This is a genomic window from Acinetobacter sp. YH01025, assembly GCF_013420185.1.
GTDB lineage: Bacteria > Pseudomonadota > Gammaproteobacteria > Pseudomonadales > Moraxellaceae > Acinetobacter > Acinetobacter indicus.
Map to the genome: position 1 here is coordinate 1 of NZ_VOYR01000011.1, position 57,671 is coordinate 57,671.

51 protein-coding genes, 2 tRNA genes and 1 pseudogene (1 of these 54 running past the window's edge) are annotated in these 57,671 nt (G+C 46.4%); 29 read left to right on the forward strand and 25 right to left on the reverse strand.

What is annotated here, in order from left to right; genetic code table 11:
• The 6 genes and pseudogenes from FTT89_RS14470 to FTT89_RS11330 all read left to right on the forward strand — a co-directional run.
• Positions 1–447, forward strand: a pseudogene (locus tag FTT89_RS14470) (transposase family protein); the annotation flags it as partial.
• A 182-nt stretch (positions 448–629) separates the two neighbouring features.
• A tRNA-Met gene (locus FTT89_RS11310) sits at positions 630–706 on the forward strand.
• 175 nt (positions 707–881) lie between these two features.
• Positions 882–1,103 (forward strand): hypothetical protein, encoded by a 222-nt coding sequence (locus tag FTT89_RS11315; RefSeq protein WP_005178882.1) that lies wholly within the window; start codon positions 882–884, stop codon positions 1,101–1,103.
• Between the two features lie 200 nt (positions 1,104–1,303).
• Positions 1,304–1,513 carry a cold-shock protein gene (locus tag FTT89_RS11320; protein ID WP_005178879.1) on the forward strand — a complete coding sequence of 70 codons (210 nt, stop codon included), beginning with the start codon at positions 1,304–1,306 and terminating at the stop codon, positions 1,511–1,513.
• A gap of 229 nt (positions 1,514–1,742) precedes the next feature.
• Complete coding sequence (gene dusB, locus FTT89_RS11325) at positions 1,743–2,762, forward strand: tRNA dihydrouridine synthase DusB (protein ID WP_257219151.1); 1,020 nt, start codon at positions 1,743–1,745, stop codon at positions 2,760–2,762.
• 222 nt (positions 2,763–2,984) lie between these two features.
• Positions 2,985–3,575 carry a hypothetical protein gene (locus tag FTT89_RS11330; protein WP_005178874.1) on the forward strand — a complete coding sequence of 197 codons (591 nt, stop codon included), beginning with the start codon at positions 2,985–2,987 and terminating at the stop codon, positions 3,573–3,575.
• Between the two features lie 71 nt (positions 3,576–3,646).
• Here the strand turns inward: FTT89_RS11330 and FTT89_RS11335 are convergent, their stop codons facing one another.
• On the reverse strand, positions 3,647–4,690 hold the full coding sequence (locus FTT89_RS11335; protein WP_180172859.1) for a nitronate monooxygenase family protein: 1,044 nt from the start codon (positions 4,688–4,690) through the stop codon (positions 3,647–3,649).
• A 209-nt stretch (positions 4,691–4,899) separates the two neighbouring features.
• Here FTT89_RS11335 and FTT89_RS11340 point away from each other — a divergent pair, with 209 nt between their 5' ends.
• From FTT89_RS11340 to FTT89_RS11350, 3 genes are all read left to right on the forward strand, one after another.
• Positions 4,900–6,159, forward strand: a complete 1,260-nt coding sequence (locus FTT89_RS11340; protein ID WP_180006376.1) for a putative DNA modification/repair radical SAM protein — start codon at positions 4,900–4,902, stop codon at positions 6,157–6,159.
• Positions 6,159–6,938: a TIGR03915 family putative DNA repair protein gene (locus FTT89_RS11345; RefSeq protein ID WP_180006375.1), complete on the forward strand. Its 780-nt coding sequence runs from the start codon at positions 6,159–6,161 to the stop codon at positions 6,936–6,938. The genes FTT89_RS11340 and FTT89_RS11345 overlap by 1 nt, the downstream gene beginning before the upstream one ends.
• Before the next feature lie 62 nt (positions 6,939–7,000).
• A complete protein-coding gene (locus FTT89_RS11350) occupies positions 7,001–7,519 on the forward strand; it encodes a hypothetical protein (RefSeq protein WP_005178855.1) in 519 nt (172 codons plus the stop codon).
• Positions 7,520–7,566: 47 nt separating this feature from the next.
• On the opposite strand, the gene FTT89_RS11355 is transcribed toward FTT89_RS11350, so the two are convergent.
• From FTT89_RS11355 to ahpF, 4 genes are all read right to left on the reverse strand, one after another.
• On the reverse strand, positions 7,567–8,268 hold the full coding sequence (locus tag FTT89_RS11355; RefSeq protein WP_180006374.1) for a VIT family protein: 702 nt from the start codon (positions 8,266–8,268) through the stop codon (positions 7,567–7,569).
• Positions 8,269–8,360: 92 nt separating this feature from the next.
• Positions 8,361–9,572, reverse strand: coding sequence for a YeeE/YedE family protein (locus tag FTT89_RS11360; RefSeq protein ID WP_180006373.1), 1,212 nt, complete (start codon positions 9,570–9,572; stop codon positions 8,361–8,363).
• Positions 9,573–9,749: 177 nt separating this feature from the next.
• Positions 9,750–10,094, reverse strand: a complete 345-nt coding sequence (locus FTT89_RS11365; RefSeq protein WP_005178845.1) for a hypothetical protein — start codon at positions 10,092–10,094, stop codon at positions 9,750–9,752.
• A gap of 193 nt (positions 10,095–10,287) precedes the next feature.
• Positions 10,288–11,853, reverse strand: coding sequence for an alkyl hydroperoxide reductase subunit F (ahpF, locus tag FTT89_RS11370; protein WP_075166909.1), 1,566 nt, complete (start codon positions 11,851–11,853; stop codon positions 10,288–10,290).
• Between the two features lie 296 nt (positions 11,854–12,149).
• Between ahpF and FTT89_RS11375 the strand changes: the two genes are divergently transcribed.
• A complete protein-coding gene (locus tag FTT89_RS11375) occupies positions 12,150–12,371 on the forward strand; it encodes a DUF1653 domain-containing protein (RefSeq protein WP_005178842.1) in 222 nt (73 codons plus the stop codon).
• A gap of 24 nt (positions 12,372–12,395) precedes the next feature.
• Here FTT89_RS11375 and FTT89_RS11380 read toward each other — a convergent pair whose 3' ends face one another.
• On the reverse strand, positions 12,396–12,605 hold the full coding sequence (locus FTT89_RS11380; RefSeq protein ID WP_005178841.1) for a KTSC domain-containing protein: 210 nt from the start codon (positions 12,603–12,605) through the stop codon (positions 12,396–12,398).
• A 280-nt stretch (positions 12,606–12,885) separates the two neighbouring features.
• On the opposite strand from FTT89_RS11380, the gene FTT89_RS11385 reads away from it, so the two are divergent.
• Positions 12,886–13,986, forward strand: a complete 1,101-nt coding sequence (locus tag FTT89_RS11385) for a putative zinc-binding metallopeptidase (protein WP_180006372.1) — start codon at positions 12,886–12,888, stop codon at positions 13,984–13,986.
• Between the two features lie 47 nt (positions 13,987–14,033).
• Here FTT89_RS11385 and FTT89_RS11390 read toward each other — a convergent pair whose 3' ends face one another.
• Positions 14,034–14,510, reverse strand: coding sequence for a hypothetical protein (locus FTT89_RS11390; RefSeq protein WP_016659126.1), 477 nt, complete (start codon positions 14,508–14,510; stop codon positions 14,034–14,036).
• A 278-nt stretch (positions 14,511–14,788) separates the two neighbouring features.
• Positions 14,789–15,352 carry an alkyl hydroperoxide reductase subunit C gene (ahpC, locus tag FTT89_RS11395; protein ID WP_005178834.1) on the reverse strand — a complete coding sequence of 188 codons (564 nt, stop codon included), beginning with the start codon at positions 15,350–15,352 and terminating at the stop codon, positions 14,789–14,791.
• Positions 15,353–15,819: 467 nt separating this feature from the next.
• On the opposite strand from ahpC, the gene hrpA reads away from it, so the two are divergent.
• From hrpA to FTT89_RS11475, 16 genes are all read left to right on the forward strand, one after another.
• Positions 15,820–19,737, forward strand: coding sequence for an ATP-dependent RNA helicase HrpA (hrpA, locus tag FTT89_RS11400; protein WP_180006371.1), 3,918 nt, complete (start codon positions 15,820–15,822; stop codon positions 19,735–19,737).
• Between the two features lie 30 nt (positions 19,738–19,767).
• Positions 19,768–20,883 (forward strand): beta-ketoacyl-ACP synthase III, encoded by a 1,116-nt coding sequence (locus FTT89_RS11405; RefSeq protein ID WP_016659123.1) that lies wholly within the window; start codon positions 19,768–19,770, stop codon positions 20,881–20,883.
• 10 nt (positions 20,884–20,893) lie between these two features.
• Entirely contained in the window at positions 20,894–21,655 is a 762-nt protein-coding gene (locus tag FTT89_RS11410) for a lysophospholipid acyltransferase family protein (RefSeq protein ID WP_180006370.1), read from the forward strand.
• 127 nt (positions 21,656–21,782) lie between these two features.
• Positions 21,783–23,204, forward strand: coding sequence for a cysteine--tRNA ligase (gene cysS, locus FTT89_RS11415; RefSeq protein ID WP_127798772.1), 1,422 nt, complete (start codon positions 21,783–21,785; stop codon positions 23,202–23,204).
• Positions 23,205–23,269: 65 nt separating this feature from the next.
• A tRNA-Gly gene (locus FTT89_RS11420) sits at positions 23,270–23,345 on the forward strand.
• A 310-nt stretch (positions 23,346–23,655) separates the two neighbouring features.
• Complete coding sequence (locus tag FTT89_RS11425; protein ID WP_005178820.1) at positions 23,656–24,633, forward strand: SIS domain-containing protein; 978 nt, start codon at positions 23,656–23,658, stop codon at positions 24,631–24,633.
• A 3-nt stretch (positions 24,634–24,636) separates the two neighbouring features.
• Positions 24,637–25,176, forward strand: coding sequence for an HAD family hydrolase (locus FTT89_RS11430; protein WP_005178818.1), 540 nt, complete (start codon positions 24,637–24,639; stop codon positions 25,174–25,176).
• Positions 25,177–25,216: 40 nt separating this feature from the next.
• The gene (gene lptC, locus FTT89_RS11435; RefSeq protein ID WP_016659120.1) at positions 25,217–25,759 is read left to right on the forward strand and encodes an LPS export ABC transporter periplasmic protein LptC; all 543 of its coding nucleotides are present in this window, start codon (positions 25,217–25,219) and stop codon (positions 25,757–25,759) included.
• Positions 25,749–26,315 (forward strand): lipopolysaccharide transport periplasmic protein LptA, encoded by a 567-nt coding sequence (gene lptA, locus FTT89_RS11440; RefSeq protein ID WP_005178815.1) that lies wholly within the window; start codon positions 25,749–25,751, stop codon positions 26,313–26,315. Before lptC ends, lptA begins: the two co-directional genes overlap by 11 nt.
• Entirely contained in the window at positions 26,315–27,058 is a 744-nt protein-coding gene (gene lptB, locus FTT89_RS11445) for an LPS export ABC transporter ATP-binding protein (protein ID WP_005178814.1), read from the forward strand. The genes lptA and lptB overlap by 1 nt, the downstream gene beginning before the upstream one ends.
• A 142-nt stretch (positions 27,059–27,200) precedes the next feature.
• Complete coding sequence (locus FTT89_RS11450) at positions 27,201–28,742, forward strand: TolC family outer membrane protein (RefSeq protein WP_180006369.1); 1,542 nt, start codon at positions 27,201–27,203, stop codon at positions 28,740–28,742.
• Positions 28,739–30,877 (forward strand): type I secretion system permease/ATPase, encoded by a 2,139-nt coding sequence (locus tag FTT89_RS11455; protein WP_180006368.1) that lies wholly within the window; start codon positions 28,739–28,741, stop codon positions 30,875–30,877. Before FTT89_RS11450 ends, FTT89_RS11455 begins: the two co-directional genes overlap by 4 nt.
• Positions 30,874–32,058, forward strand: a complete 1,185-nt coding sequence (locus FTT89_RS11460; RefSeq protein ID WP_005178811.1) for an HlyD family efflux transporter periplasmic adaptor subunit — start codon at positions 30,874–30,876, stop codon at positions 32,056–32,058. The genes FTT89_RS11455 and FTT89_RS11460 overlap by 4 nt, the downstream gene beginning before the upstream one ends.
• A gap of 103 nt (positions 32,059–32,161) precedes the next feature.
• Positions 32,162–32,761 (forward strand): YigZ family protein, encoded by a 600-nt coding sequence (locus tag FTT89_RS11465; RefSeq protein WP_160243023.1) that lies wholly within the window; start codon positions 32,162–32,164, stop codon positions 32,759–32,761.
• Complete coding sequence (locus FTT89_RS11470; protein ID WP_104473705.1) at positions 32,754–33,371, forward strand: DapH/DapD/GlmU-related protein; 618 nt, start codon at positions 32,754–32,756, stop codon at positions 33,369–33,371. The genes FTT89_RS11465 and FTT89_RS11470 overlap by 8 nt, the downstream gene beginning before the upstream one ends.
• A 136-nt stretch (positions 33,372–33,507) precedes the next feature.
• On the forward strand, positions 33,508–34,350 hold the full coding sequence (locus FTT89_RS11475; protein WP_005178808.1) for a universal stress protein: 843 nt from the start codon (positions 33,508–33,510) through the stop codon (positions 34,348–34,350).
• A gap of 142 nt (positions 34,351–34,492) precedes the next feature.
• Here FTT89_RS11475 and FTT89_RS11480 read toward each other — a convergent pair whose 3' ends face one another.
• From FTT89_RS11480 to mutS, 4 genes are all read right to left on the reverse strand, one after another.
• Positions 34,493–35,158: an O-methyltransferase gene (locus tag FTT89_RS11480; protein ID WP_005178807.1), complete on the reverse strand. Its 666-nt coding sequence runs from the start codon at positions 35,156–35,158 to the stop codon at positions 34,493–34,495.
• Positions 35,159–35,290: 132 nt separating this feature from the next.
• Positions 35,291–36,013: a D-Ala-D-Ala carboxypeptidase family metallohydrolase gene (locus FTT89_RS11485; protein ID WP_104988470.1), complete on the reverse strand. Its 723-nt coding sequence runs from the start codon at positions 36,011–36,013 to the stop codon at positions 35,291–35,293.
• A 130-nt stretch (positions 36,014–36,143) separates the two neighbouring features.
• Entirely contained in the window at positions 36,144–36,467 is a 324-nt protein-coding gene (fdxA, locus tag FTT89_RS11490) for a ferredoxin FdxA (RefSeq protein WP_005178805.1), read from the reverse strand.
• 205 nt (positions 36,468–36,672) lie between these two features.
• A complete protein-coding gene (mutS, locus tag FTT89_RS11495; RefSeq protein WP_180006367.1) occupies positions 36,673–39,306 on the reverse strand; it encodes a DNA mismatch repair protein MutS in 2,634 nt (877 codons plus the stop codon).
• Between the two features lie 207 nt (positions 39,307–39,513).
• Between mutS and FTT89_RS11500 the strand changes: the two genes are divergently transcribed.
• Positions 39,514–39,666 (forward strand): hypothetical protein, encoded by a 153-nt coding sequence (locus FTT89_RS11500; protein ID WP_155756624.1) that lies wholly within the window; start codon positions 39,514–39,516, stop codon positions 39,664–39,666.
• Positions 39,666–40,739: a maleylacetate reductase gene (locus tag FTT89_RS11505; RefSeq protein WP_005178803.1), complete on the forward strand. Its 1,074-nt coding sequence runs from the start codon at positions 39,666–39,668 to the stop codon at positions 40,737–40,739. The genes FTT89_RS11500 and FTT89_RS11505 overlap by 1 nt, the downstream gene beginning before the upstream one ends.
• A gap of 76 nt (positions 40,740–40,815) precedes the next feature.
• Here the strand turns inward: FTT89_RS11505 and FTT89_RS11510 are convergent, their stop codons facing one another.
• From FTT89_RS11510 to FTT89_RS11570, 13 genes are all read right to left on the reverse strand, one after another.
• Positions 40,816–42,819, reverse strand: a complete 2,004-nt coding sequence (locus tag FTT89_RS11510; RefSeq protein WP_180006366.1) for a triacylglycerol lipase — start codon at positions 42,817–42,819, stop codon at positions 40,816–40,818.
• 113 nt (positions 42,820–42,932) lie between these two features.
• A complete protein-coding gene (locus FTT89_RS11515; protein WP_005178801.1) occupies positions 42,933–43,841 on the reverse strand; it encodes an ABUW_2363 family tetratricopeptide repeat lipoprotein in 909 nt (302 codons plus the stop codon).
• 107 nt (positions 43,842–43,948) lie between these two features.
• Complete coding sequence (gene cysE, locus FTT89_RS11520) at positions 43,949–44,758, reverse strand: serine O-acetyltransferase (RefSeq protein ID WP_005178800.1); 810 nt, start codon at positions 44,756–44,758, stop codon at positions 43,949–43,951.
• Complete coding sequence (locus tag FTT89_RS11525; protein ID WP_005178798.1) at positions 44,751–45,605, reverse strand: RNA methyltransferase; 855 nt, start codon at positions 45,603–45,605, stop codon at positions 44,751–44,753. Before FTT89_RS11525 ends, cysE begins: the two co-directional genes overlap by 8 nt.
• Positions 45,606–45,634: 29 nt before the next feature.
• Positions 45,635–49,201, reverse strand: coding sequence for a DNA polymerase III subunit alpha (gene dnaE / locus FTT89_RS11530; RefSeq protein WP_180006365.1), 3,567 nt, complete (start codon positions 49,199–49,201; stop codon positions 45,635–45,637).
• A 273-nt stretch (positions 49,202–49,474) separates the two neighbouring features.
• Positions 49,475–50,170: a methionine ABC transporter permease gene (locus FTT89_RS11535; protein WP_005178793.1), complete on the reverse strand. Its 696-nt coding sequence runs from the start codon at positions 50,168–50,170 to the stop codon at positions 49,475–49,477.
• On the reverse strand, positions 50,167–51,192 hold the full coding sequence (locus FTT89_RS11540) for a methionine ABC transporter ATP-binding protein (protein WP_075174374.1): 1,026 nt from the start codon (positions 51,190–51,192) through the stop codon (positions 50,167–50,169). The genes FTT89_RS11535 and FTT89_RS11540 overlap by 4 nt, the downstream gene beginning before the upstream one ends.
• Before the next feature lie 75 nt (positions 51,193–51,267).
• Positions 51,268–52,137, reverse strand: a complete 870-nt coding sequence (locus FTT89_RS11545; RefSeq protein ID WP_005178787.1) for a MetQ/NlpA family ABC transporter substrate-binding protein — start codon at positions 52,135–52,137, stop codon at positions 51,268–51,270.
• 506 nt (positions 52,138–52,643) lie between these two features.
• Positions 52,644–53,195: a GNAT family N-acetyltransferase gene (locus FTT89_RS11550; protein WP_075174398.1), complete on the reverse strand. Its 552-nt coding sequence runs from the start codon at positions 53,193–53,195 to the stop codon at positions 52,644–52,646.
• 217 nt (positions 53,196–53,412) lie between these two features.
• The gene (purD, locus tag FTT89_RS11555) at positions 53,413–54,696 is read right to left on the reverse strand and encodes a phosphoribosylamine--glycine ligase (protein WP_180006364.1); all 1,284 of its coding nucleotides are present in this window, start codon (positions 54,694–54,696) and stop codon (positions 53,413–53,415) included.
• 155 nt (positions 54,697–54,851) lie between these two features.
• Entirely contained in the window at positions 54,852–56,426 is a 1,575-nt protein-coding gene (gene purH / locus FTT89_RS11560) for a bifunctional phosphoribosylaminoimidazolecarboxamide formyltransferase/IMP cyclohydrolase (protein ID WP_180172860.1), read from the reverse strand.
• A 91-nt stretch (positions 56,427–56,517) separates the two neighbouring features.
• Positions 56,518–56,787 (reverse strand): DNA-binding transcriptional regulator Fis, encoded by a 270-nt coding sequence (gene fis, locus FTT89_RS11565; RefSeq protein ID WP_001086304.1) that lies wholly within the window; start codon positions 56,785–56,787, stop codon positions 56,518–56,520.
• A gap of 368 nt (positions 56,788–57,155) precedes the next feature.
• Positions 57,156–57,671: the 3' portion of a DUF3426 domain-containing protein gene (locus FTT89_RS11570; RefSeq protein WP_104491618.1), read on the reverse strand. It continues 354 nt past the right edge of the window; 516 of the gene's 870 nt are visible here — the last part of the coding sequence; its start codon lies off the right edge, out of view — the gene reads right to left on this strand; the stop codon is at positions 57,156–57,158.

Consider the following 57,671-nt stretch of genomic DNA (forward strand, 5'->3'; position numbering starts at 1 on the left):
CCACAGAAATTCCAATCCAAAGGCCTAAAAAAACAGAAGAAAAGCTATAGCGGCAAGAAAAAGACCCACACCTTCAAAGTACAGGCCATCATTCATTATCAAACTCAAAAAATCCTGAGTTTATGTAGCAGTCACGGTGCCGTACATGATTTTGAACTCTTCAAACGTAACTTGAATCAGATTCCTGCAGGTGCCTTTATTCATGCAGATAAGGGTTATCAGGGAATTTATACAGTGTATCCAAATAGCTTGTTGCCATTAAAAGCAAAGAGGCGCTGCAAACTGGATCCTGAACTCAAAATCTATAATCAGGAAATCAATAAAAGAAGAATAGGGATTGAGCATGTATTCGGCAGTTTGAAAACCTTCGAAATTCTTGCTGAGCGATATCGTAACCGTGGAAAAAGACTAGGCTTAAGATTCAATTTAATTGCTGGAATCTATAATTTGGAACTGAGTAAAAAATGTCTTATGAAAGAAATCTATTATCTGTTGTTTTTTAATAATTCCAAAATTTTCTACTCAAAATAAAGGGAATTATTTTAGCGTAGAACCGTGGTTATTTTAGTGTATATTTTAAATAAACCTTGTGTTTAGCAAATATAGGGCGTATAAAGCTAACTCTCCTTTGCGGGGTGGAGCAGTCTGGTAGCTCGTCGGGCTCATAACCCGAAGGTCGTTGGTTCAAATCCGGCTCCCGCATCCAACTTTTAATGCTTATAGTGATTGAATATTTGTCCATAATTGTGAGAATTGGGACAGTGAAAAGTTTAAAATAATCAAATTTGATTGTGTTTTTATCCGATTTTTGAAAGATGAAATTTTAATAAAATGGAACAGCTTTCTTAAATGATCACCTAAGCTCATATAATGAGTCAGTTATGTTGAATAATGTAGAAAATTGGCAGTTGGCCACTGCAGTCAATGGTCAGGAAATTTTTGTAAAAGTAATGCCGCTGAAAAAGAAGCAGCGCTCGAGCCAGGGTTTTATCTGGGTGGAAGTCGGTAAAATGATTGAGCTTCAGTCCGGACAGCAGGTAGAATTTAACCTGGATGGTAAAAGTTTTTATATTGCTTTAAATCAGTTATATAAATTGAATTAATTTATTTTTATTGCATTCAGAACAGAAGTCTGTATAGTGGTCGTTAACTAGAAGAATTACTATTGTTTCAGCAAATCTTTTCCCTCCGTCGTTTTTTAATATCCTTCGTAGTATCAGATTTTTAGTTTCAAAGTCATTTTCCAGTTAATTATTGGTTTATCTATGACCAATTTAAAAGTTTTTTAATACAGGATTATCTTATGTCAAATACAGTTACTGGTACTGTGAAATGGTTTAATGAAACTAAAGGTTTTGGTTTTATTCAGGCAGATTCAGGTCAGGACGTTTTTGCTCATTACAGCGAAATTACCAACCAGGGCTTCAAAACTTTACATGAAGGCCAGCGCGTTGAATTTACCATCGTAGCGGGTAAAAAAGGCGACCAGGCCAGCGGTATTACTGCAATCTAATTGCCGGTTTCGCTGCAAAAAGCTCATCTTCTGATGGGCTTTTGTTTTTTAGCATCTGCTAAAAACAGATGTGCTGCGGCCGGTACAGATGCATAGAAATTTTAGTCAGAAGGCTTTAAACTAGCCCGGTTTTCAGCGCCGTATCCAGTTTTCTCCCAGGTCAGGATAAGCTGCGCATTTTCTGTTTCCCGAGGTTCCTACATTGAGTTCACATCCTGTCATTCAAGAACTGTTTGATCGTCCTATTGAGCGAAAGCTGTGGGTGGCACCAATGGCAGGCGTCACGGATCGGCCGTTTAGAACGCTGTGCAAATATTTTGGCGCAGGCCATGCAGTCAGTGAAATGATGACCTCGGACAAGACTTTGCGCATGAGCAAAAAAAGTCTGTATCGGGCCAATTTTGATGGCGAAATCGCCCCGATTTCTGCACAAATTGCCGGCTCCGATCCGGCTGACCTAGCCGAAGCCGCGCGCTATCAGGTGGCGAATGGCGCACAGATTGTTGATATCAATATGGGCTGTCCTGCCAAAAAAGTATGTAACAAGCTGGCTGGTTCGGCGTTGTTGCAAGATGAAGATCTGGTCGCCCGGATTTTAGATGCAGTCGTAGAAGCAGTCGATGTGCCGGTGACCTTAAAAACCCGACTCGGTTTTTTAAACGGTCAGGAAAATATTCTGCGTGTGGCCAAGCGTGCGGAGCAGGCCGGTATTGCAGCGCTGGCCCTGCATGGTCGTACCCGCGAAGATATGTACCTGAACACGGCGCGTTATGAGTTAATCAAGCAGGTTAAGGCCGAGCTGAATATTCCCCTCATTGCCAATGGCGACATCGACAGTCCGGAAAAAGCTAAAATGGTGCTGGATTATACCGGTGCAGATGCGATTATGATTGGCCGTGCGGCACAAGGCCGTCCCTGGATTTTCCGTGAAATTGCCCATTATCTGACGACCGGTGAACATTTGGCTGCACCGAGTATTGAAGAAGTCAAACAGGTATTGCTTGGGCATTTATCTGAACTTTATAGCTTTTATGGAGAATATTCAGGCTGCCGTATTTCACGTAAACATATTGCCTGGTACACCAAAGGACTGCGTTCTAGCAATGAATTCCGCCAGAATATGTACCGTGTGGAAAGCACGGCCGAGCAGTATCAGGTGGTGGAAAACTATTTTAATCAACTGTTAGAACATGGCAACATCATGAGTGATGTGCAGGTTGAGCAGGTGAATCTGTTAGAAACCAAATGATTAAATATCTATCATAATTATGGCGCTTCAGAGCGCCATTTTTTATCCCCGATTTTATCCGTTTACAATCTCTACAGACCTGAACACAGGGCAACATACGCTCACTGAACACGGACAGGACTTGGACATTGCAGGGCTTGGCTTGCTCTATGCTAGGTAAGTCTTCACTTGGCAAGATGATATTCCAGTCTTGTTAATAACAATGATCCAGGGAGTTTCAACATGACCAATACTAATCGTCCTGTGACTGAATTTAGCCATAAGACCTCAACAGAATTACCACAAGAACGAAGCCAGGGTTTAAATGTCGACCCGACCGACGTCAATGCACGTCCAGATTTGGACACCAATCGTGTCCCGGATATGAATGAAGCAGGCGATCATCCTGTGGGTACTAGTGTCGGTGTATTAGGGGGTGCGGCAACCGGTGCGGCCGTCGGTGCTGCAGCTGGACCGGTCGGTGCCGTAGTAGGCGGTATTGCCGGTGGTGTAGTGGGTGGATTGGCCGGTAATGAAATTGCCGATGCGATTGATCCGACTGCAGAAGATGTATACTGGCGTGATCAGTACCAGAACCGTCCATATTATAATGAAACCCGCAGTGTCTATGCCGATGTCGACTATGATCGTGATTATCGCGGCGCCTATCGACTGGGCTATGAAAACCGTCCTTTATATGAACAAAATGTCGATTTTGACCGGGCCGAGCCAGAACTGCGTACCAAATGGGAACAGATGAAAGGCGATTCCCGTCTAAACTGGGAAGAAGCTAAATTTGCAGCTAAAGATGCCTGGCAACGTGTGACCCGTTAAAGTATTCAAGACACTATCAGGCCAATAAAAAAAACATCTCCGCGGAGATGTTTTTTGTTTATTGTTCGCGCTTAGTGACTGGTCATTTCCAGCACCAGTTGATTAATTAAATCACCGGCTTCCATGTCACGAATCAGACCGACATTGGCACCGGCCCAGAATGCACCAAATCCCTGTTCGCCTTGCTGGCTAGCTGCGGCATGTAACTGCTTGCCAATATCATAGGTATAGGGATAGGTCGGTACCGGCGGACGGTTTGGCGTATCCACCAGACGGTGCCACTGATTGACCAGACCACGTGCCGGACGGCCGGAAATTGAATCGGTAATTTGGGTACAGCTCTGGCTAAATAAAGCCTTGCGATACGCCTCATTGGCATTGGAAGATTTACATTGCACAAAGGCGGTCCCGAGCTGTACCGCGACTGCGCCAAGGTTCATGACACGTTGTGCATGTTGACCATTCATAATTCCACCAGCCGCAACCACCGGAATCTGACAGTGCTGGGTCAGTAAAGTCACTAAATCTACCGTGCGGATACCGCCATCAATAGCGGCATTAAACAGGCCACGATGACCGCCAGCCTCTACGCCTTGGGCAATAATAATATCAATACCCGCCGCTTCAATGGCTTGTGCTTCGGCCAGATTGGTGGCAGAGACCATGGTGATAATCCCGGCCTGTTTTAGCGCCTGAATCTGATGCGCGTGCGGAATACCAAAATGAAAACTCACCGCCTGAGGACGGGTTTCCAGCACCAGATTCAGATAATCATCATTGCTTAAAAAACTAGGATACAGATTTTTGAGCTGGGTCGGCAGCGCTACGCCATAATGGACAAAATGCGGACTTAAATAATCCAGCCAGACCTGAGCAGCAGCTTCATCCAGCGGCTCGGGTTGATGACAGAAGAAATTGACCTGAAAAGGGCAGTCGGTCAGGTCCTGGTTTTTTAAAATCTGTTCTCGGGCAGACGCCACTGAACTGGCCCCTAAACCCAGTGAACCCAAGCCGCCCTGGTTGGAAACTTCGGCAGCCAGTTCAGGTGTCGAAACACCGGCCATCGGCGCTAAAAAAATAGGATGTTTAATGCCGAGCTGTTCCAATATAGACATGCGATTTCTCCTTATTCTTCCTACACTTTGCCCAAGCTGAACAAAATTAGCAAATCATAATCATTATTTATTTTTTAAATAATCTGCCGGTTTTTACACAGCAGTTACATTCGTTGCGACAAGCTGGGTCGTGCTAACGCATCGGCTTGCTAGGCGCAACATTTTCGCTTTTTTATAATCAGCTTATTTCCTGATTTCTGCTGAAACGCATGTCTGAACGTATCCGTGAAAAACTGCAAATTTTAGCCGATGCTGCCAAATATGATGTGTCCTGCTCATCGAGTGGCAGTCGGCGCCAAAATAAAGACCAAGGGCTGGGCAATACCGGTAATGGCATCTGTCACAGCTATACCGAAGATGGGCGCTGTGTTTCGCTGCTTAAAATCCTGTTCTCCAATGTTTGCATTTATGACTGTGCCTATTGCGTGTCGCGGCGTTCCAATGATGTGAAACGCGCAGCCTTTACCGTACAGGAAGTGGTCGATCTGACCATAAATTTTTACCGGCGCAATTATATTGAAGGGCTGTTTTTAAGTTCCGGTATTTTTAAATCGGCCGATTACACCATGGAACGAATGCTACAGGTGGTGAAAAAGCTGCGGCTGGAAGAAAACTTTAATGGATATATTCATTTAAAAACCATCCCGGGCGCATCTCAGGAAATTATTACCGAAGCCGGTTTATATGTTGACCGGATGAGTATTAATCTAGAAATGCCGACCGAAGCCGGACTACAGCAGTTTGCCCCGGAAAAAAGTCATGCCGAAGTGCAGAAGGATTTGGGTATTGTCCGCGATCGCCTGATTCAACTGAAAGATGAATCGAAAATCATCAAATCGGTACCGAAGTTTGTTCCGGCCGGACAAACCACGCAGATGGTAGTGGGTGCACATAATGAAACCGACCAAGACATTATTATGATGGCCGATCGGCACTACAAAGAATTCAAGCTAAAACGGGTTTATTTTTCTGGTTATATTCCAATTAATACACAGGAAAAGGCCTTGCCCGCTGTCGGTTCAGCGCCGCCGTTGCTGCGTGAAAACCGGCTCTATCAAAGTGACTGGTTAATGCGTTTTTATGGTTTTGCTGCGCATGAACTGGTGGATGATCAACATCCCAATTTAGACCTGGATGTCGACCCGAAATTGGGCTGGGCACTGCGTCATCCAGAGGCTTTTCCGGTAGATATCAACCGTGCCGACTACCAGTTGATTTTACGGGTGCCGGGTATAGGCGTGCGTTCGGCGCAGAAAATTGTGCAGGCGCGCCGGTTTGGGCACATTCATATAGATCAGCTAAAACGCATGGGCGTGGCCTATAACCGTGCCCAGCATTTTATTCGCTGTGCCGACAGCCCGAAATTTAAAAAAGAGCCGCCAGCGCAGCAGATTCGCCAGCAGATTTTACAGTCGGGGCAATCCAAATATCAGCAGCAGCTCTCGCCACAACTGGGCTTTGCTTTTTAATGGCCACCTACTGCTTTGATGGCACGTTCACCGGCTTGCTTTGCTGTGTGTTTCGGGCATTTCGCTTTCAAGAGTTTGATGTACACATTACCGCCAATCCGCAGTCCCAGCATGGCCTGTTTGATGAGTTTATTGTCGTGTCTTCACAGGATGTGCAGGGGCAGCGGGTCTGGCAGGGCTTGAAACAGAAAATCCAGCCCGGCAGCTTGCGTCAGTTTTATCTGTGCTTTTTGTCGGAGCAGGAACAGGCCTTTCAGCATCTGTTTGATTTTTGCATTTATGTTTTTCAACACGGCCATGCGGTGGATGGTAATTATGGCCATCCGGCGGTGTTGGGCATGGCACAGTGGGCCAAACAGGTGGGCCGGGAAAAACATCGCATGGAAGCTTTTGTACGCTTTAAAAAATGTCAGGATGGTCTGTTCTTAAGTCTGGTGCGGCCAGATTTTAATGTATTACCGCTGATCGAGCGGCATTTTAAGGCGCGTTACCAAGATCAGCGCTGGCTGATTTATGACGAACAGCGTGATTACGGCATTTATTATGATCTGGATGATGTGCATCAGGTTCAGATGAATGCCCGGCAGCTGGATCTCCAGCTGGACAGTGGCCACAGTCAGGCCTTTAGTATCGAGCTGGATGCTGAAGAATTTTTATATGACCAGCTGTGGAAAGATTATTTTCACAGCGTCAATATTCAGGCACGGCAGAACATGAAGCTGCATATTCAGTATGTACCGAAACGTTACTGGCGCTATATGAATGAAAAGTCGCTCTAACTTTCATCCCGGCCGGTTTCATCAGTATAATGCCCGGGTTGTATCGTGGAAAAGGTAAAAGCATGAAGGGGTATGTAGGGGCTGTTTTGCTCACAATAACAGGTTTGACAGCATGTGGACCACATGAGGCAGAGCAGGTACAGGTCCAGCCTGAACAGTACCAGGTGGCCAGTGCAGAGCAGCTACAGCAGCGCTTTAGTGCCTTAAACCGTCAACTGGAAGCCGATTTTCAGCAGTTTAAGCAGCTGGAAAGTATTGCCTTTGCCCAGCAGTTTCCTTTAGATGCCGATAATCTGATGACCTTGAACCAGCATCTGGTCAGCAGTACCGCCTTAAAGCCGACCAAAGCCGGCTATTGCGATATGATGAATGGCTATTTTGCCGAGATGTATCGTCTCGGACATTATAATCTGGAACTGCTTGATCAGATCCAGCTGCCCCAGGCTCAACAGGAAAATTTAAAGCAGAATTTTGCCAATGCCGACAATTTTTATGATTTTATTTTAAACCGCTATACCAGTTATCGTCAGGTGCAGCAAACCATGAATTATGGCTGTAACCTGAAAGCGGCTTTACAGTAAACACAGCCCTAAGGTAAAAAAACCGCCCGATTTGCTGGGCGGTTTTTTTATAAAGGTGTGACATGGAACAACGAGCCAATCCAGTGTGCGAATAGCATGGCCACCACGCCCCAGACCGTGACCCGCAAGCTGCCTCTGAGCATGGAGGTGCCGGAAAAATAGCTGGACAGGGCACCGAGTAAGGCCAGCGATAAGACACCTACAATCACAATGCTTCGGTCCAGATATTCCACCGGACTAAAGACAATGGTCAGTAAAGGCAACAGCGCCCCTAAAGAAAATGCAATCGCCGAGGATGCCGCCGCCTGTACCGCATTGGCGGCAGTATTTTCATGAATGCCGATTTCATCGCGGGCGTGGGCGGCTAGGGCATCTTTGGCGGTCAGCTGTACCGCCACTTCATGCGCTAGCTCAGGCGTCAGGCCGCGCAAGGTATAAATATGGGTCAGTTCTTTTAGTTCCAGATCGGGGTTTTTACGCAGTTCTCTGGATTCCATGTGCAGATCAGCCTGCTCGATATCTTCCTGGGATTTGACCGAAATATATTCGCCGGCAGCCATGGAACTAGCGCCTGAAATCAGGCCGGCAATACAGGTAATCAGCAGGGTCTGGCTGGAAGCACCACTGGCCGCCATCCCGATCACCAGACTGGTCACTGAGATAATCCCATCATTGGCCCCCAACACCGCAGCACGTAACCAGCCCGTTCTTAAAATATAATGTTTTTCATGATGATGTGAATAACTCATAGCCCGCCTGATTTCTTATTGTATGCGGCTATCTTAACCCAGAGATGCAAAAAGCCCCAACTTTTGGGGCCTTTTTAACAGCAATTCAGGAATTAACAGCCGGTCAGCTTTTCCGGTTGTGGGCGTTCTTCCAGGAAGAAGAATGGACGCAATTTAACCCCAATGCCATTGCCAATAAAGGCAAATACCAGCCACAGCCAGCCATGTAAACTGCCAGAGGCAATACCACTGAAATAGGCGCCAATATTACAGCCATAAGCCAGGCGTGCGCCATAACCTAACAGCAAACCGCCAACAATCGCTGCCATCAGCGAGCGTTTTGGAATATTAAAGTTCGGTGCGAATTTACCGGCCAGACTGGCTGCCAGCAGGGCGCCGAGCATAATCCCGAAGTTCATCATCGAGGTAATATCAAACCATAACGACTCTGTCAGTGCTTTGGCATTGGCTGGTTGCTGCCAGTAGCTCCAGGAGGCTACATCAACACCCACAAAACTGGCCGATTTGGCGGCCCAGACGGCCAGCGCAGAGGTTACGCCCCAAGGACGTCCAGCCAACGCAAGAGTAGCGAAGTTCAGCAGGGTCAGGATGATACCGCCCCACACCAACGGCCACGGGCCACGTAAGAAGCGTTTCCAGCCCTGATACTGTGCAGCCGGTTCAACCTCCAGACTGCCATGACGTTTCTTTTCATACCATACGGTAACCAAGGCAATCAGGGCAAACAGCACAAAGTTCAGCAATAACGCCGGCATCACACCTAAGCTGGTGACCAGTGAAATAGGTGCCAGATGCGGCAGGTTAAACCACCAGTCTAAATGCGTGGTGGCAATCAGTGAGCCTAAGCAGAAGAATACCAGTGTTACCAGCATGCGTGCGCTACCACCACCCACGGTATACAGCGTACCAGAAGCACAGCCGCCGCCGAGCTGCATGCCAATACCAAAAATAAAGGCACCAATCATCACCGACATTGACACTGGGCTAACAAAACCATTGACCGGATTGCCAAACAGTTCACCTGCACCTAAGGCTGGGAAAAACAGCAGTACTGCCAGACCAAGCATGATCATTTGTGCACGCAGACCGCGACCACGACCTTGCTTGATAAACACCCGCCAGCTTGAGGTAAAACCAAAAGAAGCATGGTACAGGGTCATCCCCAGTGCACCACCAATCAGGAATAATAGTGCCTGGTTAATGCCCACCACCTGATAGGCGCCAATACAGCCAATAAACAATAACACCAGCGCGACCCAGATCGAGCGATTCGACCGGTCGGCTTTTGCAGCAATAATAGACATAGACAATAACAGGGAGAGAAATCAGAATCCTGAGTATTTTAGTGGAAATTTAAACTTTTAACCTGATAGAAACAGTCATTTAAGCTATTTTTAATTTGAAATTTCTAATTTAAAATATTAGTAAAATGAATAATAAAAAAAGCTCCCGGAAGGGAGCTTTTAGCGAGGAAGTGAATTTTATTGCTGGGCTTCTTCACGCACGTTCGCAGCACCTTGTTCAACAGCACCGGCTGCGGTTGCAGTTGCATCTTTGGTGGCTTCCTTGGTTTCATCCCAAGCCTGACTGGTTGCCGCAGCGGCATTATCCGCGGCCTGATCTAACTCTGCAGCAGCTTCATCCGTTGCAGCATCCATTTCAGCTGAAGCTTCTTCAGCAGCACCGGAAATATCATGACCTGCCTGTTCAGCAGCATTTTCCAGATGCTCGCCAGTGGTTGCACCTGTTTCAGGCGCCTGATCACGGTTACAGCCCACTAAAGCAACGGTAGCAGCAAGACCTAAAGCAACAAGTAATTTATTCATTGTCATATTCCTTTTAATTCTATTCTCAAGGCAAATATCCACAACAGCAGTGAATATTCAAAAATATAAACCAGTTCTGATCTGGCAATAGATAACAAATTGTTGATTAAATGTAAGAAAATGAAATACAAAAAAAGCCTATAGGGTAGTGCACGCTATAGGCTTGTGGCGTTCTAGAGTTAATTCAGCAGAATTATTGCCCTGAACGGATGATGTAGTCAAAGGCAGATAAGGATGCTTTTGCGCCTTCACCTGTGGCAATAATAATCTGCTTATATGGGACTGTAGTACAGTCACCGGCAGCAAATACACCTTTGACATTGGTTTCATTACGGTCGTTAATCACAATCTCGCCACGGTTGCTCAGTTCAACTTGGGTGTCTTTCAAGAAATCGGTATTTGGTAATAAACCGATCTGTACAAAGATCCCTGCCAGTTCAACCGTATGCTCTTCATCCGTTGCACGGTCTTTGTATTTCAGCGCTGTCACTTGTGAACCATCACCGACCACTTCTGTTGAAAGCGCATTTTTAATCACTGTGGTATTTGGCAAGCTGTTTAGCTTGTCTTGCAATACCTGGTCGGCACGTAATTTGGTATCAAATTCTACTAAGGTCACATGCTCAACAATACCCGCCAAGTCAATCGCCGCTTCTACACCCGAGTTACCCCCACCAATGACTGCAACACGTTTGCCTTTGAATAAAGGACCATCACAGTGTGGGCAATACGCCACACCACGGGTACGGTATTCTGCTTCACCCGGAACGTTCATCTCTCTCCAGCGTGCACCGGTTGAAAGCACCACAGTTTTCGATTCCAGTTTAGCACCGTTTTCTAAGGTCACTTCAACTAAACCGTTGGCTGTTTCATCTGCACCTTTAATGTCAGATACACGTTGTAGGTTCATGATGTCGACACCGTATTCACGTACGTGTGCTTCCATTTCAGCGGCAAATTTTGGACCTTGGGTTTTCTTGATTGAAGTGAAGTTTTCAATGTCCATGGTGTCCATCACCTGACCACCAAAACGTTCTGCCACGATACCGGTGTTAATGCCTTTACGTGCTGCATAAATCGCTGCAGTATTCCCGGCAGGACCACCACCAATCACCAAGACATCAAAGGCAGCTTTGGCATTCAGCTTTTCCGCTTCTTTGGCTGCAGAGTTGGTGTCTAATTTGGCAATGATTTCTTCCAGTGTCATACGACCCTGACCGATGTGGTTACCGTCCTGGAATACCATCGGTACCGCCATGATCTTACGTTCTTCCACTTCATCCTGGAAGAATGCACCATCAATCATGGTGGCAGTAGTACCCGGGTTATAGATGGCTATCAGGTTCAATGCCTGCACCACATCTGGACAGTTGTGACAGCTTAACGATACGAATACATCGAAATCCGATTGGATACCCAAGTCTTTAATAGAAGCCAGCACTTCATCAGACACTTTTGGTGCATAACCTGAAGTTTGTAACAATGCCAGAATCAAAGAGGTGAACTCATGGCCCATTGGCAAACCTGCGAAGAATACACGCGGTTGCTCACCGGCTTTGGCGACACCAAAGCTTGGTGCACGTTTGTTGTTGCCATCGAAGCGTGCAGTCACCTGATCAGACAGGGCGGCAATTTCAGTTACCAGTTCTTTGATTTTGTCTGATTTGTCAGAGCTATCTAAAGTGGCCACTAATTCGATTGGACCTTCAAGGCGTTCTAACAAGGCTTTTAATTGGGCTGTGGTATTTTGATCTAACATTGCTAACGTCTCCAGAGGAGTAAAATGTATTTGATAAAGACATGATAGGAGAAAATATTTAATTGGTGAAACGGTTTGTTTTTATCAAAACAATCGGTTTTTTAAATCAAATAATAAAAATCATGTATTTATGCAGAAGTTGCACATAAAAATGTATGGCTTTATCTTCTAAGATGTGGCTTGTCACTGGAATTTTCAAGAATTGACAATAAGAAAATCAAAGATTTGCTATTTGTGACTAAAACTAGGCATTATCCTGAACATTCGCATGTTAAATCATAATAGTGAGTATTAAGATGAGTTTAAGCCGAGGCATTTATCAGCATTATAAAGGCCAGTTGTATCAGGTATTGCATGTGGCCACGCACAGTGAAACCGAGGAAAAGCTGGTGGTCTACCAGTGTTTATATGGTGATTATTCCATTTGGGTTCGACCACTGAGCATGTTTACCGAATCGATCAGTCTGGAAGATGATCGTGAATTACCGCGTTTTAAACTGGTTCAGGAAATGATGTGAGAGGTGAAATTGCTGCACCTTAATTCAAGGTCGCAACGAGACCTTGTTAAAGTGTAAATCGTACTCCAGATATTTTTGCACAAAAGCAGCTTTATCATGACTGCGTAGCAGATTGTTATAGATAAATTCTGGCACAGGATGATAAAGCTCTGCCAACCCATTGTTATAAAATATTTTTAAGTAGCGCGTTGAGGTATTGTATTTGCAGAAGGTTACAGTCAGGACAGTTTCCATTAGCCATTCCTCCTTTATTGTGTTTGGAATCGTTATAGTTTGACCATATGCCAAATGCAGAGCCGGATGTATTACTGATTTGTAAGAATTTTCAACTTTATCCGCGAAAGTCGAGTGTTGTGTGCCAACACTCCCGGTCAAAGCGCAGCGTATGGGGACAATCTGCACCACGGTTGCAGCAACACTAAACATTCACTGCAAAAAACTACACTCAGAAAAATCAGAATCTTCTAAGCTTAGCGGCATCTCTGTAATAAAAACAATCGACTGAGCCATTCTCATGCAACTTTTTCAGTGCAGTTATTGTCAGCATCCGATTTATTTCGACAATACCCAGTGTACCGTGTGCCAGCATCATTTAGGTTTTGATGCGCAATATATGCATATGCTGGCGTTGCAACCGGGTCAGCGGGCAGGGGAATTTGTTGAAGCGGTCACGCAAAAGGCTTACCGTTTTTGCCAGAATCATCAGCATCAGGTCTGTAACTGGATTATTCCGTTTGACAGTCCAGAGCCGTTTTGTCCGGCCTGCCGTTTAAACCGGATTATCCCGGATTTAAACCAGCCGCAATATTACTACCGCTGGCAAAAAATCGAGTTGGCCAAGCATCGTCTGGTTTATGCCTTGCTGCGCTGGAATTTACCTTTACTGAGCAAGCTGGAAAGTCCTGAACGTGGGCTGGTATTTGATTTTAAGGCCAATCCGAATGATGATTGTGCTCCCAAAGTCATGACCGGTCATGCCAGCGGGGTGATTACTTTAAATATTGCCGAAGCCGATGATGTCGAGCGGATGATGGCCAAGCAGAATATGGCCGAAGTGTACCGGACTTTGCTGGGGCATTTCCGGCATGAAATTGGCCATTATTATTGGGATGTTCTGGTGGCGAACAGTGATTATCTGGCACGCTTTCGGCAACTTTTTGGGGATGAGCGCGCCTGTTATCAGCAGGCGGTGAAGGACTATTATCAGCACGGCGCACCAAGCAACTGGATGGATGCCTATATTAGTGCCTATGCCACCATGCATCCGTGGGAAGACTGGGCGGAAAGCTGGGCGCATTATTTACATATTGTTGATGTGCTGGAAACGGCAACTTCTTTTGGCATGAGTATTCATCCGCAAATTGTGCATGAAGAGCAGCATTTTATGTACTTCAAGCAACGTGAAAATCCGTATTTTTTGACCGACTTTAACGAGATTTTTCAGGCCTGGTTGCCAGTGGCTTTTGCCATGAATAGTGTGAATCGGAGTATGGGGCAGGAAGATTTTTATCCCTTTGTGATTAGTCCGAAGGTGATGGAAAAATTACAACTGATTCATCAGGTGATCCATGGTTTGCCGCCAGTTTCGGACAATCCAATTCCTGTAGATGGTTAATGCTTGATCCATCATCAAACCCTCATCTATCATAAAATCATCTCACCTTATAAACGGCGGCATTGTCCTGTTTTATCGCCCTGTACCGTGTTACGTCCACCCACCGGTGGTGTCGCGTTATTTTCACATTCCAGATTGCCATCGACCTGATTACGGCTAATATTCAGCGTACCCCGATTGTTTTTGAGCTGGATATTGCCATTTACACGGTTATTGTGCAGCTGGGTCAGCTTGCCGCGTTCCAGTTGAATATTGCCTTCAATGCGGTTATTGGTCGCCACCAGCTGTGCAAAACGGCCTTTGGATTCCAGATTGCCATCAATATGGCTGTTTCGGAGAATGGCTTTGGCACCATCGGCCAGCATGACATTGCCATCGACCTGCACATTAGTTAAGGTGCATTGCTTGCCAACGAAAATATTGTCGGAAATCGAACGATCTTTTAAGCTGCCGCTACACTGCACATCAGCCCAGGCCGGCAGGGACAGGGTGGTGAATAAGGCTGCAATTAATAGGGTTTTCATCGGTCTATCCATAGCGCATTTTTCAGTAGCTTAATCAACGCAGATGAAAATAAAAAGAATCTACAGCAGCTAAAATTGAGTAAAAATGTAAGCGCATCAATGGCTTTGTTGCACAAAGATTTCATAACTATATGATTTTAAAGGTTTTGATTATTTTTTGATCCAAAATTAAATTTATTTAAATCAGATGCTTACATATTTATGCAACAAAGCCCGCATCAATAAAAAAACCACGCGATCAAGCGTGGTTTTTTTCAATCAGTTTAATCTAATACAGATTAGATTTTACCAACTAGGTCGATTGAAGGAGCAAGTGTTGCGTCGCCTTCTTTCCATTTTGCTGGGCAAACTTCACCTGGGTGAGCATGAACGTATTGAGCAGCTTTTACTTTGCGAAGAAGTTCTTGCGCGTCACGGCCGATACCACCCGCGTTGATTTCGATGATCTGGATTTTGCCTTCTGGATCGATGACGAAAGTACCACGATCAGCAAGACCGTCAGCTTCAATTAATACTTCGAAGTTTTTAGACAGTGTCCAAGTTGGGTCGCCAACCATTACGTATTGGATTTTTTTGATTTCTTCTGAAGAATCGTGCCAAGCTTTGTGCGTGAAGTGAGTGTCAGTAGAAACTGCATAGATTTCAACGCCTAATTTTTGGAATTCAGCGTAGTTGTCAGCAAGGTCACCAAGCTCAGTTGGGCAAACGAAAGTGAAGTCAGCTGGGTAGAAGAATACAACTGACCATTTGCCTTTAAGATCAGCTTCAGTTACTTCAACGAATTGACCGTTGTGGTAGGCATTTGCTTTAAATGGTTTAACTTCAGTATTAATTAAGCTCATCATTGTCTCCATGATTGAGGTTTGTTTTGAATTTCAATTAGATTATAGAAATTTGCTTTATTGCTGAAATGGTATTTTTACATTACCACCATCGGAAAAACCGAATTGATGATTGTTTAAGCCATATTCAGGCGGTGTGTATTATTATGTAGCCGAAAAATATGATGACCACATGACAATTAAAAAGTACACCTTTTTCATTCCTCATCAAACATGATGTCAAGCTCGGTAAAATTCAAGGGTAAAGCAAAAATATTTTTTATTTTTAGGCAGACTGCTTGGAAATGTTCGTCATCGTCACAATCTAGAAGCCACCGTACTCAGTTTGCGGACAGCGGATTCGCTGTAAAAGCAGACAGGCTGGAGGGTCTGTTCGTTCATTTCATGGGCGGATTCTTCCGCTGGCTGTCATTACAGCGTAAAATAGCCGATTGATATTTTTTTATTTAAATTAGGAATCTTGTTCTGTGCAGAGTCATTTAAATGTAGATCAACTCGTTATGGCGCGTGACCGTCATCGTTTAAATCGACTGCGTAAAGGAAAAGATGCAAATGAAAAACAATATTCTGAGCTATTTGAAAAATCCAATCTGAAAGTTCGGGAACGCCTGAGCCTTATTCCAAACATCAAGCTGAATCAGGATTTGCCGGTGACCCAGTACGCCGATAAGCTGGTTGAGGCAATTCAAAAACATCAGGTGATTATTGTGGCGGGGGAAACCGGTTCGGGGAAAACCACCCAGCTGCCGCAAATTGCCATGCTGGCCGGACGCGGTTTAACCGGTCTGATTGGCCATACCCAGCCGCGTCGTCTGGCCGCACGCAGTGTCTCGCAGCGGATTGCTGAAGAAGTCGGTGAAAAACTTGGTGAATCCATTTCCTTTAAAGTCCGTTTTAATGAGCAGGGTTCACAGGATTCTCTGGTTCGTTTGATGACGGACGGTATCTTGCTGGCTGAACTGGCCAATGACCGTTACTTAAGCAAATACGACACCATTATTATTGATGAAGCGCATGAACGTTCACTGAACATTGACTTCATCATGGGTTATTTAAAGCAGTTGTTGCCACGGCGTAAAGATCTCAAAGTCATCATTACCTCAGCGACTTTGGACGTAAACCGTTTCAGCAATTACTTTAATGGCGCGCCGATTTTTGAAGTCGAAGGGCGCAGCTATCCGGTTGAGGTACGTTACCGTCCCATTTCCGAACTGAGCATTGGCGGCAGTGATGATGATGAGTTTGATGACTTTGAAGAAAACCTGCCGCGTGCAGTGGTGCAGGCGGTGGAAGAATGCTTTGCCGATGCACAGGAAAAAGGTCATCCTGAACATGCCGATATTCTGGTGTTTGCCAGCACCGAGCAGGAAATTCGTGAATTACAGGAAACCTTAATCAAGCATGGCCCGCGCCATACGGAAGTGTTGCCGCTATATGCACGTCTGGCCCTGGCCGAGCAGCAGAAAATCTTTAATCCATCGGGCGGTGGCCGACGGATTATTATTGCTACCAACGTCGCGGAAACGGCGTTAACTGTACCGAATATCCGCTATGTGATTGACAGTGGTTTTGCCCGGATTTCACGTTATAACTATCGTTCACGTGTACAGCGTCTGCCCATTGAAGCAGTTTCGCAAGCCGCAGCCAACCAGCGTAAAGGCCGTTGTGGCCGTATTGCACCGGGTGTCTGTATCCGTCTGTATTCGGAAGAAGATTTCTTAAGCCGTCCGGAATTTACCGAACCGGAAATTAAACGCACCAACTTAGCTTCGGTGATTTTGCAGATGCAAAGTCTGGGCCTCGGTTCGCTGGAAGATTTTGATTTTATCGAGCCCCCAGATCATCGACTGGTCAATGATGGTCGCAAGCTTTTGATTGAGCTTGGCGCAATGACGGAGAAGAAAGCGAATCCGTCTAAAGCGACTGACGAAAATAATAATCTCCCTCTGTCTAAAAGAGGGGTTGGGGGAGATTCCTTAACCAAAATTGGCCAGCAAATGGCAAAAATGCCGATTGATCCACGTCTGGCACGAATGATTCTGGGCGGGGCACATTTTGGTGCCTTAAATGAAATTCTGGTAATTGTGGCGGCACTGGCGGTGCAGGACCCACGGGAACGCCCGGCCGACAAACAGATGCAGGCCGATCAAAAACATGCCTTGTTCCGTGAAGCCGATTCCGATTTCCTGTTTTATCTCAAACTCTGGGATGCCTTGCTGGCCAATCGTGACTTGAGTGAAAACAAGCGCCGAAGCTTTGCCCGTAACCATTTCCTGAGCTGGTTACGTTTACGTGAATGGAAGAAAACCCATGAGCAGCTGGTCGATCTGGCACAGGGGTTAAAACTGTCTTTCAATGAAAAGAAAGCCAGTTATGAAAATCTGCATCGGGCTTTATTAACCGGACTGTTATCGTTTATTGCCAATAAAACCGATGAACGTAATGTGTTTATGGCAGTGCGTCAGCAAAAAGCGCGGGTTTTCCCGGCCTCAACCTTGCATAAGACCAATACCCCATGGGTGATGGCTTTTGAGATGGTGGAAACCTCGCAGGTGTATTTGCGGACCCTGGCCAAAATTGAGCCGGAGTGGATTCTTCTGGCGGCGCGTGATCTGTTAAAACATCATTATTTTGAACCGCACTGGTCGAAAAAAGCCGGAGTGGTCAATGCCTATGATCAGATTTCACTGTTTGGTTTAATCATTGAACCGAAACGTCAGGTGAATTATGAAAAGGTCGATCAGCCGGCGGCGCATGAGATTTTCCTGCGCGATGCCTTGACTACCGGTAACTTGGGAATTATGCCGCCGTTCTTAAAGCATAATTTACTCAAACTGGAAGAAGTGGAGCGGGTCGAAGACAAGCTGCGCCGCCGCGATCTGGTGGTAGATGAAGAAACCATCTATCAGTTCTATGCCGCAAAAGTGCCGACAGATGTGGCCAGCCGCCGTTCTTTTGAAGACTGGCGCGCGACCGTCGAGCCGAAAGAGCCACGTTATTTATTTGTTGATGATGATGCCTTGTGGCTGAATGATCGCCCGACCACGCAGCAATTCCCGGATTATCTGCGTAATGGCGAATTGCGTCTGGCGGCCAGCTACCGTTTTGATCCGAGCCATGATGAAGATGGCGCAACGGTAAAAATTCCGGTTCAGGCCCTGCCACAGGTCGATGAAAACATCTGGTCCTGGGGGATTCCGGGCTGGCGTGAAGAGCTGATTGAAGCGCTACTGAAAGCCTTGCCGAAAGATAAACGCCGTAACCTGGTGCCAATTCCGGATACCGCGCGCAAACTGAGTGCACGAATTGATGCGACACATCTGCGTGAGCATATTTTCAGCTTCCTAGCTTTTCAGCTGCGCGGCGATCAGATCACTGAAAAAGACTTTAGCTTTGAACGGATCGATCAGTATCTGCTGCCGTTTATTAAAGTGATTGATGAAAAAGGCCGGGTCATCGAACAGGGCCGTGACCTGAGTGAGTTGAAAGCCCGCTGCCGCACCGAAACCCATAGTCCGGTGAAACAGCTGAAAGGTGAATTTAAAACCTTCCCTGACAACTTTGTGTTTGAAGCCTCGCAAAAAGTCACTGGCGTGGTGGTCAAGCAGTATCAGGCGCTGGTACCGACCAAAGACTTTGCTGCGCTGGAACAGAAAGATGAATCTGGTGTGGTGATTCAAACCTTTAATGATCAGGCAGAGGCAATTAAACAGCATCGGGCCGGGGTGATTCGCCTGATTCATATGCAGCTGGGCGATTTAATCCGCCAGCTGAAAAAACAGATTTCTAAACCGCTGGCGCTGGCTTATTCTCCGTTGGGCGATAAAGCACAGCTGGAACAGATGCTGGTCTATGCCACCTTGCAGATGTCAATTGATGACTTGCCAGTCAACGCTGAACAGTTCCAAACGCTGCTACTTGAGGTAAAAAAATCATTCCTCAGTCATGGACAGCAAGCGCTGCTCAGCTTTAATGAGATTTATATTCAATGGCAGGATATCCGCCGTAAACTGCTGATGCTGGATGAGTCGGTCTTTGCCAAAAATATGGATGATATTGAAGATCAGCTGGACCTCATGAACCTGGCCGATTTCGTGTATAGCAAGCCAGCAGACGTCTGGAGCGAATATCCACGTTATCTGAAAGCGCTGGTGCTGCGTCTGGAACGTTTGCCGAATAACCTGCAACGTGATGATGCCGCCATTGTGCAGATTGACCCGTGGATGGACAAACTGTTCAAGTTTAAAAATGACAGCCGCTTGAAAGAATTGTACTTTATGGTGGAAGAATTGCGCATCTCGTTATTCTCGCAGCCAATGAAGACCAAGATGCCAATTTCGCCAAACCGGCTACAAAAAGTATGGGAAAAGCTGGGAATCGGTTAAGATAGAGAGAATTTCAAAAAGGAGTTTTACATGGGCATTCGCATTACCGGTACGGGCTTATTCCATCCTGAAGATGTCATTACCAATGAAGAGTTAGTTGAAAGTTTAAATGCTTATGTGGAACAGTATAACTCGGCCAATGCTGACAAAATTGCAGCGGGCGAGTTAGAAGCACGCCGTGGCTCAAGTGCAGAATTTATTGAAAAAGCCTCTGGCGTGAAACGTCGCTACGTGTCAGAGAAAACCGGTCTGCTTGATCCAAACCGTTTACGTCCACATTTAAAAGAACGCGCTGATGATGAAATCTCGCTTCAGGCCGAGTGGGGCGTAATTGCAGCCAAACAGGCAATGGAAAATGCCGGTGTCACGGCTGAAGACATTGATGTGGTGATTCTGGCCTGCTCGAATATGCAGCGTGCCTATCCGGCGGTGGCCATTGAAATTCAGACTGCACTCGGGATTCAGGGCTATGCCTATGACATGAACGTGGCCTGTTCAGCAGCAACCTTTGGTTTAAAACAGGCGTATGATGCCATTAAAAGCGGTGCGCGCCGTGTCTTGCTGGTGAATGTCGAAATTACATCGGCACACAATGATTTCCGTTCGCGTGACAGCCACTTTATTTTTGGCGATGTTGCCACTGCGTCAATTATTGAAGACACCGACAGCAAAACCGGTTTTGAAATTGTGGACACTCAGTTATTTACCCAGTTCTCGAACAACATCCGTAACAACTTCGGTTTCCTGAATCTGTCTGAAAATGCCGATATTGATGACAAGCGTTTCCGTCAGGACGGCCGTAAAGTCTTTAAAGAAGTGTGTCCACTGGTTGCGAAAATGATTACCGCGCAGCTGGAGAAAAATGCGATTGCACCAGCCGATGTAAAACGTTTCTGGTTGCATCAGGCCAATGCCAGCATGAACGAACTGATTCTGAAACTGGTGGTTGGTAAAGCGGCTGCGGAAGCAGATCCGGCGTTGGTGCCAATTATTCTTGATGAGTTTGCCAATACTTCATCTGCCGGGGTCATCATTGCCTTGCATCGTACTGCGCATGAAGTGAATGATGGCGAATATGGCGTGTTATGTTCATTTGGTGCCGGCTACTCGGTGGGCTGTATCCTGGTACAAAAACACGTGGTTTAAGGGGCAGAGATTGCAGGTCCAGCATGATGCAAAATGGATCAAGACGCTGAGCGCCTTATCTAAACGCTATTTCACGCCGACCTTTTTAGGCAGTGAATATATTGATGCATCCCGACCTGCCATGTATGTGGGCAATCATTCCCTTTACGGGATTTTTGATGCCCCCGTCATTATTGATTATTTGTTCAATGAACATCAGGTGGCTGTGGTTAGTATTGCTGACCATAGCCACTTTTATTTGCCGATCTGGCGCGATATTGTCAAAAAGTTCGGCGCAGTCGATGGCCAGCGTGAATATGTGCGTGCCTTGATGCAGCAGGGCTATTCGATTCTGGTCTTTCCGGGTGGCGGACGTGAAGTGCTGAAACATCCGGGTGAGCAGTATCAACTGATCTGGAAACAGCGCTACGGCTTTTTACAGTTGGCACAGGAATTTCAGTACGACATTATTCCTTTTGCTGCCTTTGGCCCTGATGATATTTTCGAGTTTGGTTTTGATGCCAGAACCGTGGTGCAGCATCGTCTGTTTCAGAAACTGCTCAAAGTCCCTCAACTGGATAAATTATTACGTCATGGCGATGTGATTCCATCATTACCGAAACACCTGATTCCCAAGCGGGTACCTTTTTATTTTCAGTTTTTGCCACCGGTAGAGGTCGGGCAGAGATTAGGTTCTGAAGATTTGACCACGCTGCGAGAGGAAATCGCTCAGCAAATTTACCAGAGCTTAGCGCAGCTAAAAGCCCGTTCAACTGGGCACTCATCCTTATAATAGCCGGGTTGTGCCTGAGTTTAAGCCCGCATAAGTGATTTTTGATAAAAATAACGAGAAAACTTTATGAAAAATAATGCTTAGGTTAAGATGAACCATCCTTTTATTTGAAGTCTTTTGAACAGCTATGCAACCATTTGTTCTCTATAACTCAGAGCAGCGCAAAAAAGTAGAATTCGTGCCACGCGTCGATGGACAGATCGACATGTATGTCTGCGGTATGACCGTGTATGACTACTGTCATATTGGTCACGCGCGTGTCATGGTTGCATTTGACTACATCATCCGTTTCTTGCGGAGTCAGGGCTGGAAAGTCAAATATGTACGCAATATCACCGATATTGACGACAAAATTATCAAACGTGCCAATGAAAATGGCGAGAGTATTACCGCTTTAACCGACCGCTTTATTCAGGCCATGAATGAAGATGCAGAAAACCTCGGCTGTCTGGCTCCGGATGAAGCACCGCGTGCCACTGACTATATCGACCAGATGCAAAACATGATTGGCAATCTGGTTGACAAGGGCACCGCTTATCCGGCTTCAAATGGTGATGTTTATTTCCAGGTTGAAAAATTTGCAAAATATGGCCGTTTATCCGGTCGTAAACTGGAAGATATGCAGGCTGGTGCTTCAGAGCGTGTCGATGTCGAAGTAGAGAAAAAACATCCATTTGACTTTGTGCTCTGGAAACATGCCAAAGAAAATGAACCGGCTTGGCCATCACCGTGGGGCAAAGGTCGTCCGGGCTGGCATATTGAATGTTCGGCGATGTCGACCTGCTGCCTGGGCAATCATTTTGATATTCATGGTGGTGGTTCAGACCTGATGTTCCCGCATCATGAAAATGAAATTGCCCAGTCTGAAGCCTCTACCGGTGAGCAGTATGTTAATTACTGGATGCATGTGGGCTTTATTAATGTCGATGGCGAGAAAATGTCAAAATCGCTCGGCAACTTCTTCACCATTCGGGATGTGATGGAGAAATTCCATCCGGAAGTGATCCGTTATTTCATCGTGTCTTCACACTATCGTAGTCCGGTGAACTTCTCGGATGTAGCACTAAAAGAAGCCAAGACGGCGCTGTCCCGTTTCTATCATTCATTTAAAGCCTATCAGGCCGTGTATGGCGACAAGCTGTTAGAAACGCTAGATGACACATTGGTCGAACGCTTTAATACCGCAATGCGGGATGATTTTAATACCGCGGAAGCGATTGCAGTGCTGTTTGAAGTGAATAAAGAACTGAACCGCGCTGTGAAAGAAGAAAATGCCGAACAGGCAGCAATCTTCTATGCTACCTTGCGTCATCTGACCAATATTCTTGGTTTGGTACAGCACAATGTCGATGAATTCCTGAAGTCAGACATTGGCCAGGATGCACTTGGTTTATCTGAAGAACAGATTGAAGATCTGATTCAACAGCGTAAAGATGCCAAAAAAGACAAAAACTTTGCCCGTGCCGATGAAATCCGTCAGTCTTTGCTGGATCAGGGCGTGGTGCTGGAAGATACCCGTCAGGGTACCGTTTGGCGTCGTGCTGATTAAATCACCACTTGGAAGCATAAAGAGTTGACAGTTGTATGAAACTCTCTATAATGCACTTCCATATTGCGGGAATAGCTCAGTTGGTAGAGCACAACCTTGCCAAGGTTGGGGTCGCGAGTTCGAGTCTCGTTTCCCGCTCCAAAATTTTAAAAGCCTCAGTCAAATGATTGAGGCTTTTTTTTATGCGTTTTTATCCAGATATGAAACATTATCCATTATCTACACTCAAACTTAGCTTAACTGCCTGAGCTAAAAAATGAGACTCATGTTCACCATCTTCCTGTGCTGTGGTTTATCAACAACAGGCGGAATCATGAAGAAATCGTGTGAAATCTTATACATTTAAAAACGTGACATTTGCATAGATATGCTAAAATTGCGAAAATTAATTTCTGCTTGAATGAAGACCGTTCAGCCCTGAACGAAGGTTAAAAATTTGAATTCTGAAAACATGTCAAACCCGATTGATTTTCAAGGTGTGGCGCTCAGTACCTTGCGTATAGAAGAACAAGCTCTGCAAACACTGGCCACACAAATTGACGAGCGCTTTAGCCGCGCCTGCGAAATTATTTTGCAATGTAAAGGCCGTGTGGTGATCACCGGTATGGGGAAATCCGGGCATATTGGCCGTAAAATGGCGGCGACTTTTGCCTCGACCGGTACACCTTCATTCTTTATGCATCCGGGCGAAGCAGGACATGGCGATTTAGGCATGCTGGTACGGGGTGATGTGCTGATTGCCATCTCCAATTCTGGCAAAAGTGATGAAATCATGATGCTGATGCCGCTCATCAAACATCTGCAAGTGCCGTTAATTACCATCAGCGGAGATGACAGCGGCCCAATGCCACAAAATGCCGATGTGGCTTTAACTTTAGGGAACATTCAGGAAGCCTGCCCACTGGGTCTGGCACCGACCTCGAGCACCACCGCAACATTGGCCTTAGGGGATGCACTGGCTGTGGCCTTACTTGATGCGCGTGGGTTTACCGCAGATGATTTCGCCCGTTCCCATCCTGCGGGTGCTTTGGGTAAACGCTTGCTGTTGCATGTCAAACACTTAATGCATACCGGCGCCGAGCTGCCAAAAGTCGCGCCAGAAACCCCAATGAACAAAGTGCTGTATGAAATTTCCGACAAGCGTTTGGGGCTGACCACGGTGGTGGATGAACAGGACACCTTATTGGGAATTTTCACTGATGGTGATTTGCGCCGTTTAATCGACAAACAGCAGGGCTTTGATATTCATCTGCCGGTGGCTGAAGTCATGATCAAGCAGCCTGCGACCATTTCTCAGGAAGCCCGTGCGGTTGAAGCACTGGCACAGTTACGCGATAAAAAAATTAATCAATTTGTAGTGGTCAATGATGCACATCAGGTGATTGGTGTGATCAGTATGCATGACCTGATTCAGGCCGGGGTAAATTAAAAAATGGCATCGTATATTTTATTGGAACAGGCACGTCACGTTGAGGCTTTGGTTTTAGATGTCGATGGTATTTTAAGTGATGGCTTTGTTACCTTAACCAATAGCGGTGATGAAATTAAAAACTTTGATATTCGTGATGGTCTGGGCATGAAACTGGTGCAGCAGGCCGGGGTGAAAGTCATCATCATTACCGGGCGTACCAGCCATATTGTTGAAAAACGTATGAATGCCTTGGGTGTGGACCTGATTTATCAGGGCCGTGAAGATAAAGGCGTAGCTTTACGTGAAGCCTGTGCCCAGCTGAATCTGGCACCAGAAGACTGTCTGTATATGGGCGATGACTGGCCAGATTTATCTGCCTTTGCCATTGCCGGGATGAAAGTCACGGTGCCGAATGGTCATGTTGAAGTGCGTCGTCGTGCTGATCTGGTGACTCAGGCGCAGGGTGGCCGCGGTGCGGTACGTGAAATCTGCGATATGATCCTAATGTCAAAAGGCGTATACGAACAGTTACTTGAAAAGTATACCGCGATCCCTCATTAATAAGATATTCCTCTGATTGAGTTGAGTTAAAACCCCACTTATGGATACCCGAGTTTTATATATTACTGCGATTGCAATTGCAGCTGTAAGTGGTGGTTATTACTATTACAGCGGTAAAGGCAATAAACTGGATACCGAGGGTTCCAGAAGTATGACCTATACGGCGGAGCAGATTAACCTGACTCAAACCGATGAACAGGGGAATTTATATGTTCGCGCTCAGGTTGACCGTTTAGAGCAGGATATGCAAAAGCAGACTTCTCAATTACAGAACCTGAATGCGTCCATGTATAAAGACGGGAAAGTTGATGCCACTTTTTATGCCAAGCAGGCACATGGCTATAATGACAATGAAAAAGTAGTGTTATCTGACCAGGTACGTGCCACCAAAATTTTAGCGCAAGGTCAATTAGAACTGCAGACGACAGAATTGACGGGCTATCCGGACAGTCGGGAAATTGAAACCGATAAACAGGTGATGGTGCAGTCTCCACAAGCTGAATTTGTAAGCCAAGGACTGAAAGCCAATTTGAATGATGGTCAATACGAATTTTTTAATATTCGAGGAACATATGAACGTTAATCCGAAGCTTGCAACACCTCGTACTTTCCTGAAGAAAGCCGCGCTTGTAGGTTTGGCAGTATTGTCCTCAGCTACAGCCTGGGCCTTGCCTTCAGACCGGAACCAGCCAATTACCCTGGTGGCTGACCGTGCGACATTTAATGAGCGTACCGGTATTACCACCTATACCGGTAATGTGATTATCGAGCAGGGCACAATGCGCTTGCAGGCCAATTCAATTGTGGCCAATCTGAACAGTAAAAAAGAAATCAGCACCATTACCGCCAATGGTAGTCCGGCACAGTTCCAGCAAAAGACTGACCCGAATAAAGGTCTGGCCAAAGGTCAGGCGCAGAAAATTGTCTACAATGCGGAAACCGGTATTATTACTTTGTCGGGCGGGGCATTTTTACAGCAGGATGGGGCCAGTATTCGCGGCAATACCTTGCGTTATAGTATGAACAAAGGCGATATTGAAGCCATTGGTACGCCAAACAACACCGGATCATCTTCAGGTCGCGTACAGATTGTGATTCCACCATCCAGTTCAAAATCATTCCCGGGAGCACGCGATTAATGGATCAGGTCGTACAGCCACAAACTCTGACAATCAAACACCTGGCCAAAAACTACAGTAAGCGCTGGGTGGTGAAAGATGTTTCTTTCTGTATGCAAAGTGGCCAGATTGTCGGCTTGCTTGGCCCAAATGGTGCAGGTAAAACTACCAGCTTCTATATGGTGGTTGGCCTGGTGCGTATGGACAAGGGGGAAATTCATCTGGATGAACTGGATTTATCTGACCTGGCCATGCATGAACGTGCGCGCAAAGGCATTGGTTACCTGCCACAAGAGGCGTCAATTTTCAGAAAACTGACCATTGCTGAAAATATCATGTCGATTCTGGAAACCCGTAAAGACTTAAACAAGCAGCAGCGTCAGCAGCGTTTAACCGAACTGCTGGCCGACTTTAAAATTACCCATATTAAAGATTCACTGGGCATGAGTGTATCGGGTGGTGAGCGACGTCGTGCAGAAATCGCCCGTGCTTTGGCTGCCGATCCGAAATTTATGTTGCTGGATGAACCTTTTGCCGGGGTGGACCCGATTTCTGTCGGGGATATTAAAGATATTATTAGCACCCTTAAAGATCGCGGAATTGGTGTATTAATTACCGATCATAACGTGCGCGAAACATTGGCAATTTGTGAGCGTGCTTATATTGTCAGTGAAGGTGCAGTGATTGCCGAAGGAACCCCACAGGAAATTCTGGAAAATGAAACTGTGAAACAGGTCTACTTGGGCGAAGATTTTAAGGTGTAGTTGGTGAAAAACACATATAATTGTTATTTGTTGTATGTGTTTTATCCTGAAAGCGTTTTATAATTAACAAAAGTATAAAAAACTAGCTTAAAAACATTTACAATTTTAAAAATATTTCAAAATATTAGTTTGAATGACGACAATGATGGGTTGCAAGAGCTTAACAGTTCATAAAAATAAATTATTCAGGCAGACGCTACTGTGGCAGGCTTTATTGCTGAGTGGACTGCTGAGCCAGTCGCTTTATGCTGAAACGACGACTTCAGAACGGCAAACACTTCAACAGAGCGTGGCACGTTTATTTACCCCGCAATCTGACCAGAATTTTACTCGTGTCCGTATTAGTGAACTGAGCCAGTTTCAGCTCGATACACAAAATATTCAGGAAATGCCCCGGGCAGTACCAGCATCATCTGTTTCAGAAACAGCGGCATCAGCCCGATCCTCTGTGCAACAGCCTTTAAGTTTTAATGACACCATTCGGACCGCTGTTCAGCGTCATCCTGAAATTTCCCAGGCCATTTCCACTTTGGCAGCCCAGAATGCCAGTATTGATGTGGCGAAGTCCGGTTATTATCCGCAATTATCTGGTGGTATTTCCACAGCAGACCTGACCAAAGGCGAGCGCGGCCGTCAGCTGCTGAGCCTGAATGCCACGCAAATGCTTTATGATTTTGGCAAGGTCGAAAGCAGTGTCAACTTGGAACAGGCCCGTTTGGCCGCAGAGCAGGCCAATGTGCTGGTCAGTATTGATGATATTGCTTACCAGACTGCCAATGCCATGATTAATATCAAACGCTATCAGGAAATTACCCGTATTGCTGAAGAGCAGATTCAGGGGATTGCCCGCATTGCGGAAATCACCAATTTACGTGCCGAGGCCGGGATTAGTACCCAGGCCGACCCGATTCAGGCCCGTTCCAATCTGGAAGCTGCGGAAGCCAATTTAATTGTGCAGCAAACCCAGCTGCGCCAATTTCAGCAAAAGCTGCGCACCTTGGTCGGGTTTGAGGTTCATCAGCGTAACTGGCAGATTCCAGAGCGGCTGGTGAAAGAGGCGCAATTATATTCAGAGCCGGTTTTTCAGCAGATTCCCGGACTAATCGCTGCTCAGGCTGAAGTTGAAGTGGCCAAATTACGCAAGCAGCAATCACGTTTAAGTGCTTATCCCACTTTAAATGTGAAAGGTTCTATAAGTCAGGCCATCAATGGTCGTAATCCAAATAACAATGAAGATGATGGCCTCTATAATTCGATCATGCTGGAAGCCAATAGCAACTTTTATCAGGGCGGCGCAATTGCGTCACAAACCCGGGCGGCCAGTTATGCAGAAGAAGCGGCCAAGGCACGGGTCAATAGTGTGTATCTAGAGGTGCTGGATGAAACCCGCATGCTGCGTGAAGAAATCCAGAACAAGCAGCGCCAGATGAATATTCTGGTCAAGCGTCAGGCCACCACCATCCAGACCAAAGAGCTGTATCAGGAACAATATAAATTAGGCACGCGCTCAGCTGTCGATTTACTGAATGCCGAACAGGCAATTCATAGTGCCGCCCAGGAAATTGAAAATACGCGTTTTGATATTTATGCCGCCATTGCGCGCTATATCTCCATTACCGGACGGACACGCGATATTTATGATTTAAACCATATATCCATTCAGGGGCTTGAAGTTCAGCCATGAGTACTAAAATAAATTATCAACCGTGGCTTCAAGCAGTGCTGAGCATTGCCAAGCATTACCGGATTGAACCATCCGCAGAACGTATCCGCTTGCAGCTGGACTGGAATCCGAACCAGAATATTGATGATATTTTAAATCTGATTGCCCGTCAGGTGGGCCTAAGGCTGCGCAAAACCGACTTTAGCGCCGAAGTGATCAATCCCTGGCGTTTGCCGGTACTGGTTGAATTCCAGGATGGTCAGGTGGGCGTAATTGACAAGGTCGATGCTGAGGGTAACCTGAGTATTCAGTTCAGTGGTGATCAGGGTTTGTCACAAATGCTGGCCAGCGACACCTTGGCTGAGCATGTGCGGCATGTCTATATCCTGCGTCCGGAAAAATCGGTTCCCGATGCGCGGGTAGATGAATATGTCAAACCCTATGAAGACAACTGGTTCTGGTCAATTGTGCTGCGGGACTGGAAACGTTATATCGATGTAATGTTTGCCTCCCTGATGGCCAATATTCTGGCGCTGGCCACCATCCTGTTTTCGATGAATGTCTATGACCGGGTAATTCCGGCACAATCGGTTCCCACTTTGTGGGTGTTGGCAGGTGGGGTGCTGATTGCGGCCATTTTCGAGTTTAGTTTAAGGGTCGCACGGATTTACCTCTCCGATATTATCGGCAAGCGCGCTGATCTGCGTATTTCAGATCGGGTATATGGACATGCGCTACGGATTAAAAACAGTGAACGCTCTAAATCGACCGGGACCTTTATTTCACAAATTCGTGAACTGGAAGGGGTGCGTGAACTGGTGACGTCGACCACCATTTCTGCAATCGCTGATTTGCCTTTCTTCCTGCTGTTCCTGGGCGTGTTCTGGGTGATTGGCGGGAACCTGTTCTGGGTGATGCTGATTGTGGTACCGCTCATGATTATTCCCGGTATTCTGGCGCAAAAGCCTCTGGCTAAACTGGCTAATGAGGGGATGCGTGAAGGAGCAATCCGCAATGCCATGCTGGTGGAATCGGTACAGGGCATTGAAGACATCAAGTTATTACGCGCCGAAGCCCGCTTCCAGAACCAGTGGAATCATATGAATGAAGTCTCCGCCGATATTGCTATGCGTCAGCGTAAAATTGTTGGGGTGATGACGGCCTGGACCCAGAAAATTCAGGGGCTGACCTTTGCAATTGTGGTGCTGGTCGGCTGTTTTGCCGTGATGGATGGAGAAATGACCACCGGTGCTCTGGTGGCTTGTTCAATTTTATCTTCACGGATGCTGGCACCAATTTCACAGATTGCCGGCGTGCTGGGCCGTTTGCAACAGGCCAAAGTGGCGAAACAGGGACTGGATGAATTAATGAAAAAACCGGTTGATCAGCCGGAACATAGCCACTTAATTCATCGTCCGGTGTTAAATGGTCATTATGAATTAAGCGGGGTCAGCTTTAAATATGGCGAAGATGATCCTAAACCGACCTTGATGGTGCCCAAGCTCGAAATTAAAGCTGGTGAAAAAATTGCCATTCTGGGTCGTAATGGTGCCGGGAAATCTACCTTGTTGCAGCTTTTTTCCGGCATGCAAACCCCGAATCAGGGCAAAATTAAACTCGATGGCGTAGAGTTGGGCCTGATTGATCCTGCTGATGTACGCCGTGATATGGGGCTATTGAATCAGAATGCACATCTGTTTTTTGGCACGGTACGGGAAAACCTGACTTTGGGTGCACCATTGGCCAATGATGACGATATTTTACAGGCACTTCGAATTACCGGTGCGCTGGCCTTTGTGCAGGAAAAGAAAGAAGGGCTGGACCATCTGATTCTGGAAGGTGGTGTGGGGTTCTCTGGCGGCCAGAAACAGGCCTTGCTGCTGGCACGTTTGCTGCTACGTCAGCCGAATATTTTATTGCTGGATGAACCGACGGCTGCAATTGATGATGTCTCCGAGAAACAGCTGATTGATCATTTGAAAATGTGGCTTGGGCACCGGACTTTGGTGGTGGCCACCCATCGCCGTGCAGTGTTAGAGCTGGTGGACCGGATTATTGTGGTCAATGATGGAAAAATTGTGATGGACGGGCCACGAGATCAGATTCTTAATCAGTCTGCATCTCAACCACGTCAGATGGCAGGAGCGAAGTCATGAGTGAACAATTAAGCAAACGTTCAATGCAGGTGACCGAGCTGGAGCCACCTTTACCTAAAGCCAGTCTGTTTATCTGGATTATCTGTATTGGACTGGCAGTTTTGCTACTCTGGGCCTGGCTGTTCAAGCTGGAAGAAGTATCCACCGGCACTGGTAAAGTGGTGCCATCTTCGAAAGAGCAGGTGGTACAGTCCTTAGAAGGCGGGATTCTCACCACCTTGAATGTCCGCGAAGGGGAAATTGTTAACCGTGGGCAGGTGCTGGCCCAGCTGGACCCGACCCGGTTTGCTTCTAATGTGGGGGAATCGGAATCTTTGCTGGTATCTTCCTTGGCGACTTCGGCCCGGTTACGCGCTGAAGTAAATGGCACACCCCTGGTTTTTCCGGAAGAAGTGCTGAAAGAGCCAAAACTGGTACAGCAGGAAACTGCTTTATACAATTCGCGCCGGGCCAACTTAGAAGAATCGCTGGCCGGTTTACGGCAGGCTCTGGTGCTGGTCGAGCAGGAATTGCGTATGACTGAACCCTTGGTGGCCAAAGGTGCGGCCAGTGAGGTGGAAGTGCTGCGTCTGAAACGCGAGGCCAATGACCTGCGTAACCAGATGAATGATATTCGTAACCAGTATTATGTCAAAGCGCGTGAAGAGCTGTCCAAGTCCAGTACCGATGTACAGACCCAGCAACAGGTGGTACGTGGCAAGTCCGACACCTTGAACCGCACAGTCTTCAAGTCGCCGGTACGGGGTGTGGTCAAGGAAATTGATGTGATGACCATTGGCGGGGTCGTACCGCAAAATGGCAAGTTAATGACCATTGTACCTTTAGATGAACAGCTGTTAATTGAAGCGCGGATCTCGCCGCGAGATATTGCATTTATTCGCCCAGACCAGGAAGCACTGGTCAAAATTACCGCCTATGATTATTCGATTTATGGCGGTTTAAAGGGTAAGGTCACGGTGATTTCACCGGATACCATCCGTGATGAAGTCAAGCAGGACCAGTTTTATTACCGGGTCTATATCCGGACCGATACCGATAAGCTGACCAATAAATCTGGCCAGCAGTTCAGTATTACCCCCGGAATGGTGGCCACGGTTGATATTAAAACCGGTTCCAAAACCGTACTGGATTATCTGATTAAACCGTTTAACAAGGCCCAGGAAGCGTTACGCGAGCGTTAATTGTCAATTCAACTTAGACCTCCCAGTTTGGGAGGTTTTTTATTGCTAAAACTTGCCTGAAAACACGTTATAATTTCAGAGATTATTGCATTTTAGCTGTGTTATGCCATTTACCATTGCCTCCCTTGTTCGCTTTGAAGAAGACATTAAAAAGAGCCGTTTTGAGGCCATTGCCGTACCGGTAGAAAACGAACAGGCGGTTAAAGATTTTCTGGAAGCCAACAAAGACCTGACCACTACCCATCAATGCTGGGCATGGAAAATTGGCCATCAGGTGCGTTTTAATGATGATGGTGAACCTTCTGGCACTGCCGGCCGACCTATTCTGGCTACCATTGAGGGCAATGAGCTGACCAATGTGCTGGTGCTGGTCAATCGCTGGTATGGCGGGATTAAACTTGGCACCGGTGGCCTAGTGCGTGCCTATGGCGGTTGTGCCGGGCAATGCCTGCTGCTGGCAGAAAAAATTGAACTGATTGAAAAGAAAAAAGTCGAGTTTCAGTGCCAGTTTAATGAATGGGCCATTTTTCAATATGAACTGAATAGCCAGAATATCGAGTTTCAGGAACAGTACGGGGCAGATGGCGTGCAGGTCAATGCCTTATTACAGGTGCATCAGATTGAGCCTTTGGCCTTAAAAATTCAGGACGTTACCCGCGGCCGGGAACAGCTCAAAGTTATTGAGGAGCCAGCAGATGACTGAACATGATCCTTTGCTGAAATATCGGGAACAGCATAAACATCGGCTGAATTATATGCCGTGGCTGTACTGGTCGCTGAAACCGAAAAACCGGGTCTGGGCCGAAGCCTGGCAAAAAGACTATCAGGCCTATTTGATGGAGATGGAAACGGTAGAAATTGGCGAGAACTGCTTTATTTCACCGCTGGCGCATATTTTTGCCGAACCGGGACGTAAAATTAGCATCGGGGATAATACTTTTATTGCTGCAGATTGTACCTTGCATGGTCCGCTGCATATTGGCAGTGAAGTGGCGATTAATCATCATAGTATTCTAGATGGTGGTCGGGTCGGCATTAAGATTCACGATCAGGTGCGTATTGCCGCCTATTGCCATTTATATGCCTTTGATCATGGCATGGATTTGGCTCAGCCGATTTACCAGCAGCCGGTGCGTTCGCAGGGCATCGAAATTGAACGCGATGTCTGGCTGGGTGCTCATGTCGGCGTTAAGGATGGTATTAAAATTGGTGCCCATGCGGTTGTCGGCATGCACAGCATGGTCACCAAAGATATTGAAAGCCGGGCCATTGTGGCAGGGAATCCGGCACGTTTGATTCGTTATCGTGATTAATCTCATACATAGCTCTCTATCTTCAAATGTCTGTGTTTTATTTACATTTTGTCATGTCATCCGCTGAGGACTTATGCTAAGTTTTAGATAACAATTAAAACGAAAGCCTGGCAGACAGGCAACAAGAGAGGCGACAATGAAACGAGTAATTGCCTGTATTGATTCTTCACCCTGTATCAATGCACTCGCGGAAGCCGCAGCGTGGATAGCCAAGCAGACCCAGCGGGAACTGGTGCTGTTACAGGTGCTGGACTATTATCCGGCCAGTTATCACTTAGGTGAAATTAGCGGGGTCATTGGTTTTGAAAGCAATGCCATGTTATTGAAGGAACTGGCCGAGCTGGAACAGAAGCAGAGCGACATTGCGCTGGAATATAGCAATAATCTGCTGCGTCATATTTCCGAGATGGTGCAGCAAAAATATAATATCGTGCCGACCCAGATTCAGGAAAAAGGCGATTTTCTTGAACAAAGTTTTAATGTCTTGCAAGAAGATGATATTGCGGTCATCGGCCGGGTTGGGGAGCGTTCCGCCGAACGCAATAAAGCCCTGGGCAGTAACGTCGAAAACTTTATCCGCGGGGCCAATTGTGCCGTTATGACGGTGGGCGAGCAGTTTAAACCGCCAACCCGTTTTATTTTCGCTTATGAATATTCACCAACCTGCTTAAAAATCATGAAGCGCATCACCCAAAGTGATTTGCTGCGTCTGCTGCAATGTCATTTGCTGTATGTGGGTGATCATCCGGAAATATTAAATGAGCCGACCCAGTATTTAAAAGCCGCTGGTTTAGATGTGGTGGTGGAATATCGTTATGGCGATGTGGCGGAGAATATTCTGGATTATCAGCGTGAACATGGTATTCAGCTAATTTTGCTTGGGGCCTTTAGTCATAGCAAAATCCATCAGTTTTTCCTGGGCAGTATTACCACCACCATTTTCCGGAATTCCAATGTGCCGTTACTGGTGGTGAAATAAAGCCCAAATATCTTACACGCATCTGATGAATTACTGTCCAAGGTTATCCGCATTTATTGTGGATAACTATATGGACAGTATATGTAAGTTTATAAAAAATAAAATAAATATTATTTTGTGTGTTTTTTGTTCTGTTTGGGCCTTATTTAACGATGGCCAAGGCAAAGCCATCATGCCCTTTGCTGCCTACCGTTTGTAAGGCAGTTGAAGACAATAAACGTGGATGCTCCTGCATCAGCTTAAACATCTCGCGAATGCCTTCAATGCTGGGCTTGTGATTGTCCGGATTAATGATGTCACCGGCGCGAATTACATTGTCCAGGAAAATTAAGGTGCCGGAGCGTGACAGATTCAGGCTCAGTTCCAGATATTCCGGATAGCTCTGTTTGTCGGCATCAATAAAAATAAAGTCAAACGGGGCAGTATCAGCCGGCAGGCTTTTTAAAATATCAGCGGCGCGGCCAACACGTAAATCAATAGTCTGTTTTAACTTTGCCTGATCAATATTTTCCTGCGCCACGGCGGCGTGCGCATCACGGCCTTCAATGGTCAGAATATAGCCATCTTCCGGCAAGGCACGCGCCAGCCACATGGTGCTATAGGCGGCAAAGGTACCAAGTTCCAGAATACGTTTACAGCCGTTCATCTGAATTAACATCTGTAACAACATGCCCTGGTTGGGCGCAACAGCAAGGTGATCCGGATAACCCCGATCATCGGTATGTTTTAAGGTTTGGGTCAGAATCGGATCTTCAGGAATTAAATGTGTTTCGATGTAGTGGTCGAGGTCGGTCCACATTTGTTTCATAGTCGGGGGCACCTTTGTTGCAATGCATGCATTTTAAACTTTTCCCCCTAGAGTGCAATTTTTATCGGGAGAGTTGCAGAATTAATAGACATAAAAAGAGGCGCCGCAGCACCTCTGTATTCAGATCCGGATTTATTCGTAATAGCACATTGACGAATAGCGGCTTAAATCCGGTCCCCAGGTACGATAGCCCTGCGTATCAATATGGATTTGCCCTGAAGCATACAGTCCCAAGCCCATATTCAGGCTTTGACCATACTGGGTCCAGAACTGGCACAGTCTGAACTTGGTATTTTCAATAAAGGCATAATCTTGCGGCTGTGGAAATTCCGGCCCAATCCGGAAATCAATAGCGGAATTATATAAATGCCGTGAGGAACTGGCACCACCGGCGCACTGGTTCAGCGGTAAATCGCGATAGACTGAAGTGACTTCAAAATCGGTCAGGACTTTGGAGGCAACCAGATATTTAAAGACTTTTAAGGTTGGAATCTGATTGCGCCATAATTCGCGGTTGGGCACCATGTATTGCGAGCGGCCACATTTTTGCCAGTCACGTGCGGTGCGCAGTAATTCAAAACTTGGAATAATATTGCCGACGCCTTCAGCATTCAGGAATTTTTCATATTCGCGGACCTGGCGCAGGTTATCGGTCACGGCAATCCAGCTGTTATAGGCATAGGGCACCACTTTTGGTGCGACCTTGCGTTCATAGCTGATTTTTTCTTGTGGGATATAAATCCGTTTTCCATCAGGCGAATGAATCGTTTTCCCTTTCTGCGGTGTGGTTGTACATCCGAGCATGATCAGGGGCACGATGCTGAGCGAGAGCATCGCCTTGAGAAATTGCGTCATTATGCAAATCAAACGTTTACTAAAATCCTAAGCATTCTAATCTAAAAGCTTCGGTAAAAATTGAAAATATTGCAATCAAATGTGTGTTTTAGGTATAAAAAAAGATCAGCTTTTGCTGATCTTTTTAAAATTACTTTTCTAAGTATTGTAATTTGTCTGGCTTGCCATTCCATTCTTCACGGTCAGCAGGTTGTTCACCAATTTGCGTGATATTTGGCCATTTTTCTGCCAGTTCAGCATTCAGCTCGATAAATACTTCTTGACCTTCTGGTAGCTCATCTTCCGAGAAAATCGCATTGGCTGGACACTCAGGTTCACACAGTGCGCAGTCAATACATTCATCCGGGTTAATCACCAGGAAGTTTGGACCTTCATAGAAACAATCTACAGGGCATACTTCTACACAGTCTTGATATTTACATTTAATACAGTTTTCAGTGACAACAAATGTCATGGCGACAGCTACCTAAAAATATGGTTCTAATAACTAAGCTGTATTTTAGGCAAAAATGATGTGAACTAACAATTGCTTTTACTGATATTTGATATAGACAGTGCTACTAAATTTGATAAAAGTGCTATAAAACCATCAAAAAAACTTATAAATGAAAAAGACTCTCAAATGAGAGCCTTTCCATATATGAAATTCAAGTCTTGAATCAGGCGTTTAGCTGCTCTTTCAGGGCATACAATTGCTCTAGAGCCTGACGTGGGGTGAGATTATCGACATCCAGTTGGCGTAAGGCTTCGAGGGCCGGTGATGGTTTTTCAACTTCGACAATCCGTTCAATCACTTCAGTTTCTACCACCGGTTCACTGAATAAATCATGCTGGACCGATTTTTGTACCGACTGATGTGACTGCTTTTCCAGAATCTTCAGGCGATTTTGTGCTTCTTTAATCACATTGGCAGGAATACCGGCCAGTTTGGCCACCTGCAAACCATGACTCTGGCTGGCCGGACCCTGCTGGACTTTATGAAGTAAAATCAGGTTGCCATTGAGTTCTTTGGCCGTAACATGATAATTATCAATACCTGATTCTTTGCCCAGCTCGGTCAGCTCGAAATAATGCGTAGCGAACAGGCATAAGCATTTGATCCGTTTGGTTAAATCCAGCACACAGGCCCAGGCCAGGGACAGGCCATCATAGGTACTGGTGCCACGGCCGACTTCATCCATCAGCACCAGTGACTGATTGGTGGCATGATGCAGAATTTGCGAGGTTTCGGTCATTTCCACCATAAAGGTTGATTTACCGGTAGACAGGTCATCGGCCGAACCAATCCGGGTGAAAATCCGGTCAATCGGACCTAGCACCGCAGCTTGAGCCGGCACATAACTGCCACAATAGCCAAGCAGGGCAATTAGTGCGGTCTGGCGCATAAAGGTCGATTTACCGCCCATATTCGGCCCGGTAATAATTGCCATACGATGGTTAAAATCCAGTGTGGTGTCATTTGGGGTAAATGCGGTTTTGCTCAAGGCTTCCACCACTGGATGACGGCCGGCGACAATCTTGACTCCAATTTCCGGTGAAAATTCCGGACGGGTCCAGTTTTTCAGGCGGGCCTGATGGGCAAAGTTGGCCAGCACATCAATCTGGGCAATGGCGCTGCTCATCATCTGCAAATTGCCAATGTCCTGACGCAGCTCATCCAGCAGCATTTCAAACAGCATTTTTTCCCGTGCCAGCGCGCGTGATTCACTCGACAATACCTTATCTTCAAAACTTTTCAGTTCCGGGGTGATATAACGCTCGGCATTTTTTAAGGTCTGACGACGGATATAATGCTCCGGTGCCTGTTCGGCCTGCGCACGGGACAGTTCAATATAGTAGCCACTAACGCGGTTATAGCCAATTTTAAGCGTGTTGATGCCAGTACGTTCACGCTCCTGAATTTCCAGATCAATCAGGAACTGACCGGCATGATCACGGATTTGACGTAACTCATCCAGCTCGCTGTCAAAGCCTTCGGCAATGACATTACCATCACGCAGCAACACCGGTGGCTGTTCCACAATGGCCGCCATTAAACGCTGGTAAAGGCCCTGAAAGTCGCCCAGTTCTTCATTCAGCTGTTGTAAATATTTGGATTGGCCGGCACTGACAATCGGCTGCACGGCATGACATAAATACGGAATCTGGGCACAGGCCTGACGCAGCTGCACCAGATCACGTGGGCGAGCACTGCCTAAAGCGACCCGGCTCAGCACACGTTCAATATCACTAATTTCTTTCAGTACCAGACGAATTGGTGCATCGTGATAACCGGTTAAAATCGCTTCGGTCGCATCCAGCCTTGCATCCAGCAGTGCGGTATCACGTAGCGGTTGCATTAAGGTGCGGCTAAGTAGACGACCACCCATCGCGGTCTGGCAGTCATTAATCAGCTGAAACAGTGAGGTGCCGTGTTCAAATAAAGGTTCAATCAGTTCCAGATTACGCCGGGTCACCGGGTCTAGCGCAATAAAATCGCTACTTTGTTCCAGCTGAATCGAGCGGATATGCGGCAACGCCGTTCTTTGGGTTTCTTTGGCATAGTGAATCAAGGCGGCGGCGGCGGCTTTGGCCAAAGGCAAATGATCAATCCCAAAGCCAGATAGGGTAGCTACGCCTAGCTGGTCACACAGGGTTTTCTGGGCATTATTCAGGTTAAAATCGACATTTGGACGTTTGGTAACCGGGCAATCCAGCTGTTTTTTAACAGACTCGATGATATTCGGATCGACAATATCTTCATCGACCACAATTTCGCTTGGCATGAGACGCGACAGTTCAATCGCCAGCTGTTCCGGTTGATACTCCTGCTGCTGGACCTTGAAAATACCGGCACTTAAATCTAGCAGTGCAATCCCGATCTGGTTCTGCTGTAAACAGAGCGCGACCAGATTGGAAGATTGATAGCTGTTGAGCAGGGCATCGTCGGTGAGTGTGCCGGGGGTAATAATCCGTACTACGCCACGTTCCACCGGGCCTTTGCCAGTTACCTCGCCAATTTGCTCGCAGATCACCACGGTTTCGCCTTTTTTGACCAGCCGCGCCAGATAACCTTCGGCAGAATGATAGGGCACGCCGGCCATCGGAATTGGCTGGCCATTGGCCTTACCGCGATGGGTCAGGGTAATGCCTAACAGTTTGGCCGCCTTGTGCGCATCATCAAAAAATAATTCGTAGAAATCACCCATTCGATAAAACATTAAAGAATGTGGATGTTGCATCTTCACTTTTAAATATTGTTGCATCATCGGGGTATGCGAAGATAAGTCAGCCACAATTTCTTGCATGTTCATGTACATTCAGTTCCTTCAATTAACGCATGGGTGTTGGAATGGCTTTCACCGCGTGGATGTCATTTGGGCCAGCTGGAGCAGATAAAACATCGTGTTTAAATCCTGCACGTCGATGCTGTTGACGACCCAACAAGCGCTTCATCTTAACAAATTTAGCTAGGCGGAAAAAACCGATTCTGGAAAATCTGTGCTGAAACTGAGCAGCTTATGGCGGAGAAAATTAAGCGAGCAATACAGCTGATGAAGATTGCAGCAGAGAAGACCAGGAAATATGGAAAGCAGCGTTGCAGCAATGCGCTCGAAGCAGCAGGAGAGGCACTCTATACTGGGGTAAAGAACAACATGAAGATGAGCCCATGATGCCCAAATTCTATTATCAGGCTTTGCCAGTACAGGTGTATTTTGGTGCGGGGGAAGCCAAGCGCACGCAGGATATTCTCAAGCAGGCCGGTTATCACAAGATTCTGCTGATTGCCACGCCCGGCCAGCAGAAGGCCGCTGAGCAGCTGGCCCGGCAACTTGGTGATTTGACCGTTACGGTTTATGCTCATGCGGTAATGCACGTGCCGGCAGAGGTGGCACGGCAGGCGGTTCAGGCAGCACAAGAATTACAGGTGGATTGCTGTCTGGCTTTGGGTGGCGGTTCGGCTATTGGTTTAGCCAAAGCCATTGCACTGGACACCCATCTGCCAATTGTGGCAATTCCGACCACCTATGCGGGCAGTGAAATGACCCCGGTATATGGTATTACGGAAAATCAGCTGAAAACCACCGGCAAAGCTGCACAGGTGTTACCGAAAATCGTGATTTATGATCCAGCGCTTAACCTGAATCTGCCGGCAGAGATTTCTGCCTGTTCGGGCATGAATGCCATGGCGCATGCGGTGGAGGCTTTGTATGCAGAAAATAAAAATCCGGTGATTAGCCTGATGGCGCTGGAGGCGATTCGCTGTCTGGCCACCGCTTTACCGGAACTGGTACAGCATCCGAAAGATATCCAGCTGCGTGAACAGGTCAGCTATGGCGCGTGGCTGGCTGGGATTTGTCTGGGTTCGGTGGGTATGGCGATTCACCATAAAATCTGTCATAGCCTGGGGGGTACCTTTAACCTGCCTCATGCACAAACCCACGCGATTATACTGGCCTATTCGGTGCATTATAACCGCCATGCCGATGTACAGGCGATGGATCAACTGGCCGCTGCACTGGGTGTTGACAGTCGGGAGGAGCTGGGCCGTTTTATCTATCAATTAAACCAGCGCCTGCAAATTCCTTTGGCCTTAAAAGACTTAGGGTTACCGGAACATGCCCCGGCGGACATTGCCCGGATGATTTGTGATTCGCCGTATTATAATCCGCGTGAATATGACGATGATGAATTAAAGCAGCTGTTGCTGCAGGCTTATGCCGGTTTGCCTCCTGCCACACTTTAATACATAGCAATATGTAGCCATCTTCCAGAGATAAAAAAACCGAAGCGGTTGAAGGCTTCGGTTTTTTATTGGCAGGTTAAGGTTTATATAAACCCAGCTCCTGCAAGTGTAAGCGTAAAATCCGGCGCAGTTCCAACACTGCTTCTGGAGTTTCCTGAATCGAGTGGCCGCCGGTAATAATTTTTTCAGACTGGGCCTGTTTCAGATGCGCACTTTCATAGGCCACAATATCATCGGTGATGAGAGCAGGGTCGTTACTCTGACTGGTATTGCCCATAATACCATGATATTTCAGTCCTTTACGTGGCTGAATATCTTGAGTTAAGGCAATAAATTTGGATTGATGGCTTAAATCGCTTGGGCCATTTTGAATCAGGCCTTTATCTAGTTCATTGACCAGATCTTTCAGGCTCGGGTCTTCATTTAACAATGAATCGGTGGCCGCATTTAAAAATGCCCCCGGTAAACGGATAATTTTACGCGCCACTTTGGTAAACCAGCGATCGGCATATTCGGTGCCGCGGTGCGGAGCGGCCAAGAAAATTGCCCGGTTAAAGTTAGGAATATCCTGCATAATCAGGCGCTGCTGAATCACGGGAATACGGCGGTATTTGGCCAGTTGTCGGCCACTCATCATCGACAGGGCTTCTTTGGACACATCGGCATCACTGACCAGGAGTCGGGCAATAATCCCGCCCATACTGTGGCCGACCAGCACCGCATCTTTTTTCGCCGCGGCTTTGGGATTGACCTGCTGGAAGGCTTGGGTCAATAGAGCATGAATCTGGAAACGGCTTTCAATAATTGGCATATTGGTCGAATAAAACACCTGCCAGACCTGATAATGCTCGCGTAACACTGGATCACCCATAATATCGTTGGTTAAGCGAATCCAGGCTTCCGGACTACTGGCCAGACCATGCACCAAAACCAGCACTTTTTTATTCGGATTATATGGTTCCAGAAAATATAAATGCGGCATGGCCAGCTTGTCATCACGGTCAATCAGTGACAGATAAGCCGATTTCAGCAGATTATTTTCCGCCAGCCACAGTCCATAAGGCGCAGAAAAATTAGCCGCCAGCGGATAGTTTTTATTGGCAATGCGGGCCTGTTCATATTTATAGGGATCATAGGCGCGCAGGCGAAAATCCTTGTTCAGGATATCCTCTACATTGCCAAACTGCTGCGGTTCAGCCACCAGGGTTGCCGCCAGATAACGGGCCTGATGGATATTCGGATTCTGATTGTTTGGATAACGATGGCTTAAAGGATCAATAATATAACGGGCTTTCTCTGGCTGATCTGCGCGCTGCTCCGGCAGAATGACCAGAAATTCCGAGCCAAAACCATCACGACGGGTAATAGAACGTAAACCTGAAAAGTTCAGGTCATAGGTGGCTCTTAACTGCTCGATTTTTTGCTGTTTTAAGGTCGGAAAATAATTGAAGTCAATATGATAGGTGTTTTCACCGACCTGAATCTGGCTGGCCACCACATCCGGCTGATGGCGCAGGGTATAGCTGGACACCAGTTTGGCAATGGCCTGATTATAAAAGTCGCGGATTTGTACCTGACGGTTGTCAAAAATCCGGTCTTGTGGTGCCCGTTCGGTTTTGAACATATAGGCATAGCTATAACGGATACTTTTATCCAGCATAAACAGCTGCTGGTCGAGGCATTTTTGATAGTTCTGCTGCTGTAATTGCTGTTTTTCTTCAGACTGGTGTTTGCTTAAAATTCCGATTTTACAATTGGAAGAATCGGCCAGTTGCATGGCTTTGGCCAGATAAACTTCGCTGGCAGTGGACAGCAGCTGTTCATCCAGAATTTCCGGAATCTGCTTCAGTTCATCAATACACTGTTTCGGGTTTTCGGTACAGATTTGCGCTTCACGGCCAGTCATGGACAAGACATTGAGGCTGGCCTCGCTCAAGCGGTCACGAGATAAAATACTTTCCCGTTCGTTGGCAATGCTGACATTTAATGCTTGCTGTTTAACACTGACCGTTTGGCAGCCAACGAGAATGGAACTGCTGAGCGCGGTGGCCAGCATCATCTTATACGTCATAGTGGTCATGTGAATTCGCATCGTATTTTATAAGTTTTTTTTAATCATACTGAATTTCTTGGTTTTTTCAATTGACAAAAAAATAGGCCATATAACATGACCTATTTTTTCTTTCACCAGACTTAAGCCTTCGGTGTCATGATTTGCCAGACATTCCAGCGGCCCTGTTTTTCAATTTCAGTAATTAAACGGTCGGCCACAGCTGCTTCTTGCGGATACTTGATCTTGTAGTTTTTCAAGGTCTGTACCGCATTTTTCTTTTGCTCTAAAGCAATATAGTTGTTGGCAGCAGCCAGATAGGCTTCCTGTACGCCGGCTTTCATGGCTTTATCTAAATAAGAAATTGCTTCACGATGACCGCCACCTTCAGACAGGGCAAAACCAAACCAGAAATTGGCTTCGGCATCTTCCTTGTTAATTTTCAGGATGCGCTGTGCATAAGCCAGAGAACGGGTGGTATAAATTGAACCTAAGTCCAGGTTACGTGCCATTACGCTGGCTTTAAAGGCACGAATCAGCACATCAAAAGAGGCATTTTCCTGTACCGCCAGGCTGTCCAGTTGCTGGGTGACTTCTTTGAGTTTAGCTTCAAAACCGCGGCGTTCCTGACGGTCAGTAAAACGTGGTGGATAGTGACGTGCTTTACCTTCGACCATCTGTAAAAAGTCATCAATTTCGGTGATGTCAATTTCATTTTCACCGGCCAGCACCGCAAACTTCAAGCTGCGCTGGTTGTTGTTGATGGTCGGAATAATCAGACGGTTGGTGTCTAAAGTAATTTTTTTCGATGGATTATCCGGGGCAGTTACTTCCATTTTAGTCACTGGCTGGGCCGCAGCCTGTTGCAGGTTCAGTTCAAATGGAGGAGGTGCATCATAATTAAACGGATTTAAAGCATAAAATGGAGGGGTCAGATCAGGCTCGGTAAACACAATTGGTGCATTGGCTGGGTTTTGTTGTTTTGGTGCAGTGGAACAGGCTGAAACTAAAGTGGTCGCAATCAGAGCAAATGCCAAAGGCTTAAGCGTCATAATATTCATCCGTTAATTTATTTTAAAATGGCTGAGCATGTTCGTCAGTCTAAAAAATCTGTGACGAACATGCAAGAGAAGGCAAGAAGTTTGCTGTTACCGTGTTGTTAAGCTTTGGACTGACTGCTTTGTGCTTCACATTCACGGCGCACATCTTCAATAATTTTTAATTCTTCAGCACTAAATGGCTGTTCGTTTTGCTGCTGCTTTTTAAAACTTGGGTCGAGTAAAGACAGACGCTGACATAAGGTATTCATGCGTTTTTCATTGTGCTGAATACGGTCGAGCAAGACCCGCATACCGTCTAGAATCGGATCAGACTGATCCTGGGTAGCCGCATACGGCTGGAAACCGATGCTTTCGGCATAGTCACGGCGGCGTGCTTCGGCTTCATCTTTTGGCTGATCTTTGGTAATAAAACGTGCCGGATTGCCGACCGCAGTGGTATTGGCCGGTACCGCTTTGGTTACCACTGCATTGGAACCGACTTTGGCATTTTTACCCACGGTAAATGGCCCGAGAATTTTCGCGCCAGCACCGACAATTACCCCATCTTCTAAAGTCGGGTGACGTTTGCCTTTGTTCCAGGTGGTCCCCCCAAGGGTCACGCCATGATACAGGGTTACGTCATCGCCAATTTCGGCTGTTTCACCAATCACCACACCCATACCGTGGTCAATAAAGAAACGGCGACCAATTTTCGCGCCCGGATGAATTTCAATACCGGTGGCAAAGCGGCTAAATGAAGACAGCAGGCGCGCCGAACCCTTGCAGTCTTTGTTCCAGAGTTCATGTGCAACCCGATGCATGATCAGGGCATGAATGCCGGGATAGGTAGTTAAGACTTCCAAGGTATTGCGTGCAGCAGGATCGCGCGCAAAGACAGCTTGTATATCTTCTTTGAGCTGTTTAAGCATTATCTTGATCCTCGTCCTGTGTCGATGTTGTTGATGATTTTTTCCATGAACCGTTATTCAATGCCTGTACGCGACTAAAAATGCCACGTAATAAGTGATATTCCATACGATCTAATTGTATACGTCCAAAAAGCCGACGCAAGCGCAAAGGTAATAATCTTGGATTTTTCGGATCCATAAATTCAATCTCGGCCAGCATTTTTTCAATATGCGGATAGAACTGTTCCATCTGGGCATGGGTCACTAAAGGTTCATCCCATTCCATTTCGATACCATCAAGAACTTGCATGGTGGCTTTAGGGTCTGGCTGCTGTTCTACCCGGGCCATGGCTGCCATCCGCATTTCATAACAGATAATCTGAATGGCCTGGGCCACGTTTAACACGCCGTAATCGCTATTCACCGGAATGGTGACATGGTAATTGGCCAGCGCCAGTTCTTCATTGGTCAGACCACGATCTTCACGGCCAAAAATCACCGCAATTTCCTGATGCGATGCCGTCACGGCCTGCATGGCTTTTTCCGCAGCCGGGCGGACATCCAGCAGCGGCCAGGGAATGGTGCGGCTGCGCGCACTGGTACCAAACACCAGATGACAGTCCTGAATGGCCTGTTCCAGGGTGTCGACAATTTCAATCTGTTCAATCAGATCGGTGGCACCGGCCGCCAGTGCGTCAATATCCGGATGCGGATAGGTCTTCGGTGCGACCAGCACCAGTTTGGACAGGCCCATGGTTTTCATGGCGCGTAAGGCGCTGCCGATATTGGCGGGCAGAGTGGTATTGACCATGACAATACGCACATGGGAGAGATGTGCTGACAAGGCAGCATTGTCGACTTGACTCATACAAGGTCCAGAATAAAGAAAATTTTAAATTAAGAATATTGACCCATTTCGGCCTGATATAAATCGAGCGCATCATCCATGCTCATGTCCGCTGGAGGTGCCGGAACGTGGGCAGGCTTGGGCTCATGCGCAACCGCTTGGGCGGCTTTAGATTTCACCTGATATTCGATATGCAGAGCATCTTTACCAAAATAATCACGTAGCTTGATCAGCAGTTCATCCATTGGCGCGACTTTCCATTGCACGCCTAAATGCAGTTCAGCAGTGGCATAACCATAATCTACATACAGAATCACAGGAATATGCGTGCTCATATCAATATTGGTATACGGCATCAAAATCTGCTGTACATCACGACTCAGCGTTTTACTGTCATGTTCGGCAGATAGCGTAATCTTGATACTGTTAGCCCGTTTCTGACGGATTTCATTCAGGCTAAAGGCTTTGGTCAGACGCCCCATTGGACGGTCAAAACCTTCGCGCTCATAAATTTCGCCTTCAATCACCACCACTTTTTCAACCTGGATGATGTCTTTAAAGCGCTGGAAACGCTCGTGATTGGCTGATACTTCAATTCGTGCGGTGCCATCATCTAAGGTCACCACCACCCGGTTCGGGAAGTTGGCCACATCCAGCACCAGTCCGGCAAAGACTGTGGTGACCCCACGGCGGGTCGGACTCAGTTCATTAATTCGCGCCGGAATAAAGGATTTCAGCTCAGCCCGGTATACATCAATCGGGTGGCCGGTCAGGTACAGGCCTAAAGTATCTTTTTCACCTTTTAAGCGGACTTCATCGGACCACGGTTTAACCGGTTTAGCCGGTTTGCGCTGCACTTCTTCGACTTCACCAAACAGGTCCATAATCCCGGTTTCACGGTTAGAACGGGCCTGTTCTGCAGCTTGCACCGCTTCCGGTAACTGCACCATCAGGCTGGAACGTTCAATGCCTAAACAGTCTAGCGCACCGGCACGAATCAGGGCCTCTAAGGTGCGTTTATTGATTTTTTTCAGGTCAATCCGGTGACAGAAATCAAACAGGTCTTTATATGGTCCTTGCTGGATACGCGAATCAATCACCGATTGCATGGCCTGTTCACCCACGCCTTTAATTGCGCCTAAACCATACACAATGGTTTTGTCATCGGTGGCATGGAAATGATACAGCGACATATTCACCGACGGTGGTAATACTTCCAGACCATTGTGGCGGCAGTCATCAATCAGGAACACCACGTTATCGGTATTCTGCATTTCCGAGGACATGACGGCAGCCAGGAACTCGGCCGGGTAATGGGCTTTGAGCCAGGCGGTCTGGTAGGCCACTAACGCATAGGCAGCGGCGTGTGATTTGTTAAAACCATAGCCGGCGAATTTTTCCATATAGTCGAAAATATGGTTGGCGGTGGCTTCATCAATATCTTTTTGGGCCGCACCTTCAATAAAGATTTTACGCTGCTTGACCATTTCTTCGGGTTTTTTCTTACCCATGGCACGGCGCAGCAAGTCTGCACCACCAAGCGTATAGCCGGCACAGTACTGTGCGGCCTGCATCACCTGCTCCTGATACACCATAATCCCGTAAGTTGGCTCCAGTACGCCTTCGAGCAGCGGATGCAGGTATTCAAATTCACCGCCATGCATACGATGAATAAAGTCCGGAATCAGGTCCATTGGACCCGGACGATACAAAGATACGAAAGCAATAATTTCTTCAAATTTACTCGGGCGTGCTTCTTTCAGCATCTTTTTCATGCCCACGGATTCAAACTGGAACACCGCGGTGGTATTGGCATTGGCAAAGACCAAATAGGCATCTTTGTCATCCAGCGGAATATGGGCAATATCCAGCGGGACCTCGGGTTTAACCCGTTTATTAATATTCTGCACCGCATCTTCAATTACAGTCAGGTTACGCAGCCCCAGGAAGTCGAACTTGACCAGACCAGCGGCTTCAACGTCATCTTTATCGTATTGGGCCACCCGGCCGGTGCCATCGGCATCGCACAGTACCGCAGAGAAGTCGGTAATTTTGGTCGGTGCAATGACCACACCACCGGCGTGTTTACCGGTATTTCGGGTAATGCCTTCGAGCTTTAATGCCATTTCCCAGATTTCAGAAGCATCGTCATAGTCCGGGTTACCCGGATTGGTGACAATATCTTTTAACTGCGGTTCAGCCGCCAGCGACTCTTCCAGACTCAGACCCAAAGGTTTGGTCGGAATCATTTTGGAAATACGGTCGGCCAGACCATAAGATTTACCCAAAACCCGGGCCACGTCACGAATCGCGCCTTTAGCGGCCATGGTACCGAAGGTGGCAATCTGCGATACCGCATCACGGCCATAGGTACGGGCCACGTAGTCAATCACGCGGTCACGGCCGGCAATACAGAAGTCGACGTCAAAGTCGGGCATCGAGACACGTTCCGGGTTCAGGAAACGTTCGAACAGCAGTTCATAGCGCAGCGGATCCAGATCGGTAATTTTTAAACTGTACGCCACCAGCGAGCCGGCACCCGAACCACGACCCGGACCGACCGGCACGCCGTTATTCTTCGACCACTGAATGAAGTCCATCACGATCAGAAAGTAACCCGGGAATCCCATCGAGTTAATAATATTAATTTCGTATTCAATCCGCTCATCATACGGTTTGCGGATTTCAGGCCAGTCTTCATCGCGCTGCGCTACCGGATAAAGATGGTTCAGGCGCTCTTCCAGACCTTCCTTGGATAAATGCGCAAAGAAGGTTTCAATGGTATGGCCTTCCGGAATCGGGTAATCCGGCAGGAAGTATTTGCCCAGTTGCAGCGTCACATTACAGCGCTTGGCAATGTGATAGGTGTTTTCAATGGCAGACGGAATGTCGGCAAACAGCTCGGTCATTTCTGCAGCGGTTTTAAAATACTGCTCCGGGCTGTAGTTTTTTGGTCGGCGGCTATCGCCCAAAACATAACCATCGGCAATACAGACGCGCGCTTCATGCGCTTCAAAATCTTCACGGCTGATGAAGTGCACATCATTATGTGCCACCACGCCAATATTATATTTTTTCGCCAGCTGTACCGCTTCATAAATGAAGTCTTCTTCATTCGGGCGATTGGTGCGGGTCAGGGCCAGATAAACCCGGTTTCCAAACTTGGCAATCCATTCTTCAAGTAAAGGTTCGGCTTTTTGCGGGTTAGAGGTACAGAGCATTTTACCGACATCGGAGTGAATGCCGAGCAGGGCGATTAAATCGTCATGCTGCTCCAAGACCCAGTCTTTCTGTACGCAGGGAATATCCAGCTGCTGGCCTTCAATAAAACCGCGCGACACGATTTCGGTCAGATTACGCCAGCCATGATTGTTCATGGCCAGTAAGGTCATGCGATGTTCGGCATCATTCAGGCGGATTTCCGAACCCATGATCGGCTTGATGCCTTTGCCCAGACATTTGCCATAGAATTTGACGGCGGCATGCAGGTTGGACAGGTCGGTGATGGCCAGGGCAGGCATTTCTTCACTGGCTGCGGCTTTGACTAAATCAGGTATACGTACGATAGATTCTGTAATCGAAAATTCAGTATGAATACCAAGATGAACAAAGTGCATAAATCAGTCCCTGCAAAAACCACTGCACATTTTAGCACGGGATTTTGGCTTTCAGTTTGAAATTAAGGGGAAATGGCGAAGTTTTAGATATGTAAACCAACGTAGCGGATTGGTTTCTCATCACTTGAACAGTAATCTGCATGGGCTGAAAACCAGCGTTTTCGGGCTGCTATGAGGGTGATTAACAGCCAAAATAAAACCCTCCGTAGAGGGTGATTGATTTGAGGACGAGTAATCTATCTCGCTTTAGATAGAGAATAGAGAGGTGAATCCTTATCTGAGTTTAGCCAGCCATTCACCCAGCATCTGCACAATTTGCACCAGAATCAGCAGTACAATGACGGTCAGAATCACCACGCTGGTATCAAAACGCTGGTAACCGTAAGAAATGGCCAGATCACCAATACCACCGGCACCGACGGCACCGGCCATTGCAGTTGCACCAATCAGGCTGATGGTGGCGGTGGTCAGGTTTAGAATCAGCGAGCTACGTGCTTCCGGCAAAATAAACTTGAAAATAATCTGCAGCGGTGTCGCACCCATGGCTTGTGCTGACTCAATAATCCCTTCATTCACTTCCAGCAATGAGGTTTCCACCAGACGGCCAATATATGGACCGACATAAATGGTCAGCGGGACAATGGCAGCCCAGGTGCCAATTGAGGTACCGACCAGAAACTTGGTTAAAGGAATAACGGCAATTAACAGGATAATAAACGGCAGGGAACGTAGCGCATTTACAATCGGGTTCAGGCCATGATAAATCGCGCGGTTCGGTAAAATACCGCCCGGACGGGTGGCGACCAGGGTAATCCCCTGAATAAAGCCCCAGATACAGCCAAACAGCATGGCAAAAAACACCATGTGGAAAGTTTCTTGTAATGCTGTGACAAACTGGTCCATCGACAGGGCGCTTTTCCAGAACGGCGCGGTCAGGCTGGTGAGCCACTGGACAATTAAATCTCTCATCCTTGTACTCCTGCTTGTTCAACCTGAACCCCATTTTGTTCGAGGAACTGAAGAGCTTGCTGAATAATGGCCGGGTCCCCTAGCAACTGAATAAACATCTGCCCAATCACCGCGCCATTAATTTCAGTCATGTTGGCAAATAAAATATTCAGGCTTAAATCAAACTGTTTAATTACTGCCTGAATCACGGTTTCCTGCGCCGATTTCCCTAAAAATTTCAGGCAGTAAATACTGTGCTGATTCTGGTTTTCCAGATTGTTTAAAATATTCACCGGTAACTGCTGTTGCAGCACGGTTTGAATAAAATTCTTGGTGGTTGGATGCTGCGGCTGGCTAAAAATGTCCAGGGTAGAACCGGTTTCAATCACCTGGCCATGTTCCATAACGGCCACATAATCACAGACTGATTCAATTACATCCATTTCATGGGTGACCATGACAATGGTAATGCCTTGTTCACGATTAATTTTTTTTAGCAGTTCCAGCACCGATTGCGTGGTTTGCGGATCCAGCGCACTGGTGGCTTCATCACAAAGTAAGATTTTAGGATGATTGGCCAGGGCACGGGCAATCCCGACCCGCTGTTTTTGACCGCCAGACAGCTCATCTGGATAGGCATCTTTTTTATGTTTCAGATCAATAAATTCGAGCAGTTCATTCAGGCGTTTTTCACGCTCTGCCGCCGACCAGCCGAGCAGTTTCATCGGCATTTCAATATTGGCCGCTACGGTTTTGGTTTGCAGCAGGTTAAAGTGCTGGAAAATCATGCCGATATTGGCACGTTCCTGACGCAGCGCCTTGGCACTTAAAGCGGTAAAGTCAGTGTTATTGATGATTACCTGACCTTCATTCGGGCGCTCCAGCAAATTAATCAGACGAATGAGGGTACTTTTTCCTGCACCACTATAACCAATAATTCCAAAGATACTGCCATCTGGAATTTGCAGATTGACCTGATCCAGCGCGCGAATGGTCTGGCCTTTAAGCTGATAATGTTTGGAAATATTCTTAAATTCGATCATAGCGTCAAGAAACTGTACAAAAATGAAAAACAGGCAAAGTACACTTTGCCTGTTTGTTAACTCAGCATTATATGCTTAATTGGTTTCAGTTAAATAGCTGACAGGTTTATTTACCGCAACTTTTGTGCCACCGAAGTTTTGATCTACATACTGTTTCACCGCTTCAGTGTGATAAAGCTCACCGACTTTTTTCAGGATCGGGTCATCTTTACGTGCTTCTGCAACTGCCAATACGTTGACGTTCAGCTTGGTGCTCTGGTCAATTGGTTCGTAGAAGATTGAATCTTTCAGTACGTTTAAACCGCCTTCCATCGCTAGGGTATTGCCTAGCACAATGGCATCCACTTCATCTTTAACACGAACGGCTGTCGCCATTTGAATTGGCTTGATCACAATTGCTTTGGCATTTTCAGTAATGTCATTTGGAGTGCCCGTTGCAGGAGAGAAGTCTGCTTTCAGCTTGATCAGACCTGCAGATTGCAATAACAGCAAGGCACGCGCTTCATTGGCTGCATCATTCGGAATAGCAATGGTCGCGCCGTTCTGGAACTCTTCCACTTTTTTCACTTTGCTTGAGTAAATACCCATTGGCTCAAGATAGGTGGTCGAAACCGGCGCAATCTTCTGCTCATTGTTGGCATTGTAAGCCACCAGATAAGCATAAGACTGGAATGCGTTCACATCAATTTCATTGTTTGCCACAGCGGTGTTCATTGAAACGTAATCGGTGAAGTTTTTCACTTCCAGCTTGATACCCGCCGCTTCAGTTTCAGGCAAAGTCGCAATATAGCGCCAGATGTCAGCATCGGAACCGGTAGATGCCATGGTGACGGTTTGTACAGTTGCAGCATCAGTTTGTGCGGCGTCAGTTGCCGGCGTTTCCTGTTTTGCACAGCCAGCTAAACCAACAGAAAGACCTAGAACCAGGCCAAGGAACTTTTTCATGTGTCCATCCCAAATAAAGTGAAGCAGCCAGGCTGTTACTTTATTGATAATTTTAAGCGCCGGGGTTTCACTTGAGCCGAAAGAGGCGAGATTCAAGTCCGTCCAGTGCGCGAATTCGTTTAGGCTTTTAGCTATCTGCTGTATTTTTCAATTGACTTTAAAAGCGCTTAAAGCCATGTAATTGAAAACTTTATTTTTAGAAGATAGCGAAAAAATGGTCTACATCATAACAATAAATTGATATACAAAATAGTGTATAGAAACTAGACCTTTAGCCGTATTCTTGCATAAGTAAAGTTCATAAAATAAGAAAAGAATAAATAAATCAATTTACTATTTTGAATTGAAAGGGCTAAATCTATGAAAAAATCTTATAGATGTTTATATAAAAAATTATACAATCTAAATCGTAAAAATAGATATAGCACAGATGGGGTAGGATGATAGATCTTTATAATGATTATTTCCTTCAATCCTATGACAGTTTTCATCCAAACTTGAGATTTTTAATGCGCTTGCAGATAGCTTTGGCGATCAATTTGATAGAGCACATGCATGAGTAAAGGATGATCTGCCGGCACCAGCGGATGCGCAAAGGTTTTGACTTTGCTTAAGCCAATTTTTTGCATGACTTTTTCCGAGGGCGTGTTGAGCACGGTAGTAAAGGAAACTACGTTGTCCAGCTGTAGCTCACGAAAAGCATAATCCAGTACGGCTTTTGAGCCTTCGGTGGCATAACCGTTGTGCCAGTATTGCTTGGCTAGTCGCCAGCCAATTTCAATACATGGGGCAAAATCATAGTGTTCTAGATGCTGATGTAAACCAATAAACCCGATAAATTCACCGCTACTTTTTAGTTCGACAGCAAACAGGCCCCAGCCGTGTGTGGCAATAAAATTCTGGATGCGTTGCATAAAAGCCAGACTTTGCTGCTCGGTCAAGGGATTGAGGAAATAACGCATGACTTCAGGGTCGGCACACATTTGGATAAATGGGGCAGCGTCGCTGTCTTGCCATTGGCGGAGGATCAGGCGAGGGGTTTGCAGGTGGATTTTCATGTTAAAACGATTAATAAGCTCTTGATGCATCATAAATGCATTTATCAAGAAAAGAATGATAATTTCCGTAATGAGATAAGACATGAAATCCCTTCTGCCTTTAGGGTGAGGGTTTTCACCTCTCCCTGACCCTCTCCTGAGAGGAGAGGGAAAATTTAGAAGCATAAAAAACCCCGCACTCAGCGGGGTTTTTTTACTTAATCAATCTAAGAGAGAATTAAGCATTTTCACGCGCAATCGCACGGTAACCAATATCTTTACGATATTGAACGCCGTCGAAGGTTACTTTTTGGCAAAGTTCTAAAGCTTTTGCTTGTGCTTCACCAATGGTGTTGCCTAGTGCAGTTACGCAAAGTACACGACCACCAGCAGTGACAATCTCACCATTTTCATTGGCTTTAGTACCGGCATGGAACACTTTGGCATCGGTCATTTCGGTGTTTAGACCAGAAATCACATCGCCATTGCTAGACGTTTCTGGGTAGCCTTTAGATGCTAAAACAATACCGACAGTCTTACGCTCATCCCATTCAGCTTCTGCTGGCAAGTTACCTGCAATACCAGCCTCAACCAGATCAACCAAAGATGATTTTAAACGCATCATGATCGGTTGAGTTTCAGGATCACCGAAACGACAGTTAAACTCGATTACCTTTGGTTGACCTTGTTCATCAATCATCAAGCCAGCGTACAAGAAACCGGTGTATACGTGACCATCTGCTTTCATACCGTCAACGGTTGGGCGCATTACTTCTTTCATCACGCGCTCAAATACGTCTGCAGTCACCACAGGCGCAGGAGAGTAGGCACCCATACCGCCTGTGTTTGGACCTTGGTCGCCTTCAAAAATACGTTTATGGTCTTGAGAAGTGGCCATTGGCAAGATGTTGTCGCCATCAATCATACAAATGAATGATGCTTCTTCACCTGCAAGGAATTCTTCGATGACTACGCGAGAACCGGCATCACCAAATTTGTTGCCTGCCAGCATGTCATCAATGGCTGCAAATGCTTCTTCGTTGGTCATCGCCACGATTACGCCTTTACCTGCAGCAAGACCATCCGCCTTGATCACAATCGGCGCACCATTTTTTTCAACAAAGGCTTTGGCTGCATCAACTTCAGTGAATACGTCATAGAATGCAGTTGGAATGTTGTGGCGTTTTAAGAAATGCTTGGCAAATGCTTTAGAGCCTTCAAGCTGTGCCGCAAACTTAGTTGGACCCCAGATTTTTAAACCTGCTTCACGGCAAGCATCCACCACACCATTGACCAGCGGTGCTTCAGGACCAACCACGATTAAATCTACCGCATTGTTTTTTACAAAGTCGATAATCGCCGCATTGTCTAAAATGCTTAAATTGATGTTTTCACATTTAGCTTCGGTTGCTGTACCTGCGTTGCCTGGTGCAACAAAAACTTTAGCAACTTTTTCATCTTGTGCGATTTTCCATGCCAATGCATGTTCACGACCGCCATTACCCAAAACTAAAATGTTCATTTAAAAAATCCCTCAAAATTGAATCCCTCCCAACCTCCCTTTAAGAAAGGGAGGGGAATCGCGAAAAACACTGTTCTCTTACGCGAAAAGTCCCCCTTTTTACAAAGGGGGATTTAGGGGGATGATTAAATACGACTTCTAATTAATTTAGTTAATTAGTGACGGAAGTGACGCATGCCAGTGAACACCATGGCAATACCAGCTTCGTCAGCTGCTGCAATGGTTTCTTCATCACGCATAGAACCACCCGGCTGGATAATGCATTTGATCCCTGCTTTCGCAGCGTTATCAATACCATCACGGAACGGGAAGAATGCGTCAGATGCCATCACTGCACCTTCAACCACGAGGCCTGCATGTTCAGCTTTAATTGCTGCAATACGCGCAGAGTTTACACGGCTCATTTGGCCTGCGCCCACACCGATGGTTTGACGGTTTTTCGCATACACAATCGCGTTAGACTTCACGTATTTCGCCACTTTCCAGGCAAAGATCATGTCGTCAATTTCTTGCTCGGTTGGAGCACGTTTGGTCACCACTTTAAGATCATCTTTGGTGATCATGCCCAAATCTTGGTCTTGCACCAGCAAACCACCGTTGACACGTTTGTAGTCCATTTGTGGCGCACGTTCGTCAATTGCTGGTAATTCGCCACAGACCAGTACACGTACGTTTTTCTTCGCGCCAGTCACGTCCAAAACACCTTCAGCAACGCTTGGTGCAATAATCACTTCAACGAATTGACGGTCAACAATGGCTTGTGCAGTTGCAACGTCTAATTCACGGTTGAATGCAATGATGCCACCGAATGCAGATTCAGGATCGGTTGCATAAGCCAAGTCGTAAGCTGCTTGAATGCCGTCTAAAGATACCGCAACACCACATGGGTTGGCGTGTTTTACGATCACACAAGCAGGTTTCGCGAATGATTTCACGCATTCAAGCGCAGCATCAGTGTCGGCGATGTTGTTATAAGAAAGTTCTTTACCTTGCAGCTGTTTAGCTGTTGAAACAGATGCTTCAGTTGCCGCTGGGTCTACATAGAATGCAGCAGATTGATGCGGGTTTTCACCGTAACGTAAATCTTGTGCTTTGTTCAATTGTGTATTGAACGTACGCGCAAATTTGTCTGCTTCGCCTTGTTCTTTACCTACGCGAGCGCCTAAGTAAGATGCGATCATGCCGTCGTATTGTGCAGTATGTTCAAATGCTTTCACTGCCATGTCAAAACGGGTTGCGTATGACAGGCTGCCTTCAGCTTTAAGCTCGGCAATAACAGTCGCATAGTCAGATGCGTTGACGACGATACCGACAGACGCATGGTTTTTCGCCGCAGCACGAACCATGGTTGGACCACCGATGTCGATGTTTTCAATCGCATCTGGCAGGGTGCAGTCAGGTTTTGCAACCGTTGCTGCAAATGGATAAAGGTTCACTACCACCAAATCGATTGCATCGATGTTGTGTTCTGCCATTACAGCTTCGTCTAGACCGCGACGAGCCAGAATGCCGCCATGAATTTTAGGATGTAAAGTTTTTACACGACCATCCATCATTTCTGGAAAACCGGTGTGCTCTGAAACTTCAACTACAGCGATATTGTTGTCTTTAAGCAACTTATATGTACCGCCTGTAGATAAAATTTCTACCCCAAGAGCCACTAGATTTTGTGCAAATTCAACAATTCCAGTTTTGTCAGAAACAGAGATTAAAGCGCGTTTAATAGTCATGATTTTCGTCACAGTTATCAAAAAACAGATTAAAACATTAGCAAAATGCGGTTAAAAAAAATGCCCACGAAAGCCGCGAGCATTTTATCATTTATTCACTCATTAAACCGTGAGCTTTTAACTTTTTACGTAAAGTACCACGGTTTAAGCCTAGAATCTCGGCAGCACGTGTCTGGTTACCACGTGTATATTCTAGAACTACAGATAAAAGAGGTTTCTCCATTTCTGCTAGCACCATGTCATACACCTGAGAAGGTTGCTCGCCTTGCAATTGAGCAAAGTAATGGCGAACTGCGCGATCAACGTGGATACGAAGAGCGACATCAGATTGTGCAGTAAAAATAGGAGATTTGCTATTCATGCGAATTAATCCGAAAAATCAGATATCACTTGGGTAAAGTGATATATAAATGTGGTCTATAAATAAATGAACCCCGTTTTAGATCCTAAAACGAGAGTTCTAAAACTGGAACATTTAGCTTGCCACAACTCACAGCGCTGGTCGAAAAATAAGCGTAACAATAGATTAATAATTGTTACAGACCAAAAATCGAAACGAAAAAACCTGCTCAATACGCGTTATTGAAAATAAGGCGCATTCTGCGAGTTTCTATTTGTTTTGAATTACTGAGGAGTATGCAGCACTAAGCTTACGTGGCGCGTATCATACCATTGTCTTAGAAAAAGTGAGCAAGAAAACTGCACTTTTTTTACATTTTTTTTTAATTTTTAAGGCTTGATAATTTCTAAATTATAGGTATCAAAGCTTTTTCGGGTCACTGGCAGCTGAATTTCAAACTTGAATGGGGTATTTTTTGGAATCCGCTCAATGCTGGCCAGACTTTTAATTAAATACTCTTTCGGTTCGAGTACATAGGACGCCACTTCTTCATTATCATCTTTTAAGGTGATTTTCAGTTTTGGCAATACCAAACTCTTGTCATGAAAATTGATCAGCTCGCCGGAGAACAAGGTATGTTCATGGTCATAGCGTTTCACCCGCACACGGTTAATTGAAATCAGGCTGTACTGCTTTTCAAAGGTTTCACAGTTAAACAGCTGGCAGACCCCGTTAAAAGCCACAGTCAGGGCAGGGCTGTTGTTCATGAATTTCGGGTTAAACCATAGAATCTGGAAAATCAGCAAACCGACCAGACTAAAATTGACAATACCCCACAGCGTGTAATAGCCCGCACCATGTTTCTTGCGTTCTTGCTGCAGTTCATTTTCAGACAGATTCATCGA

Excerpts from the sequence above, each read along its gene's own strand:
- FTT89_RS11500 (WP_155756624.1), top strand. The coding sequence starts at position 39,514 with ATGGCGGAGAAAATTAAGCGAGCAATACAGCTGATGAAGATTGCAGCA.
- FTT89_RS11480 (WP_005178807.1), bottom strand. The coding sequence starts at position 35,158 with ATGAAACAAATGTGGACCGACCTCGACCACTACATCGAAACACATTTA.
- mutS (WP_180006367.1), bottom strand. The coding sequence starts at position 39,306 with ATGAACATGCAAGAAATTGTGGCTGACTTATCTTCGCATACCCCGATG.
- FTT89_RS11455 (WP_180006368.1), top strand. The coding sequence starts at position 28,739 with ATGAGTACTAAAATAAATTATCAACCGTGGCTTCAAGCAGTGCTGAGC.
- FTT89_RS11355 (WP_180006374.1), bottom strand. The coding sequence starts at position 8,268 with ATGAGTTATTCACATCATCATGAAAAACATTATATTTTAAGAACGGGC.
- FTT89_RS11505 (WP_005178803.1), top strand. The coding sequence starts at position 39,666 with ATGCCCAAATTCTATTATCAGGCTTTGCCAGTACAGGTGTATTTTGGT.
- FTT89_RS11485 (WP_104988470.1), bottom strand. The coding sequence starts at position 36,013 with ATGACGCAATTTCTCAAGGCGATGCTCTCGCTCAGCATCGTGCCCCTG.
- fdxA (WP_005178805.1), bottom strand. The coding sequence starts at position 36,467 with ATGACATTTGTTGTCACTGAAAACTGTATTAAATGTAAATATCAAGAC.
- FTT89_RS11380 (WP_005178841.1), bottom strand. The coding sequence starts at position 12,605 with ATGGAAACTGTCCTGACTGTAACCTTCTGCAAATACAATACCTCAACG.
- purH (WP_180172860.1), bottom strand. The coding sequence starts at position 56,426 with ATGACTATTAAACGCGCTTTAATCTCTGTTTCTGACAAAACTGGAATT.
- fis (WP_001086304.1), bottom strand. The coding sequence starts at position 56,787 with ATGAATAGCAAATCTCCTATTTTTACTGCACAATCTGATGTCGCTCTT.
- ahpC (WP_005178834.1), bottom strand. The coding sequence starts at position 15,352 with ATGAGCTTAATTAATACTGAAGTTAAACCATTTAAAGCAAATGCCTAC.
- FTT89_RS11450 (WP_180006369.1), top strand. The coding sequence starts at position 27,201 with ATGATGGGTTGCAAGAGCTTAACAGTTCATAAAAATAAATTATTCAGG.
- cysS (WP_127798772.1), top strand. The coding sequence starts at position 21,783 with ATGCAACCATTTGTTCTCTATAACTCAGAGCAGCGCAAAAAAGTAGAA.
- FTT89_RS11510 (WP_180006366.1), bottom strand. The coding sequence starts at position 42,819 with ATGACCACTATGACGTATAAGATGATGCTGGCCACCGCGCTCAGCAGT.
- FTT89_RS11350 (WP_005178855.1), top strand. The coding sequence starts at position 7,001 with ATGAAGGGGTATGTAGGGGCTGTTTTGCTCACAATAACAGGTTTGACA.
- FTT89_RS11515 (WP_005178801.1), bottom strand. The coding sequence starts at position 43,841 with ATGACGCTTAAGCCTTTGGCATTTGCTCTGATTGCGACCACTTTAGTT.
- FTT89_RS11385 (WP_180006372.1), top strand. The coding sequence starts at position 12,886 with ATGCAACTTTTTCAGTGCAGTTATTGTCAGCATCCGATTTATTTCGAC.
- FTT89_RS11320 (WP_005178879.1), top strand. The coding sequence starts at position 1,304 with ATGTCAAATACAGTTACTGGTACTGTGAAATGGTTTAATGAAACTAAA.
- ahpF (WP_075166909.1), bottom strand. The coding sequence starts at position 11,853 with ATGTTAGATCAAAATACCACAGCCCAATTAAAAGCCTTGTTAGAACGC.
- FTT89_RS11360 (WP_180006373.1), bottom strand. The coding sequence starts at position 9,572 with ATGTCTATTATTGCTGCAAAAGCCGACCGGTCGAATCGCTCGATCTGG.
- FTT89_RS11545 (WP_005178787.1), bottom strand. The coding sequence starts at position 52,137 with ATGAAAAAGTTCCTTGGCCTGGTTCTAGGTCTTTCTGTTGGTTTAGCT.
- FTT89_RS11535 (WP_005178793.1), bottom strand. The coding sequence starts at position 50,170 with ATGAGAGATTTAATTGTCCAGTGGCTCACCAGCCTGACCGCGCCGTTC.
- FTT89_RS11470 (WP_104473705.1), top strand. The coding sequence starts at position 32,754 with ATGACTGAACATGATCCTTTGCTGAAATATCGGGAACAGCATAAACAT.
- FTT89_RS11375 (WP_005178842.1), top strand. The coding sequence starts at position 12,150 with ATGAGTTTAAGCCGAGGCATTTATCAGCATTATAAAGGCCAGTTGTAT.
- FTT89_RS11390 (WP_016659126.1), bottom strand. The coding sequence starts at position 14,510 with ATGAAAACCCTATTAATTGCAGCCTTATTCACCACCCTGTCCCTGCCG.
- FTT89_RS11460 (WP_005178811.1), top strand. The coding sequence starts at position 30,874 with ATGAGTGAACAATTAAGCAAACGTTCAATGCAGGTGACCGAGCTGGAG.
- lptB (WP_005178814.1), top strand. The coding sequence starts at position 26,315 with ATGGATCAGGTCGTACAGCCACAAACTCTGACAATCAAACACCTGGCC.
- FTT89_RS11365 (WP_005178845.1), bottom strand. The coding sequence starts at position 10,094 with ATGAATAAATTACTTGTTGCTTTAGGTCTTGCTGCTACCGTTGCTTTA.
- FTT89_RS11540 (WP_075174374.1), bottom strand. The coding sequence starts at position 51,192 with ATGATCGAATTTAAGAATATTTCCAAACATTATCAGCTTAAAGGCCAG.
- FTT89_RS11465 (WP_160243023.1), top strand. The coding sequence starts at position 32,162 with ATGCCATTTACCATTGCCTCCCTTGTTCGCTTTGAAGAAGACATTAAA.
- FTT89_RS11425 (WP_005178820.1), top strand. The coding sequence starts at position 23,656 with ATGTCAAACCCGATTGATTTTCAAGGTGTGGCGCTCAGTACCTTGCGT.
- FTT89_RS11345 (WP_180006375.1), top strand. The coding sequence starts at position 6,159 with ATGGCCACCTACTGCTTTGATGGCACGTTCACCGGCTTGCTTTGCTGT.
- FTT89_RS11335 (WP_180172859.1), bottom strand. The coding sequence starts at position 4,690 with ATGTCTATATTGGAACAGCTCGGCATTAAACATCCTATTTTTTTAGCG.
- FTT89_RS11430 (WP_005178818.1), top strand. The coding sequence starts at position 24,637 with ATGGCATCGTATATTTTATTGGAACAGGCACGTCACGTTGAGGCTTTG.
- FTT89_RS11475 (WP_005178808.1), top strand. The coding sequence starts at position 33,508 with ATGAAACGAGTAATTGCCTGTATTGATTCTTCACCCTGTATCAATGCA.
- FTT89_RS11330 (WP_005178874.1), top strand. The coding sequence starts at position 2,985 with ATGACCAATACTAATCGTCCTGTGACTGAATTTAGCCATAAGACCTCA.
- FTT89_RS11340 (WP_180006376.1), top strand. The coding sequence starts at position 4,900 with ATGTCTGAACGTATCCGTGAAAAACTGCAAATTTTAGCCGATGCTGCC.
- FTT89_RS11550 (WP_075174398.1), bottom strand. The coding sequence starts at position 53,195 with ATGAAAATCCACCTGCAAACCCCTCGCCTGATCCTCCGCCAATGGCAA.
- purD (WP_180006364.1), bottom strand. The coding sequence starts at position 54,696 with ATGAACATTTTAGTTTTGGGTAATGGCGGTCGTGAACATGCATTGGCA.
- FTT89_RS11525 (WP_005178798.1), bottom strand. The coding sequence starts at position 45,605 with ATGAGTCAAGTCGACAATGCTGCCTTGTCAGCACATCTCTCCCATGTG.
- FTT89_RS11315 (WP_005178882.1), top strand. The coding sequence starts at position 882 with ATGTTGAATAATGTAGAAAATTGGCAGTTGGCCACTGCAGTCAATGGT.
- dnaE (WP_180006365.1), bottom strand. The coding sequence starts at position 49,201 with ATGCACTTTGTTCATCTTGGTATTCATACTGAATTTTCGATTACAGAA.
- lptA (WP_005178815.1), top strand. The coding sequence starts at position 25,749 with ATGAACGTTAATCCGAAGCTTGCAACACCTCGTACTTTCCTGAAGAAA.
- cysE (WP_005178800.1), bottom strand. The coding sequence starts at position 44,758 with ATGCTTAAACAGCTCAAAGAAGATATACAAGCTGTCTTTGCGCGCGAT.
- FTT89_RS11405 (WP_016659123.1), top strand. The coding sequence starts at position 19,768 with ATGGGCATTCGCATTACCGGTACGGGCTTATTCCATCCTGAAGATGTC.
- lptC (WP_016659120.1), top strand. The coding sequence starts at position 25,217 with ATGGATACCCGAGTTTTATATATTACTGCGATTGCAATTGCAGCTGTA.